This window comes from Nocardia mikamii NBRC 108933 (assembly GCF_001613505.1).
GTDB classification, from domain to species: Bacteria; Actinomycetota; Actinomycetes; order Mycobacteriales; family Mycobacteriaceae; genus Nocardia; species Nocardia mikamii.
This window is the reverse complement of record NZ_BDCM01000003.1, coordinates 344,634-401,006: the sequence shown is the minus strand read 5'-3', so window position 1 is coordinate 401,006 and position 56,373 is coordinate 344,634. Positions and strand designations below refer to the sequence as shown.

General features: G+C 67.6%; 57 protein-coding genes (2 of these 57 running past the window's edge). 27 read left to right on the top strand and 30 right to left on the bottom strand.

Translation table 11 applies throughout. The annotated features are described in order from the left end of the window. The 3 genes from NMI01S_RS03375 to NMI01S_RS03365 form a co-directional block, all read left to right on the top strand. A protein-coding gene (locus tag NMI01S_RS03375; RefSeq protein WP_157126019.1) for a hypothetical protein crosses the window boundary here: on the top strand, positions 1–221 show its final stretch. Its footprint begins 370 nt before the window's first position; 221 of the gene's 591 nt are visible here — the last part of the coding sequence; its start codon lies off the left edge, out of view; its stop codon occupies positions 219–221. A gap of 384 nt (positions 222–605) precedes the next feature. Then, positions 606–1,211, top strand: a complete 606-nt coding sequence (locus tag NMI01S_RS03370; RefSeq protein ID WP_062994768.1) for a TetR/AcrR family transcriptional regulator — start codon at positions 606–608, stop codon at positions 1,209–1,211. 92 nt (positions 1,212–1,303) lie between these two features. Then, the gene (locus NMI01S_RS03365) at positions 1,304–1,711 is read left to right on the top strand and encodes a cupin domain-containing protein (protein WP_062994767.1); all 408 of its coding nucleotides are present in this window, start codon (positions 1,304–1,306) and stop codon (positions 1,709–1,711) included. A 139-nt stretch (positions 1,712–1,850) separates the two neighbouring features. Here NMI01S_RS03365 and NMI01S_RS03360 read toward each other — a convergent pair whose 3' ends face one another. After that, entirely contained in the window at positions 1,851–2,168 is a 318-nt protein-coding gene (locus NMI01S_RS03360; protein WP_039775843.1) for a hypothetical protein, read from the bottom strand. Continuing rightward, entirely contained in the window at positions 2,168–3,385 is a 1,218-nt protein-coding gene (locus NMI01S_RS03355; RefSeq protein WP_062994766.1) for a 3-ketosteroid-9-alpha-monooxygenase, oxygenase component, read from the bottom strand. Before NMI01S_RS03355 ends, NMI01S_RS03360 begins: the two co-directional genes overlap by 1 nt. Positions 3,386–3,610: 225 nt before the next feature. On the opposite strand from NMI01S_RS03355, the gene hsaA reads away from it, so the two are divergent. The 5 genes from hsaA (at position 3,611) to NMI01S_RS03330 (ending at position 8,434) form a co-directional block, all read left to right on the top strand. Next, positions 3,611–4,780: a 3-hydroxy-9,10-secoandrosta-1,3,5(10)-triene-9,17-dione monooxygenase oxygenase subunit gene (gene hsaA / locus NMI01S_RS03350; RefSeq protein ID WP_062994500.1), complete on the top strand. Its 1,170-nt coding sequence runs from the start codon at positions 3,611–3,613 to the stop codon at positions 4,778–4,780. After that, complete coding sequence (gene hsaD / locus NMI01S_RS03345; RefSeq protein ID WP_062994499.1) at positions 4,780–5,661, top strand: 4,5:9,10-diseco-3-hydroxy-5,9,17-trioxoandrosta-1(10),2-diene-4-oate hydrolase; 882 nt, start codon at positions 4,780–4,782, stop codon at positions 5,659–5,661. Before hsaA ends, hsaD begins: the two co-directional genes overlap by 1 nt. A 67-nt stretch (positions 5,662–5,728) precedes the next feature. Beyond that, positions 5,729–6,628 (top strand): iron-dependent extradiol dioxygenase HsaC, encoded by a 900-nt coding sequence (hsaC, locus tag NMI01S_RS03340; protein ID WP_062994498.1) that lies wholly within the window; start codon positions 5,729–5,731, stop codon positions 6,626–6,628. A 23-nt stretch (positions 6,629–6,651) separates the two neighbouring features. Then, positions 6,652–7,242: a 3-hydroxy-9,10-secoandrosta-1,3,5(10)-triene-9,17-dione monooxygenase reductase subunit gene (gene hsaB / locus NMI01S_RS03335; RefSeq protein WP_062994497.1), complete on the top strand. Its 591-nt coding sequence runs from the start codon at positions 6,652–6,654 to the stop codon at positions 7,240–7,242. A gap of 283 nt (positions 7,243–7,525) precedes the next feature. Then, complete coding sequence (locus NMI01S_RS03330; RefSeq protein ID WP_062994496.1) at positions 7,526–8,434, top strand: AraC family transcriptional regulator; 909 nt, start codon at positions 7,526–7,528, stop codon at positions 8,432–8,434. Positions 8,435–8,492: 58 nt separating this feature from the next. Here NMI01S_RS03330 and NMI01S_RS03325 read toward each other — a convergent pair whose 3' ends face one another. The 11 genes from NMI01S_RS03325 to NMI01S_RS03275 form a co-directional block, all read right to left on the bottom strand. Further along, entirely contained in the window at positions 8,493–9,242 is a 750-nt protein-coding gene (locus tag NMI01S_RS03325) for a DUF427 domain-containing protein (protein WP_062994495.1), read from the bottom strand. A 1-nt stretch (position 9,243) separates the two neighbouring features. Then, positions 9,244–10,113 carry a helix-turn-helix domain-containing protein gene (locus NMI01S_RS03320; RefSeq protein WP_062994494.1) on the bottom strand — a complete coding sequence of 290 codons (870 nt, stop codon included), beginning with the start codon at positions 10,111–10,113 and terminating at the stop codon, positions 9,244–9,246. Beyond that, complete coding sequence (locus NMI01S_RS03315; RefSeq protein WP_062994493.1) at positions 10,110–10,631, bottom strand: DUF6879 family protein; 522 nt, start codon at positions 10,629–10,631, stop codon at positions 10,110–10,112. Before NMI01S_RS03315 ends, NMI01S_RS03320 begins: the two co-directional genes overlap by 4 nt. Continuing rightward, positions 10,609–10,944, bottom strand: coding sequence for a hypothetical protein (locus tag NMI01S_RS03310; protein WP_062994765.1), 336 nt, complete (start codon positions 10,942–10,944; stop codon positions 10,609–10,611). The genes NMI01S_RS03315 and NMI01S_RS03310 overlap by 23 nt, the downstream gene beginning before the upstream one ends. Before the next feature lie 683 nt (positions 10,945–11,627). Then, a complete protein-coding gene (locus NMI01S_RS03305) occupies positions 11,628–12,881 on the bottom strand; it encodes an MFS transporter (RefSeq protein ID WP_062994492.1) in 1,254 nt (417 codons plus the stop codon). 8 nt (positions 12,882–12,889) lie between these two features. Further along, positions 12,890–13,390, bottom strand: coding sequence for a MarR family winged helix-turn-helix transcriptional regulator (locus NMI01S_RS03300; protein ID WP_245716682.1), 501 nt, complete (start codon positions 13,388–13,390; stop codon positions 12,890–12,892). A gap of 447 nt (positions 13,391–13,837) precedes the next feature. Beyond that, a complete protein-coding gene (locus NMI01S_RS03295) occupies positions 13,838–14,941 on the bottom strand; it encodes an acyl-CoA dehydrogenase family protein (RefSeq protein ID WP_062994491.1) in 1,104 nt (367 codons plus the stop codon). A 31-nt stretch (positions 14,942–14,972) separates the two neighbouring features. Further along, positions 14,973–15,977, bottom strand: a complete 1,005-nt coding sequence (locus NMI01S_RS03290; RefSeq protein ID WP_062994490.1) for an acyl-CoA dehydrogenase family protein — start codon at positions 15,975–15,977, stop codon at positions 14,973–14,975. 55 nt (positions 15,978–16,032) lie between these two features. Next, complete coding sequence (locus NMI01S_RS03285; protein WP_062994489.1) at positions 16,033–17,190, bottom strand: acyl-CoA dehydrogenase family protein; 1,158 nt, start codon at positions 17,188–17,190, stop codon at positions 16,033–16,035. Next, complete coding sequence (locus NMI01S_RS03280) at positions 17,191–18,093, bottom strand: enoyl-CoA hydratase (RefSeq protein ID WP_281186618.1); 903 nt, start codon at positions 18,091–18,093, stop codon at positions 17,191–17,193. It lies immediately after the preceding gene. Then, positions 18,090–19,637 (bottom strand): FadD3 family acyl-CoA ligase, encoded by a 1,548-nt coding sequence (locus NMI01S_RS03275; RefSeq protein ID WP_062994488.1) that lies wholly within the window; start codon positions 19,635–19,637, stop codon positions 18,090–18,092. Before NMI01S_RS03275 ends, NMI01S_RS03280 begins: the two co-directional genes overlap by 4 nt. A gap of 242 nt (positions 19,638–19,879) precedes the next feature. Between NMI01S_RS03275 and NMI01S_RS03270 the strand changes: the two genes are divergently transcribed. The 5 genes from NMI01S_RS03270 to NMI01S_RS03250 all read left to right on the top strand — a co-directional run bounded on the left by NMI01S_RS03270 (position 19,880) and on the right by NMI01S_RS03250 (position 24,748). After that, complete coding sequence (locus tag NMI01S_RS03270; protein WP_245716702.1) at positions 19,880–21,061, top strand: acyl-CoA dehydrogenase family protein; 1,182 nt, start codon at positions 19,880–19,882, stop codon at positions 21,059–21,061. Between the two features lie 75 nt (positions 21,062–21,136). Further along, positions 21,137–21,931 carry an SDR family oxidoreductase gene (locus tag NMI01S_RS03265; protein ID WP_039775873.1) on the top strand — a complete coding sequence of 265 codons (795 nt, stop codon included), beginning with the start codon at positions 21,137–21,139 and terminating at the stop codon, positions 21,929–21,931. Between the two features lie 168 nt (positions 21,932–22,099). Next, complete coding sequence (locus NMI01S_RS03260; RefSeq protein ID WP_062994487.1) at positions 22,100–22,843, top strand: hypothetical protein; 744 nt, start codon at positions 22,100–22,102, stop codon at positions 22,841–22,843. Positions 22,844–22,888: 45 nt separating this feature from the next. Next, positions 22,889–23,551, top strand: coding sequence for a TetR/AcrR family transcriptional regulator (locus NMI01S_RS03255; RefSeq protein WP_036497604.1), 663 nt, complete (start codon positions 22,889–22,891; stop codon positions 23,549–23,551). A gap of 45 nt (positions 23,552–23,596) precedes the next feature. Beyond that, on the top strand, positions 23,597–24,748 hold the full coding sequence (locus tag NMI01S_RS03250; RefSeq protein WP_062994761.1) for an acetyl-CoA C-acetyltransferase: 1,152 nt from the start codon (positions 23,597–23,599) through the stop codon (positions 24,746–24,748). A gap of 88 nt (positions 24,749–24,836) precedes the next feature. On the opposite strand, the gene NMI01S_RS03245 is transcribed toward NMI01S_RS03250, so the two are convergent. Beyond that, a complete protein-coding gene (locus NMI01S_RS03245) occupies positions 24,837–26,153 on the bottom strand; it encodes a lipase family protein (protein ID WP_245716681.1) in 1,317 nt (438 codons plus the stop codon). A gap of 545 nt (positions 26,154–26,698) precedes the next feature. On the opposite strand from NMI01S_RS03245, the gene NMI01S_RS03240 reads away from it, so the two are divergent. The 3 genes from NMI01S_RS03240 to NMI01S_RS03230 all read left to right on the top strand — a co-directional run bounded on the left by NMI01S_RS03240 (position 26,699) and on the right by NMI01S_RS03230 (position 29,601). Next, positions 26,699–27,604, top strand: coding sequence for a cyclase family protein (locus tag NMI01S_RS03240; RefSeq protein ID WP_062994486.1), 906 nt, complete (start codon positions 26,699–26,701; stop codon positions 27,602–27,604). Between the two features lie 48 nt (positions 27,605–27,652). Then, positions 27,653–29,173 (top strand): long-chain-fatty-acid--CoA ligase, encoded by a 1,521-nt coding sequence (locus tag NMI01S_RS03235; protein ID WP_062994485.1) that lies wholly within the window; start codon positions 27,653–27,655, stop codon positions 29,171–29,173. A 113-nt stretch (positions 29,174–29,286) separates the two neighbouring features. Beyond that, entirely contained in the window at positions 29,287–29,601 is a 315-nt protein-coding gene (locus tag NMI01S_RS03230) for a hypothetical protein (protein WP_062994484.1), read from the top strand. A gap of 27 nt (positions 29,602–29,628) precedes the next feature. Here the strand turns inward: NMI01S_RS03230 and NMI01S_RS03225 are convergent, their stop codons facing one another. The 6 genes from NMI01S_RS03225 to NMI01S_RS03200 are packed head-to-tail and all read right to left on the bottom strand — an operon-like array spanning position 29,629 to position 35,480. Then, a complete protein-coding gene (locus NMI01S_RS03225) occupies positions 29,629–31,014 on the bottom strand; it encodes a phosphotransferase family protein (RefSeq protein WP_369689898.1) in 1,386 nt (461 codons plus the stop codon). Next, a complete protein-coding gene (locus tag NMI01S_RS03220; protein WP_174554430.1) occupies positions 31,005–32,189 on the bottom strand; it encodes an acyl-CoA dehydrogenase family protein in 1,185 nt (394 codons plus the stop codon). The genes NMI01S_RS03225 and NMI01S_RS03220 overlap by 10 nt, the downstream gene beginning before the upstream one ends. Then, a complete protein-coding gene (locus tag NMI01S_RS03215; RefSeq protein ID WP_062994482.1) occupies positions 32,189–32,578 on the bottom strand; it encodes a nuclear transport factor 2 family protein in 390 nt (129 codons plus the stop codon). Before NMI01S_RS03215 ends, NMI01S_RS03220 begins: the two co-directional genes overlap by 1 nt. Positions 32,579–32,609: 31 nt before the next feature. Next, positions 32,610–33,521, bottom strand: a complete 912-nt coding sequence (locus NMI01S_RS03210; RefSeq protein WP_062994481.1) for a hydroxymethylglutaryl-CoA lyase — start codon at positions 33,519–33,521, stop codon at positions 32,610–32,612. Next, positions 33,518–34,810, bottom strand: coding sequence for a CaiB/BaiF CoA transferase family protein (locus NMI01S_RS03205; RefSeq protein WP_084512222.1), 1,293 nt, complete (start codon positions 34,808–34,810; stop codon positions 33,518–33,520). Before NMI01S_RS03205 ends, NMI01S_RS03210 begins: the two co-directional genes overlap by 4 nt. A 34-nt stretch (positions 34,811–34,844) precedes the next feature. Beyond that, positions 34,845–35,480, bottom strand: a complete 636-nt coding sequence (locus NMI01S_RS03200; RefSeq protein WP_062994480.1) for a TetR/AcrR family transcriptional regulator — start codon at positions 35,478–35,480, stop codon at positions 34,845–34,847. A gap of 123 nt (positions 35,481–35,603) precedes the next feature. Here NMI01S_RS03200 and NMI01S_RS03195 point away from each other — a divergent pair, with 123 nt between their 5' ends. Next, positions 35,604–36,170: a VOC family protein gene (locus NMI01S_RS03195; RefSeq protein WP_062994479.1), complete on the top strand. Its 567-nt coding sequence runs from the start codon at positions 35,604–35,606 to the stop codon at positions 36,168–36,170. A gap of 43 nt (positions 36,171–36,213) precedes the next feature. Beyond that, positions 36,214–36,852 (top strand): carboxymuconolactone decarboxylase family protein, encoded by a 639-nt coding sequence (locus tag NMI01S_RS03190; protein WP_062994478.1) that lies wholly within the window; start codon positions 36,214–36,216, stop codon positions 36,850–36,852. 72 nt (positions 36,853–36,924) lie between these two features. Here the strand turns inward: NMI01S_RS03190 and NMI01S_RS03185 are convergent, their stop codons facing one another. From NMI01S_RS03185 to NMI01S_RS03170, 4 genes are all read right to left on the bottom strand, one after another. Beyond that, the gene (locus tag NMI01S_RS03185; RefSeq protein WP_062994477.1) at positions 36,925–38,034 is read right to left on the bottom strand and encodes an NAD(P)H-dependent flavin oxidoreductase; all 1,110 of its coding nucleotides are present in this window, start codon (positions 38,032–38,034) and stop codon (positions 36,925–36,927) included. 51 nt (positions 38,035–38,085) lie between these two features. Continuing rightward, positions 38,086–38,844, bottom strand: a complete 759-nt coding sequence (locus NMI01S_RS03180; protein ID WP_062994476.1) for a CoA-transferase subunit beta — start codon at positions 38,842–38,844, stop codon at positions 38,086–38,088. Next, a complete protein-coding gene (locus tag NMI01S_RS03175) occupies positions 38,841–39,722 on the bottom strand; it encodes a CoA transferase subunit A (RefSeq protein ID WP_062994475.1) in 882 nt (293 codons plus the stop codon). The genes NMI01S_RS03180 and NMI01S_RS03175 overlap by 4 nt, the downstream gene beginning before the upstream one ends. A 73-nt stretch (positions 39,723–39,795) precedes the next feature. Continuing rightward, a complete protein-coding gene (locus NMI01S_RS03170; RefSeq protein ID WP_030518666.1) occupies positions 39,796–40,560 on the bottom strand; it encodes an enoyl-CoA hydratase family protein in 765 nt (254 codons plus the stop codon). 50 nt (positions 40,561–40,610) lie between these two features. Between NMI01S_RS03170 and NMI01S_RS03165 the strand changes: the two genes are divergently transcribed. From NMI01S_RS03165 to NMI01S_RS03145, 5 genes are all read left to right on the top strand, one after another. Beyond that, positions 40,611–41,405: an SDR family oxidoreductase gene (locus NMI01S_RS03165; protein ID WP_439956219.1), complete on the top strand. Its 795-nt coding sequence runs from the start codon at positions 40,611–40,613 to the stop codon at positions 41,403–41,405. Positions 41,406–41,474: 69 nt separating this feature from the next. Then, the gene (locus NMI01S_RS03160) at positions 41,475–42,392 is read left to right on the top strand and encodes an SDR family oxidoreductase (RefSeq protein WP_062994474.1); all 918 of its coding nucleotides are present in this window, start codon (positions 41,475–41,477) and stop codon (positions 42,390–42,392) included. Positions 42,393–42,720: 328 nt separating this feature from the next. Beyond that, complete coding sequence (locus tag NMI01S_RS03155; RefSeq protein WP_157126018.1) at positions 42,721–44,031, top strand: hypothetical protein; 1,311 nt, start codon at positions 42,721–42,723, stop codon at positions 44,029–44,031. A gap of 11 nt (positions 44,032–44,042) precedes the next feature. Next, positions 44,043–44,555, top strand: a complete 513-nt coding sequence (locus NMI01S_RS03150) for an ImmA/IrrE family metallo-endopeptidase (protein ID WP_039775925.1) — start codon at positions 44,043–44,045, stop codon at positions 44,553–44,555. 256 nt (positions 44,556–44,811) lie between these two features. Further along, the gene (locus NMI01S_RS03145; protein WP_062994472.1) at positions 44,812–45,837 is read left to right on the top strand and encodes a hypothetical protein; all 1,026 of its coding nucleotides are present in this window, start codon (positions 44,812–44,814) and stop codon (positions 45,835–45,837) included. A gap of 135 nt (positions 45,838–45,972) precedes the next feature. Here NMI01S_RS03145 and NMI01S_RS03140 read toward each other — a convergent pair whose 3' ends face one another. Next, the gene (locus tag NMI01S_RS03140) at positions 45,973–46,389 is read right to left on the bottom strand and encodes a helix-turn-helix domain-containing protein (RefSeq protein WP_014348820.1); all 417 of its coding nucleotides are present in this window, start codon (positions 46,387–46,389) and stop codon (positions 45,973–45,975) included. A 358-nt stretch (positions 46,390–46,747) separates the two neighbouring features. Further along, positions 46,748–47,914, bottom strand: coding sequence for a steroid 3-ketoacyl-CoA thiolase (locus tag NMI01S_RS03135; protein ID WP_062994471.1), 1,167 nt, complete (start codon positions 47,912–47,914; stop codon positions 46,748–46,750). 213 nt (positions 47,915–48,127) lie between these two features. Between NMI01S_RS03135 and NMI01S_RS03130 the strand changes: the two genes are divergently transcribed. Then, positions 48,128–49,342 carry a cytochrome P450 gene (locus tag NMI01S_RS03130; protein ID WP_062994470.1) on the top strand — a complete coding sequence of 405 codons (1,215 nt, stop codon included), beginning with the start codon at positions 48,128–48,130 and terminating at the stop codon, positions 49,340–49,342. Between the two features lie 66 nt (positions 49,343–49,408). Here NMI01S_RS03130 and NMI01S_RS03125 read toward each other — a convergent pair whose 3' ends face one another. From NMI01S_RS03125 to NMI01S_RS03110, 4 genes are all read right to left on the bottom strand, one after another. Then, entirely contained in the window at positions 49,409–49,831 is a 423-nt protein-coding gene (locus NMI01S_RS03125; RefSeq protein WP_062994469.1) for a nuclear transport factor 2 family protein, read from the bottom strand. A 103-nt stretch (positions 49,832–49,934) separates the two neighbouring features. Beyond that, positions 49,935–51,101, bottom strand: coding sequence for a thiolase family protein (locus NMI01S_RS03120; protein WP_062994468.1), 1,167 nt, complete (start codon positions 51,099–51,101; stop codon positions 49,935–49,937). Beyond that, positions 51,098–52,132: a thiolase family protein gene (locus NMI01S_RS03115; RefSeq protein WP_062994467.1), complete on the bottom strand. Its 1,035-nt coding sequence runs from the start codon at positions 52,130–52,132 to the stop codon at positions 51,098–51,100. Before NMI01S_RS03115 ends, NMI01S_RS03120 begins: the two co-directional genes overlap by 4 nt. Positions 52,133–52,144: 12 nt before the next feature. Continuing rightward, the gene (locus NMI01S_RS03110; protein WP_062994466.1) at positions 52,145–53,155 is read right to left on the bottom strand and encodes a Zn-ribbon domain-containing OB-fold protein; all 1,011 of its coding nucleotides are present in this window, start codon (positions 53,153–53,155) and stop codon (positions 52,145–52,147) included. 118 nt (positions 53,156–53,273) lie between these two features. Between NMI01S_RS03110 and NMI01S_RS03105 the strand changes: the two genes are divergently transcribed. The 3 genes from NMI01S_RS03105 to NMI01S_RS03095 all read left to right on the top strand — a co-directional run. Next, the gene (locus NMI01S_RS03105; RefSeq protein WP_062994465.1) at positions 53,274–54,311 is read left to right on the top strand and encodes an LLM class F420-dependent oxidoreductase; all 1,038 of its coding nucleotides are present in this window, start codon (positions 53,274–53,276) and stop codon (positions 54,309–54,311) included. A gap of 30 nt (positions 54,312–54,341) precedes the next feature. Then, positions 54,342–55,883 (top strand): acyl-CoA synthetase, encoded by a 1,542-nt coding sequence (locus NMI01S_RS03100; RefSeq protein WP_062994464.1) that lies wholly within the window; start codon positions 54,342–54,344, stop codon positions 55,881–55,883. Between the two features lie 215 nt (positions 55,884–56,098). After that, positions 56,099–56,373, top strand: partial view of an acyl-CoA synthetase gene (locus tag NMI01S_RS03095; RefSeq protein WP_062994463.1) — the beginning only. 1,375 nt of this gene lie beyond the right edge of the window; the window shows 275 of its 1,650 coding nt (coding positions 1–275); the start codon lies at positions 56,099–56,101; the stop codon falls past the right edge of the window.

Here is a 56,373-nt window from a genome sequence, read left to right as displayed (position 1 = left end):
TGCCGTTCCTTCCGGCGCATCCGACCTTCGGTCTGACCGGACCGCTCGGTCGGGCCGGCAGCCGATCCATCGACTCGGGGCCCGCGTCCGACGGCTACGACTACGGCGGCGTCATCAACTACGGCGGCGCCACCTGCAGTGCCGGTGGCCGCGGCGCGGTGCAGTGCAGCTCGAAGGGGCACACCTTCAACTTCGGGTGGTCGGGTACCAACCTCAGCTGATACCGGCACGGATTCGGCGGGCCGCGAACGTGGGAGCGTTCGCGGCCCGCGGTCGTCGGTGTCCGGGAGATGTCGGGGTGTCCGGGGGTGGTTGGTGCCCCGGGGAGGTGGGCGTCCGGGAGAAGTCGGTGCCCGGGCAGGATCTACCGGGCGTTTCGGGCGGGGACCTGGAACGAGTCGGTTGATACACTCGTGTATCCATATGTCCAGGGAGAGGAAGCGTTCGTGACGTCTCTCGGTGCCCGGCGTCCGTCCGAGCCCGGGCAGGGCCGCTCGCGGGCCCGTCGCGGCGACTCGACCGCCGGATCGGCGCCGGTCGGCGAAGATCTCGCATCCGGCGGCGATGCCGCCGGAGCGAGCGGCGGCCCCCCTCGGGAACCGCGAATGACCAAGCGGCGGGCCGAGACTCGGCAACGGTTGCTCGGCGCCGCCTTCGATGCTTTCGCCGAAGAGGGGTTCGGTCGCTGCACGGTCGAGCAGATCTGTGAGCGCGCCGGATTCACCCGCGGGGCGTTCTACTCGAACTTCAGCTCGCTGGAAGAGCTGTTCCTGGCGATGTGGGAGTTGCGGTCGGCCGAGATGTTGCGCGAACTGACCGGAGTGCTGGAGTCGGAGTCCGGCGCCGATGTCCACGACCTGCGCGCCGGTGTGGAGCAGGTGCTGCGGGCGGTTCCGCTGGACGACAAATGGTTTCGCATCACCGCCGAATTCACCGCCCACGCCCTACGCAACCCGCCGCTGCGGCGGGTGATGGTCGCGCGGGAGAACGCGATCGTCGCGGCCCTGCTGCCGGTCCTGGAGGCGCTGCTGAATCGCGCGGGCCGCACCGTCACCGACCGCGAGGGCCTCGGGCGGGCGGTGGTCGCGGTCCACGACGGAACCTCACAGCAGTGCCTGCTCGAACCGGACGACACCATCGCGCGGGAACAGCGCACAACGCTGTTCACCCATGTCGCGATGGCCTACAGCGTCGCGCGGGATGCGCAATGACTCGTCGGGCCATTGCTCGATGCCGGCCGAATTCGCGGCCTCGGCCGTAGCCGCGCAGAATCCCGGAGACGACAACTGTGCTGGAGGCGACGATGTCCGAACGACCCGAACTGGCCGAGGCGCTGGATCTGCAACCGCACCCCGAAGGTGGCTGGTTCCGCGAAACATACCGCAGCCCGGTCGAATTCGAGCCGGACGGCTACGACGGCCCGCGTGCGTCCGCCACCGCCATCCACTTCCTGCTGCTGCCGCACGAACGTTCCGCACCGCATACGGTGCGTTCGGACGAGATCTGGTTGTGGCAGCGCGGCGGCCCGCTGCTGCTGAACATCGGCGGCGACGAAGTGATCCTCGGCCCGGACGTCGAACGCGGCCAACTCCTGCAGGCCGTGGTGCCCGCCGGCGTCAGCCAGGCCGCGCGCCCGGCCGGTGACGACTACGTGCTGGTGAGCTGCGTGGTCGCGCCCGGGTTCGATTTCGCGGACTTCCGGCTGGACTGATCGCTGGGGTGAACAAATCGTGCCAACCTCGGCGATTCGGCGCGATTTCCGCCTTTCGCGCGGAGGTTTGCACGAATAGTTCAGGCCCGCCCACCGTATCCCTGTCGAATACGTGGGCGGGCCTGAGCAACGCGCCTGCCTACTCGTCGATCGCCAGCATGCCCTCATCGATCGCGTACTGGATCGACTTCTCCAGGTCCGGGCACGGATCCGGCCGCCCCGGCCCGGCCAGCTTCGCGAAGACCGGGCAGTGTTCGGCGGGACTGACCGTCCACTGCACCGAACGCTGGTGCGAGGAGGACTTGCGGACCAGGACTTCCACCCCGCATGCCCGGCAGGCCACCGGCGTCAGGCCGTCTTCGAGATAGCGCTGTTTGTCGACGACCGTCTGGGCACGCACCTGCTCCCGGCGTTCCGGGCGGTCCGCGAAATCGGGTGCTTTGGCCCAGGAGACCATCAGGCACCCGCCTCCTGCTTGACGGCAGGGTCCTGCTGCGCCGCGTCCTCTTCCTTCTTGCGCCGCAGATTCTCGGCGACCTCGGCCTCCCAGTGCTCGTTGGCCTTGGTGGTGTCGACCTCGAATTCGAAGCGCTGCACCATCTTCGGGTCGATATCGGCGACGTCGACGTAGAACTGGTCGTACCAGCGGCGCAGCTGGTAGACCGGGCCGTCCTCCTCGCAGAGCAGCGGATTGTCGATCTTGGACTTGTGCTTCCAGATCTCCACGTCCTGCAGGAAGCCGTCACCGAAGAAGTCGGTCATGGACTTGGCCAGCTTCTCCGCGGTCTCGTCGTCGATGCCCTTGGGCTTCTCGACCGACAGGCCGTACTGCAGCACGAACGAATCCTGCGTCACCGGGTAGTGGCAGTTGATCAGCTGGACCTTGATCTGGTAGCCGCCGTAGATGTTGGTCAGCGGGTTGATCATGTAGGACGGGCCGAAGTAGGACGCCTCCGACTTCAGCAGCGTCTCCCCGCCGTACTTGGCGGCCATGCCGATGTCCGGACGGCCCTTCGTCTCGAGGAACTGCGTGGCCACGTGGCCTTCGAAGACGTTCTTGAAGTACGTCGGGAAGGCGAAGTGGATGTAGAAGAAGTGGGCCATGTCCACCACGTTGTCGACGATCTCGCGGCAGTTGGCGCCCTCGATCAGCATCGTGTTCCAGGTGAACGGGGTCCAGTCGCTGTTGCGTTCCTCCACCGGGTTGCCGTCGGCGTCGGTGTAGGGCCCCTCGATGTAGGGGATGGTGACCTCGTCCGGCGGCGGGTTGCCCTCGTGGTCGTGCCAGACGTAGAGCTGGCCGTTGCGCTCGAGGGTGGTCCAGGCACGGGTGCGGGCCAGCGGCGGCACGCGCCGCGCGTACGGGATCGAGGTGCAGCGGCCGTTGCCGCCCCAGCGCCAGTCGTGGAACGGGCACGCGATGGAGTCGCCCTTGATCTCACCCATGCTGAGATCGCCGCCGAGGTGGCGGCAGTAGGCGTCGAGCACCTTCAGCTCGTCGTTGCTGTCGGCCCACACCACGAGTTTGGTGCCGAAAGCCTGCACGGCATGCGGCTTACCGTCGCGAAACGTCTCGGCCAGGCCCAGGCAATGCCAGCCCCGCGCGTACCGCGTCGGTGTCGAGCCGACGTCGATCTCGCGGACCTTCCCGCTCCGCTGTGCGGTTTCTGCCATCGTCATCCCTCCTCTGGAAGTACTAGAACACGTTACAAAATTGAGCGGCCCAGCGCCAGCTATTCCGTTGACTACCAGGCAAAGGTGTTCATTGTGGGACAATGAACACCCGTTCTCGACATAAATAAGAACGTGTTCTAGTCTCAAGACAAGTATCGGTTCCGCAGAACGGAATGCGACCGATACACCCGTTCCGATTTCGATCAGGCAGGAGCAGCCCCCGAGATGACGCAAGAAGTGACCGAGCGGGTCGAAGCGCTGTTGCCGAAGCTGCGCGAACAGGCGCAGGAGGCAGAAGATCTGCGCCGGATTCCCGACGAGACCATGAAGGCGCTGCAGGAGACCGGTTTCTTCAAGCTGCTGCAGCCGCGCCAGTGGGGCGGATACGCCGCCGATCCGGTCGTGTTCTACGACACCGTGCGCAAGATCGCCAGCGCTTGCGGTTCCACCGGCTGGGTGTCCGGCATCATCGGCGTGCACAACTGGCATCTGGCGCTGTTCGACCAGCAGGCACAGGAAGAGGTCTGGGGCGAGGACACCCAGGTCCGCATCTCCTCCTCCTACGCCCCGATGGGTGCCGGGGTGGTGACCGAGAGCGGCGACGGCTACATCGTCAACGGCTCCTGGGCCTGGTCGTCGGGGAGCGATCACGCCACCTGGACCTTCGTCGGCGGTCCGGTGATCAAGGACGGCAAGCCGGTCGACTTCGGCAGCTTCCTGGTCCCGCGCACCGACTACCGCATCGACGACGTGTGGAATGTGGTGGGCCTCAAGGGCACCGGATCCAACACGCTGGTGCTGGAGAACGTCTTCGTGCCACGGCACCGCTTCCTCAGCTACAAGAGCATGAACGACTTGACCGCGCCCGGTCTGCAGCAGAACACCGACCCGGTCTACAAGATGCCGTGGGGCACCATCCATCCCACCACCATCTCCACGCCGATCGTCGGCATGGCCTACGGCGCGCTGGACGCGCACGTGGAGCACCAGGGCAAGCGCCTGCGCGCGGCCTACGCCGGTGAGAAGGCCAAGGACGATCCGTTCGCCAAGGTGCGCATCGCCGAGGCCGCCAGCGATATCGACGCCGCGTGGCGCCAGCTGTCGGGCAATGTCGCCGACGAGTACAAGCTCCTGGTCGCCGGCGAGGAGATTCCGTTCGACCTGCGCGTGGCGGCGCGTCGTGACCAGGTCCGCGCCACCGGCCGGGCCATCGCCTCGATCGACAAGCTGTTCGAGAGCTCGGGTGCGACCGCGCTGGCGAACGGCACTCCGCTGCAGCGGTTCTGGCGTGACGCGCACGCCGGCCGCGTGCACGCCGCCAACGATCCCGAGCGCGCTTACATGATGTACGGCACCCACGCGTTCGGCCTGCCGGTCACCGACGGGATGGTGTGATGACCGCCGTCTCGGAGTTGACCTACGAGTCCACCTCGAAGTTCGCCCAGGTCCGTCCGGACCTGAAGCTGCACTATCACGAGGCCGGCGAGGGCAACGGCCCCACCATCGTGCTGCTGCACGGCGGTGGTCCGGGTGCCTCGTCGTGGTCGAACTTCGCGCGCAACATTCCGGTGCTGGCGCAGCACTTCCACGTGCTGGCGGTGGATCAGCCGGGCTTCGGGCAGTCGGACAAGCCGACCGACCACCCGCAGTACTTCGTGCACAGCGCCTCGGCGCTGAAGGATCTGCTCGACACCCTGGGCATCACCGAACGCGTTCACCTGCTGGGTAATTCGCTGGGCGGCGGCGCGGCGGTGCGCTTCGCGCTCGACTATCCGGACCGGGCCGGCAAGCTGGTCCTGATGGGCCCCGGCGGGCTGAGCACCAACCTGTTCGCGCCGGACCCCACCGAGGGCGTGAAGGCGCTGGGCAAGTTCAACGTCGAGCCCACCCGCGACAATCTGGAGAAGTTCCTGCGGATCATGGTCTTCGACCAGTCGCTGATCACGCCGGAACTGCTCGACGAGCGCTTCGCCTCGGCCAATACGCCCGAAGCGCTGGCCGCGACCCGCGCGATGGGTAAGTCGTTCGCCAGTGCGGATTTCGAGAAGGGCATGCTGTGGCGGGAGGCGTACAAGCTGCGCCAGCCGGTGCTGCTCATCTGGGGCCGTGAGGATCGGGTGAATCCGCTCGACGGCGCGCTGGTCGCGCTGAAGACCATCCCGCGCGCGCAACTGCACGTGTTCGGCGGTTGCGGGCACTGGGCGCAGCTGGAGAAGTTCGACGAATTCAACCGGCTGGCAACCGATTTCCTCTTCGGTGTGAAGGAGGCACGATGACCTACCATTGCGCAGCCGGTCATCGGGCCGACCGGGTGCGGGTGTCCCGCGAAGCGAAGGAGGCACGATGAGTATTCGTGCGCTCGGTTATATGCGCATCGAGGCGACCGACGTGGCCGCCTGGCGTGAGTACGGGCTCAAGGTGCTCGGCATGATGGAGGCCGACGGGCCCAACCCGGATGCCCTCTATCTGCGGATGGACGATTTTCCCGCCCGCCTGGTGATCGTGCCGGGCGAGAAGGACCGCCTGCAGGTCTCGGGCTGGGAGGTCACCGATGCCCCTGGGCTGCAACGACTTCGGGAGACGCTGACCAAAGCCGACGTCGCCTTCGACGAGGGCACCAAGGACGAGCTCGCGGAGCGGCGCGTCGAGGGCATGATCCGCTTCCAGGATCCCTCCGGCAATACGCTCGAGGCGTTCTACGGCGCCCAGTACCTGGCCCGGCGCTTCGTCAGCCCCTACGGCCACAAGTTCGTCACCGCCGAACAGGGGCTGGGACACGTCGTGCTGACCTGCTCCGACGATGCCGAAGCGCAGGCGTTCTACCAGGATGTCCTGGGATTCCGGCTGCGCGATTCGATGCGCCTGCCACCGCAGGTCGTCGGCCGGCCCGCCGACGGCGACCCGGCGTGGCTGCGTTTCTACGGCTGCAATCCCCGCCACCACGCGCTGGCGTTCCTGCCGCTGCCGAATCCGACCGGCATCGTGCACCTCATGGTCGAGGTGGAGAATTCCGACGACGTCGGACTCTGCCTGGATCGCGCGCTGCGCAAGAAGGTCAAGATGTCGGCCACCCTCGGCCGGCACATCAACGACAAGATGTTGTCGTTCTACATGAAGACCCCCGGCGGATTCGACATCGAATTCGGCTGTGAGGGTTTGGAAGTCGACGATCACTCCTGGATCGCGCGGGAATCCACCGCGGTGAGCCTGTGGGGTCACGACTTCACGGTGGGATTCAAGTAGCGAGCGCGGAGAGGGCGACAACCATGACCGCCACGGGCGAATACCCCGAGATCGACGGCCGGCAGTTCCGGAATGTGCTGGGACAGTTCTGTACCGGTATCACGGTGATCACCACCTTCACCGAGGCCGAGGACGCCGACCGGGCGCCGATCGGTTTCGCCTGTCAGTCCTTCGCCGCCCTCTCCCTCGACCCGCCGCTCGTGCTGTTCTGCCCCACCAAGGGATCGCGGTCCTGGGCCGCGATCGAGCAGTCGGGACGGTTCTGCGTGAACGTCCTGGCCGAGGAACAACAACAGGTGTGTGCCCGCTTCGGTTCCCGCGAACCCGACAAGTTCGCCGGAATCGGCTGGGGCACTTCGGAGCTGGGACTTCCGGTCCTGGACGACGCGCTGGCCACGATCCAGTGCACGGTGGACAGCGTCGTCGACGGCGGCGATCACTACATCGTGATCGGCCGGGTACAGGCCCTGTCGGAGTCCACGGACTCCGGCAGGCCGCTTCTCTTCTACCGCGGCCAGTACACCGCCATCGAACCCGAGAAGACCACCCCGGCCCCCTGGCGGGCCGATCTCGAACACTTCCTCACCACCACCACCCTGGACACCTGGTTGTAGCTCCGGGCAATCGACGAGGGCGGGCACCTTTCCCGGTGGCCGCCCTCCGTTGTTTTGCGTGACCGGCCGGGATCCGGAATGCGTCGGGCGGGTCGTAGTGGGCCGGCACGTCGGCGTAGCCCGGTGACGGATCTGCACTGGTGACCTGGCGTGGTCGGTGCGGACGCGTTCGGAATCGTCACGTGCTGGGCGCTGCGGTGTCCGGTGGGTGCGTTGACCGTGATCGGAGCGGTCCGCATGCTGGTGATCGTCGCGGTGTGAGATAGGCCGAGTGAGGCAGCGTGTGGATATCTTGAGTGAGACGGTGGCGGCGGTGCGGACCGGAGTGCCCGCCTCGGGACTGTTCGTGCGGCATGCACCGTGGGGGAGGCGGTATCCGCTGGTGCCGGGCGCCGGATTCCATATCGTGCTGCAGGGTGAATGCTGGTTGCTGGCACCGGATTCGAAGCCGGTGCAGATGGGGCCGGGCGATGTGCTGTTCATGCCGCGCGGGGCCGCGCATGTGATAGCGGACAGTCCGCACAGCGCGATCACCGAGGTGGCGACCCCGGGTGAGCCGCGTGAGATCCCCGGGCCGGGATCGCGGACCACCTTGCTGTGCGGGGCATACGAGGTCAGCCGGAGTCGCCGTCATCCGCTGCTGGATCAACTGCCCGACTTTCTGCACCTGCCCGCCGATCCGGACCGCTACCCGGCGCTGCGTGCCGCGGTGGATCTGCTCGTCGGCGAGCTCACCGAACCGCGGCCGGGCACCGATGCCGCGGTGCCCGCGCTGCTGGATACGCTGCTGCTGTTCGTCCTGCGCTCCTGGTACGAGCGAGTCGAAACCTCCGGCTGGGCAGGAGCTTTCGCCGATCCGGCGGTGTCGGCCGCGCTGCGCGCCATCCACGCCGAACCCGCGCGGGCCTGGACCGTGCCCGAGCTGAGCGCGGTGGCGGGAGTATCCCGCGCCACCCTGGCCCGCCGGTTCGCCGCGACCGTCGGCGAAGCGCCGCTGGCGTATCTGACCCGCTGGCGCATGCTCACCGCCGCACGCCTGCTGCGCGAGACCGACCTGCCGATCGCGGCGATCGCGCACCGGGTCGGCTACGGTTCCGAATTCGCGTTCGCCAAGGCGTTCAAGCGCGAATACACCCTGGCCCCTGGGCGTTATCGCCGCGCGGAGGAGTTGCCGCCCGTCCTCGCGGTGTGAGGGGGCCGAATGCGTCCGGAGAGGCCCTGTGCCGCCGGACCGGAGGTAGCGCCGTGATTCAGCTGAACGGAGTCGAGTGTTCCTGCCGGACCCCGTCGACATACAGCTCGACCTTCTCGTTGTAGAAGCAGACCAGCCCGGCGACCTTCTGACTCTCCGGCAGGGGAGTGCGGTAGTACCAGACCAGATCGGGATAGTCGGTGTCGCCGACCCGGACGTTGTAGTACTCGGCGGTGCCCTTGTAGGGGCAGCTCGTCGTGGTGGCCGAGGGCGTGAGCAGATCCATCCGCACGTCGGTCAGCGGCAGATAGTAGCGGGGAACGAGCCCGGTCTCGTAGAGAATGTGCGGCGAATTCGATTCCGCCACAACCTCTCCGCCGATCTCCACTCGCACCGTGCGGGAACTGGCGAGGATGTCGACGCGCGTATAGGGATTGCGCGGATGGACGTAGATCGGCTCGTCCTCCTCGAACCACCGATCCATCTGCTCCCAGTCCAAGCGGATGTGCTCACGCAACTCCGGGATCGGCGATTCCGGATAGCGAAGCGCCGCAGCGGGTCTGGTGGTATCACCGATCACCACGTCGTAGATGTCGCCCTCGCCGCGACTCGTGGAGTGCTTGGTCGATCCGGTCGCGACCAGCTCCGCGCGAACATCCTCCACCGGCACGTAGTACGTGGGGTAGTACGGGCTCTCCCAGACGAGCAGCGGACGAATAGTGTCCGCGACGACGTGCCCGCCCACATAGGCCCGGATCCGCCGATGCCCCGCCTCGGTCCGTACCCGCCCCCGATTGGTCTCGGTCATTTCACCACGGTACGCGCGGAAGGTGACGCGGTGTTTCGGCCGCCCGAGACTCGATCGCGCGGCGGATGATCTCCCGGGCTTTGTCCCCTGTCACGGATTGTTCGGCGAGTTCAGCGAACAATCGACCGTAGACAGCGATCTCTCGCGGCTGAGTAATCGTCAACTCGGCTGTGACAGCTTCCACGAGTGTCAGTCGTTCGTCGAAGATGACGAAGTTGGTCGTTTGCATCGGGAATTCAGCTTGTGCCGGAACGATGCCGAGAAGGACACGGGGGAGCCCGATGACGGCTAGAAGCCGGTCGAGTTGTCCGAGCACGACGGCGTCTGTGCCGACAGTGGTGTGTAGGGCTTGCTCGGCCACCAGGATGTGAAACCGGTGATCGCCGCGGTACAACATTTGCTGGCGCTCGAGCCGTTTCGACACACCCTCGTCCAGGTCGTCAGGCACCCGGTAGAAGTCGATGTATCGGCGCAAGACGGCCGTCGCATATTCGGCGGTTTGCAGGATGCCGGGGATGATGGTCGGCTGAAAGATCCGCATCAATTTCGACTCCTCGGCGAGCTTCACCGCTTCCTGCTGGCGACGTTTCGTACCGGTGCCGAGAACCTTCCTCCATTCGAGATATGCGGCTTGGACGTTTCGCAGCGTGGCTATGAGGTCCGGCAGCTGGTCCTCGTTACCGGTGTGGGCGCAGTAGGCGTGTAAATGTGCTTCTGTCGGGCTTCTGTCGCCGGTCTCGATCTTCGACACCACCGATTCGTGCCAGCCGGCCAGGGCAGCCAGCTGGCGGCCGGACATGCCGGCGTCGCGACGAAGCCCTCGGAGGATCGCTCCGAGGGCTCGCCGCTGTTCATGGATTGCGTTTGTCACTGCTCGGCGTACTCCGCATATGGGATTGCCAGCTTCCACAGACGTTCGCGTACTCGAAGGCAGTATTCGACGATTTCGGGGTCGGTGGTGACCGCAAGGCCGCCGGCGGGCGCTCCGGCCGAATCAGTCAGGTTGTAGACCACGCGTTGTGCATCCATCAACCACCAGTCGTCCGGCGGTACTCGTCCAGCGATGTGGCGGGGTACGTATCGGATGTCTTCGCCGGCATCGATGTTGGACCCGGTAACCGACAGCAACCAACGCTGGTAGTCCGAATGCGGTTCGGTAACCACGCGTACCCGGGACACTGTCACGCCTCGGGCGGTTGTTTCTCGCATGAGGTCTTGCCAGGGCGTGTGGCTGTACGGTGCCGGCTCGCCGGCCAGGAATGCCCGTACCCGGGATTCTTCGTCGGGTACGTGGTATTCGTCCCGAACTTCGAGATGGAAGGCGCTCCGCGTGAGTTCACGAAACAGGTTCGGCCACAGGTCCGGCTCAGTATTGGGACGCAGCAGCATCGCCGTAGTACCTCCGTACTTGTTTCGGAACCTCGATCGCCGTCTCATTCTCTGCCAACGTGAGCATGCTGAACACGTCCGGTTCGGTGATCGGCCGGCCGGATACCGCGAACGTACCGCGGCCGGTGTCGGTCATCGTTGAGCCGATGAACGTATCCGGCTCCGCAAATGCCGGCAGTAGATGCGGGATCTCAACGGTTCCAACAGTTGTCGTCTCCCATCCCTGCACGATGTAGGTGCCTCGATCGGTTGCGTAGAGGCTGGGGCAGCCGCCTGAATCGGACCCGCCTTTGCCCAGGAACTTCAGGTTCAACGTCCTATCTCCCGTCCAGAGGTGTGGCGCTTCTTGGCTCTTACTCGCAGTATGTTCTCGCATATCAACGGCTTTCGCCGCAGGTAAGACGCTTTTGCCAAGTAATGCCAAGTTGGTAGACCGACTGTTGTGTCCTTTCCTACCGTTCTGACTGGGCCCCGGCACCGGGCCGAAATGACTTCCCCGGTGCCGGGTGCCATACCACTGCGCAGAGGGGACGGAGACGACGTGGACGCAAGGCTCAGGCGTACAAGGCTTTACGTGTTTCCCGGTGGTGTGCTCGAGATGGCCGATTATGGGGATGGCGACTCGGGCGGGGTTTACCTGGAGTTCGGCAGTCCGCCTCTGCCGCAGCGTGTTTCGTCGGCAGCGGATGTACCCCCGCCTCTCCGCTCGATCGAGTCGGCCGATGCGGAGACATGCGGACGAGTTCTCCGGTCGCTGCGTCGGTGGGAGGCATAGCCGCGTGCTCACCTTCGCGTGGATTGTCGTCGTCGGGTTGCCGGTGGGGGTGGTCGTCTGGGCGGTCCGGCCCTACCGGGACGGGGATAGGGAAAGGCCGGAACCCCCTGCGGGTTTCGCGAGGGGATTCCGGCTCACCGCCGTTGCGGTCAGAGAAGGGGTACCGCAGCGGAGGGTGTCGTCGGGGCGAGGGGGTGGATCGCCCGCGACGACGGGTTCGGTCAGTCGTCGCCGACGGTGATGGCTTCGGCTTCGGCCGGGCTGTGTTCGGCCGGGTCGTGGTCGTCCACGTGGGACAGGGCCGACCGGCCGCCGAGCAGCACCAGGACGCCGACCGCGGTGCACGCGGCGCCGACCCAGAACGGCAGTGCCATCTGATGTTCGCCGAGCTTGCCGGCCAGATACGGGGCGGCGGCGCCACCGACGAACCGGACGAAGCTGTAGGCGGCCGAGGCGGTGGACCGTTCCACTGGAGCCGAGATCATCACGGCCTCGGTGATCAGGGTGTTGTTCACGCCGAGGAACAGGCCCGCCAGTACGGTGCCCACGATCAGCACCGGCTTGTGGTCGGCCCAGATCGCCATGGCGGCCAGATCGGCGGCGAACAACGCCAGCGCGGTCGCGATCATCGGCACGGTGCCGAACATGCGCTGCAGTCGCGGCGCGAACACCACCGACGCCAGCGCCAGCAGCAGACCCCAGCCGAAGAAGATGAAGCCGATCGAATAGGTGCCCATGTTCAGCGGGAACGGGGTGTAGGCCAGCAGGGTGAAGAAGCCGTAGTTGTAGAGCAGCGCGGTGATGCTGACCAGCAGCAGTCCGCGGTGCCGTAAGGCTTTGAAGGGGGCCGTGATCGAGGTGTGGTGGGCCGGTTTCGGCATCTCCGGCAGCAGCACGACGATCGCGACGAACGCCACCGCCATCAGGACGGCGACACCGAAGAACGGTGCGCGCCAGCTGAATCCGCCCAGGAATCCGCCGACCAGCGGACCGGCGGCGATGCCGATGCCCAGCGCCGCCTCGTACAGGATGATGGCGCGGGCGACCCCACCGCTGGCCGCGCCCACGATGGTGGCCAATGCGGTCGCGATGAACAGCGCGTTACCCAGACCCCATCCGGCGCGGAAGCCGACGATCTGCCCGACCGTGCCCGACGATCCGGCCAGTGCGGCGAAGACGACGATGATGGCGAGGCCGGCCAGCAGCGTCTTCTTGGCGCCGAAACGGCTCGACACCACGCCGGTGATCAGCATCGCGACACCGGTGACCAGCATGTAACTGGTGAACAGCAGCGTGACCTGAGACGGTGACGCGTGCAGTTGTTCGCCGATCGGCTTCAGGATCGGATCCACCAGGCCGATACCCATGAAGGCGATGACCGAGGCGAAAGCTACTGCCCATACCGATTTGGGCTGCGTGGTCTTCGGAGTGGTCGTCGCCTCGGTCGCGGTCGGTGATGAGAGAGTGATGCTCATCAACGCTCCTATGTCGAGACTGTATGTGGTGCAGCCGATTTCAGGGCTTCGAGGAGATCGGTCAGCTCACTTTCGAGGTGGCTCAGCCGGTCGATGCCGAAGTCGGGCAACCGGGCCGCGAGGGCGGTGCCGAACGCGCGACGGGACACGGACAGCTGTTCGCGTCCCGCCGGCGTCAGCTCGACGACCACGGCTCTGGAGTCGTCGGGGTCTTTGGTGCGTGCCGCGAGTCCGGCGGCTGTCAGCCGGCCGATCAGCGCCGTTGCCGAGGGCTGGGAGCAACCGTCGATCTCCGCGAATTCGCTGATTCGCAGCGGACCGTGCTCTTCGAGCGTGGACAGCGCCCGCACCATCGCACGCGGGAGCGCTCGGGTTCCCAGCGTGCCGGCCAGTCGAGTGAGTCGCGCGGCGGTGACGGCGATGTCGACCATGAGCACCTCGGCCGGATCCGGGGCGGAGACCGAGCTCCGGGCCGGATCGGGGAGGGTGGGCGACTCGTTCGACTGCACGAGAATTATCTTACATAAGCTAACTATGTAAGTACATAGCCTAACTATCTATTTGAGCGTGACATCGCGCACAGCTAGTTCCGGCAGGTCAGCAACGCAGTACAACCACAGCCACAGGCCACAGCGATAGGCGGAGTCGCAGTCGCGCCACAGGCCCCAGTGATAGCCGGAGTGGCAGCGGCACCGGTAGTCGCAGCCGCATCGGGATTCGCAGCCGTACCGGGATCGCAGCCGCACCGGCAGTGGTGCCACACCCGTCGCCGCAGTCGCAAGCCGCACCGGTAGCCGGGTCGCCGTCGGCGTTACCGGCAAGGGCGAACGGCAGAGTTGGACGGCCGGGTCGCGAACACGGCTCGACCCCGCGACCGTCGGGACGCGGGGTCGGAGTACGCGAGCGCCGCCACGTGGGTTGCGTGGCCGATCAGGCCGCGTGGATTGTCGGGCGGATCAGGCGGGCCGGGCCAGCGGACGTCCCGGCATCCCGAACAGTTCGGCATCGCCGTGCGCCCGTTTGAAGAACAGATGCGCGTCGTGCTCCCAGGTGATGGCGATACCGCCGTGCATCTGCACGGTCTCCGACACCACCGACCGGAACGCGTGCGAGCAGTGGATACGCGCCGACTCGAGGTCGAGGGTGGTCTCGGCGGACACCGGTCGATCGAGATCCGCGATCGCGGCGTACGCGGCCGAGCGGGCCGACTCGACCAGCACGTACATATCGGCCATGCGGTGCTTGAGGGCCTGGAAACTGCCGATCGCCCGGCCGAACTGCACGCGCGACTTGCTGTACTCCACGGTCGTGTCGAGGCACTGATCGGCCGCGCCGACCTGTTCGGCGGCCAGGGCGGTCCAGGCGACCGCGCGCAGGCGGGCCGTGATCGCGTCCGCATCCCCGCCGAGCCGGGTGGCCGCCGCGCCGTCGAAGGCGATGGTGCTCAGGCGCCGCGTCGGATCCATGGTCCGGACGACGGTGCGGGTGACTCCCGCAGCGGTGGCGTCGATTTCGTAGAGCCCGTCGGCCGTCACCACCAGCAGGGTGTCGGCGTTGGCACCGTCGAGGACATAGTGCGCGGTCCCGGTCAGTGTGTCGCCGTCGGCCCGCACGGCGTATCCCGCCGGACCGCGAGCCGCCGCGCCCGAACTTCCGATAGTGCCTGCCGCCCAGCCCTTTTCGTCCGCCCAGCAAACCGCGAGCGTCCGGGTGCCCTCGGCGACATCGGGCAGCAATCGTTGCGCCGCGTCGGCATCGTCCGTCGCGAGCAGCGCCTGGACGCCGAGGACCGCCGACCCGAGCATCGGCGGGTTGTGCAGTGTGCGCCCGAGTTCCTCGATCACCACCAGCGCCGTATCGATGTCGGCGCCGACGCCGCCGTACTCCTCCGGAATCGCCAGCGCGGCCACGCCCACCTGCTCGCACAGCAGGTGCCACAGCCGCTCGTCGTAGCCGAGTTCGCTGTCGATCGCCTGCCGCAGCGCGGCCCGGTCGCCGTGGCGGGTGAGGACGGCGCGGACGGTCGCGGCCAATTCCTGCAGTTCCGCGGTATCGGTCATCGCCGTACTCCCGTCTCGTCGTCTCGGTGGTTCACGCGCCGGCCGCCACCGGCGTACGCAGCGCCGCGGCGATCCGGGCGCGATGGAAATCGGCAGTGCCCCAGGCGGATCGGAGCGCGGTCACCTTGGTCAGCCACAGCGACAGATCGCATTCGGCCGTGTAACCGATGGCGCCGTGCACCTGCAGGGCGATTCGCGCCGTCCGGTACGCGGCCTCCGCGCAGGCGAACTTGGCCGCCGAGACGTCGCGGGCGCGGTCGGCGGTATCGAAGCTCAGTGCGGCGCGGTACAGCAGCGGTTCGGCCATGTCGAGGCCGATCTTCGCATCGGCCAGATGGTGTTTGATGGCCTGGTAGCGCCCGATCGGCTGCCCGAACTGATGCCGCTGGATCACGTAGGCGACGCTGGTGGCCAGCATCGCGTTACCCGCGCCCAGCAGTTGCGCCGCGGCCGCCAGCGCACCGGCGTCGAACGCCGTCTCTGCCGCCGCGAGAACCGAATCACCTTGCGCCACAACCTCGTCCGGGCTCACCGAGTAGAGCCGCCGCGCCGCGTCCACCGATTCGATCCGGTCGCCGCGGCGAGCCGTGCACAGCTTGTCGCCGTCCACGACCAGCACGACGTCGGCGGAATCGGCGTCGAGGGCCGGTGACCGCGGCGAGAGCGCGATGGTGCCGAGCGCCTCGCCCTCGGCGAAGCCGGGCAGCCATCGCCGCGCCGGGCCGGGATCGTCGAGTGCCTGCAACAGCGCCGGAATCACCGCGGCGGTCTCGATCACCGGCCCCGGCACCGCGGCCCGGCCGAATTCCCGGCACGCCACCACCAGGTCGATGGTTTCGGCGCCCATCCCGTCGTATTCCTCGGCCACGGCCAGGCCCAGGGCGCCCGCGCCCGCCAGCTGCCGGATCAGTGCCCGGCCGCCGCGGGCGCCGCCGCCGTTCCAGTTGCGGATGACGGCGGGCGTACCCGCGGCATCGCACATCTTGCGCAGGCTGTCGGCGAAGTCTCGTTGTTCGGGGGACAGTGCAAATCTCATCGATGGGTCCATTCGGGGGTGCGGCGCGGGGAGGCGGGGTGGCACATGGCGGATCTCAACGCGGTAGCCCGAGCAGGCGTTCGGCGACGATATTGCGCTGAATCTCGTTGGTGCCGGCGTAGATCGGGCCCGCCAGCGAGAACAGGTAGCCGTCGGTCCAGGCGCTGCTCTGCTCTGCCGAGGCGCCGAGCAGATCCAGGGCGGTCTCGTGCATCGCGATATCGAGTTCGGACCAGAAGACCTTGTTGATCGATGATTCCGCGCCGAGCTTGCCGCCCTCCGACAACCGGGTCACGGTGCCGAGCGTGTTGAGCCGGTAGGCCTCCGCGCCGATCCACGCGTCGACCACGCGGTCGCGGGCCGCGGTGTCGGCCGGATCGGCGGTCTCGCGCCACAGGTCGATCAAGCGCGCGGCCGTGGCGTTGAAGCGGCCGGGGCTGCGCAGCGAGAGGCCGCGCTCGTTGCTGGAGGTGCTCATCGCCACCCGCCAGCCCGCGCCCGGTTCGCCGATCACGTCGCGATCGGGAACGAACACGTTGTCCAGGAAGATCTCCGCGAAACCGGGTTCGCCGTCGAGCTGCGGAATGGGCCGCACGGTGACGCCGTCCGCGGACAGCGGGAACATCACATAGGTCAGGCCAGAATGCCGCGAAGCGGCCAAACCCTTACTGCGCCGCTCCTCCTCTGTTTCGCTGCGGAACAGGCCGAAGGCCCAGTCCGCGAACGATGCGCGCGAACTCCAGGTCTTCTGCCCGTTGAGCACCCACCCGCCCTCGACCCGCTTCGCGCTGGAGCGAATGCCCGCGAGGTCGCTACCCGCCTCCGGCTCCGACCACGCCTGCGCCCAGATGTCGTCGGCGCGAGCCATTCTCGGCAGGATGCGCTCGAGCTGTTCCGGTGTGCCGTGTTCGAACAGGGTGGGGGCCAGCAGGAAGATGCCGTTCTGGCTCACCCGCCCGGGCGCGCCCGCGGCGTAGTACTCCTCCTCGAACAGCACCCACTCGAGCAGCGAGGCGTCGCGCCCGCCGTATTCGCGCTGCCACGACACCACCGACAGCCGCGCCTCGGCGAGGGTGTGCTCCCAGGCACGATGCGCCTCGAAACCCTCCCGGGTGTCCATCGACGGCAGCGGTTCGGCGGGGACGTTCGCGCGCAGGAACTCCCGCACTTCGAGCTGGAATTGCGCTGCGGCCGAATCGAGTTCGAGATCCATCTACTTGCCGCTCCGTTCTGCGGTCGTTGCGGTGGTCGCCGTGGCCTTCATCGACTTGGCGGTCATACCGGCCAGCGAGTCGGTGCCGACCTCGGCGTTGTGGGCGTGGGCGAAGTGGTGCAGGCCGAAGACCGAGTCCATGCCGGCGCGCATGCCCATCAGGTCCTCGCACTGGTTGACGGCCTTCTTGGTCAGCGCCAGACCGAATTGCGGCATGGTGGCGATCTTCTCGGCCAGTTCGAGGGTGTGCGATTCCAGGTCGGCACGCGGCACGACCCGGTTCACCATGCCCCATTCGTAGGCCTGCTCGGCGCTGAACCGATCACCGGTGAACAGCACCTCCTTGGCCCGCCGCGGGCCCAGCACCCACGGGTGCGCGAAGTACTCGACGCCCGGAATCCCCATCCGCACAACCGGATCGGAGAAGAACGCGTCGTCGGCGGCGACGATCATGTCGCACACCCAGGCCAGCATCATCGCGCCGGCGATGCAGGCGCCCTGCACCATCGCGATGGTGGGCTTGGGAATCTCGCGCCAGCGCCGGCACATGCCGAGGTAGACCTCGAGCTCCCGGGCGAAGCGCTGATCGCCGCCGGGCCGGTCGACGTGGTCCCACCACAGCGCGGCCTTGTTGTCGTATTCGATGTGATGGTCGCGTCCGGGCGTGCCGATGTCGTGCCCGGCGCTGAAGTGTTTTCCGCTGCCCGCCAGGATGATCACCTTGACCTCGGCGTCGTCGACCGCCCGCGTGAAGGCGGCGTCGAGCGCGTAGGTCATCACCGAATTCTGGGCGTTGCGGTAGTCCGGCCGGTTCATCGTGACCAGCGCGACCGGACCACGGCGCTCGTAGGTGACGACCTCGCCCTCGTCCGGAATCGGCGCGGGGGTTGCGTCTGTGGTCACGAGATCTCCTCACGTAGTTGCCGCTTGAGCACCTTGCCGGCGGCGCTGTAGGGCAGCCGGTCCCGGAACTCCACGAATCGCGGCACCTTGAAATTGGCCAAAGTCTTCTTCGCGTAGGCGATGACGTCGTCTTCGGACAGGTCGGCGCCCGCCCGGCGCACGATGTAGGCCTTGCCGACCTCGCCCATCCGCTCGTCCGGCACCCCGATCACGGCGGATTCGGCGACACCGTCGAGCCGGGCCAGAGTCTGTTCGATCTCGGCCGGGTAGACGTTGAAGCCGCCGGAGATGTACATGTCCTTGAGCCGGTCGGTGATCTTCAGATAGCCGCGCTCGTCCAGGATTCCGACGTCGCCGGTGTGCAACCAGCCCTCGGCATCGATGGTCTTGGCGGTGGCCTCGGGATCGTCGAGGTAGCCGACCATCACATTCGGACCGCGCAGCAACACCTCACCGTGCTCGCCGATGCGCACCTCGAATCCGGCCATGGCCGAACCCGAGGTGCTGGCGATGGTCTCGGGATCGTCGTCGGGCAGGCACATGGTGCCGAAGCCGGAGGATTCCGAGAGGCCGTAGGCGGTGACGACCACCTCGAATTCCAGTTCGCTGCGCATTCTTTCGACCAGCACCACCGGTACGGTCGCCGCACCGGTGACGGCCACCCGCAGGCTGCTCAGATCGAATTCGGCGCGGGCGGGGTGTTCGAGGATGGTCTGGTAGATCGTCGGCGGGCCGGTCAATACGGTGATGGCCTGCTCCTGCACCATCCGCATCGTCTGCGGCACGTCGAAGGTGGCCTGCGGGACGATGGTCGCGCCGGTGACCAGGCAGGCGAGGATGGCCGCCTTGTATCCGAAGTTGTGGAAGAACGGCGGAATCACCAGATAGCGATCGGAGCTGTTCAGCGTCGACCGCTCGACCCAGGCACGCACCACATCGAGCGCTTGGCGCTGGGTGACGAGCGTGCCCTTGCTGCGGCCGGTGGTGCCGGAGGTGAACAGGATGTCGGCGATGTCGTCGGGCTCGACCGATTCCGCGCGGGCGATCACCTTCTCCGTCGGCGTCTGCGCCGCTAGTTCGGGCAGTTGCGACCAGGCGATGGCGTCGTCGTAGGCCGATTCACCCTCGGCCGGCACGACGATGACCGTGCCGACCGCCAAATCCGGTGCGGCGGCGCGCAATTCCGCGAGGCGCTGCCGGCCCAGGAACGGATCGGCGATGAACAGCGCCTTCGCGTCGACCCGGGCGATGACGTCGGCGGCCTCGTCGGCGACGTAGCGGGTGTTGAGCGGGACCAGCGCGGCGCCGGTGTAGTGCGTGGCCAGCGCGGCCACCACCCAGTGCCAAGTGTTGGGCGCCCAGATCGCGATCCGATCGCCGCGCTGGATTCCGCGCGCGATCAGCGCCCCGGCCGTCTCCCGTACGGCATCGAGTAGTTGCGCCCAGCTCAGGTGCACCTCGCCGTCGCTCACCGCCGGGGCATCGCCGTGGATGCGCGCGGCTTCGTGCAGGGCGAGAGGGGTGGTCTGCACAGGGGGTGTCACGTCGTCCTCGTCTTCTACACGCTGGTCGACGGCCCGAGCAGCCGGTTTTCCGGCGTCATGACGGCTCGGCCCGTCGGTCGATTCGCGCTGCAGAGCTCACCGCCCTACAAAGCAAGTGCTTGGTAGGTTACTCTACCGGAGTGAGTGCGATCCCGACCCCCGATTCCGCCGCCGGTGCGGATGCCTCCGGTACGGCGGCCCCCGGTACGGAAAACGCGGCCGACCAGGAATTCCGCACCGAAGTGCGGGAATGGCTGGCCGAGAACCTGAACGGACAGTTCCGCGAGCTGCGCGGGCTCGGCGGGCCCGGAAGCGAGCACGAAGCCTTCGACGAGCGGCTGGAATGGGACCGCCACCTCGCCGCGGCGGGACTGACCTGCCTGGGCTGGCCGGTCGAGTACGGCGGCCGAGCGGCGACACTGCGCCAGCAGGTGATCTTCCACGAGGAGTACGCGAGCGCGAATGCCCCGGCGCGCGTCTCGCACCTGGGGGAGGAGCTGCTCGGGCCGACCCTGCTCGCCTTCGGCACCGAGGAGCAGAAACAGCGCTTCCTGCCCGGCATCCGCTCGGTCACCGAACTATGGTGTCAGGGATATTCCGAGCCCGGGGCCGGTTCGGACCTGGCGAACGTGTCGACCAGCGCCCGGCTCGACGGTGACGAATGGTCGATCAACGGCCAGAAGATCTGGACCTCGCTGGCGCATCTGTCGGACTGGTGCTTCGTCATCGCCCGCACCGAACCCGGCTCCACGCGCCACCACGGCCTGTCCTATCTGCTGGTGCCGATGAAGCAGCCCGGTATCGAGGTGCGGCCGATCATCCAGCTCACCGGAACCGCCGAATTCAACGAGGTGTTCTTCGACAACGCCCGCACCGCCGCCGACCTGGTGGTGGGCGAGCCCGGTGAGGGCTGGCGGGTCGCCATGGGCACCCTGACCTTCGAGCGCGGCATCTCGACCGTCGGCCAGCAGATCCGCTTCGCGCGCGAACTGTCGAATCTCGAAGCGGTGGCGAAAGCCAATGGCGCGCTGGAGGATCCGGCCCTGGCCGAGCGCATCGACCAGGCATGGGTGGGATTGCGCGTCCTGCGCGCACACGCCCTGCGGACCCTGGAATCGGCGCATCAGAACGTCGACGCCCGCACCGCCGCGGGCCAGGCCTCGGTCTCGAAGCTGTTGTGGGCCAACTGGCATCGCGGCCTCGGCGACCTGGCGATGGACGTGCTGGGCGCCGAAGGTCTGATCGCCCGGCCTCCGGTCGGCGGCACCGGCTCGGCCCTCGATCCGCATCCGGCGGACGACCTGAACCAATGGCAGCGCCTCTATCTGTTCACCCGCGCCGACACGATCTACGGCGGCTCGAACGAGGTGCAGCGCAACATCATCTCCGAACGCGTGCTCGGCCTGCCCCGGGAAGCCCGCTGACCACTCCGCCCGGCCGAACAGCAGGCCGGAAACCATTGGCCGAAGCCGATATTCGGCCGTAAGGAAGGACCTACAGTGCCTGATCTCTCGGTTCCGCCCCAGCCGGTCTCCGGTCACGGGCTGCTCGCCGGCCGGGTCGCCGTGATCACCGCCGCCGCCGGTACGGGTATCGGATCGGCCACCGCGCGCCGCATGCTCGACGAGGGCGCCGACGTGGTGGTCTCCGACTGGCACGAACGCCGACTGAAGCAGACCGAGGAGGAGCTCGCCGCGGAATTCCCGCAGCGCAAGGTCGCCTCGGTCGTCTGCGATGTGACCAGTACCGAACAGGTCGACGAGCTGATCCGGGCCGCGGCGCAGCGGCTGGGCCGCATCGACATCATGGTCAACAACGCCGGCCTGGGCGGTGAGACGCCGGTCGTCGACATGACCGACGAGCAGTGGGACCGCGTCCTCGACATCACCCTGAACGGCACCTTCCGCTGCACCCGTGCCGCGCTGAACTACTTCCGCACGGCCGGGCACGGCGGCGTGATCGTCAACAACGCCAGCGTGCTCGGCTGGCGGGCGCAGCACGGCCAAGCCCACTACGCCGCCGCCAAGGCCGGTGTCATGGCATTGACCCGCTGCAGCGCCGTGGAGGCCGCGGAACTGGGCGTGCGGATCAACGCGGTCGCCCCGAGCATCGCCCGCCACCCGTTCCTGGACAAGGTGAGCTCCACCGAACTGCTCGACCGCCTGGCCGCGGGCGAGGCGTTCGGTCGGGCCGCCGAACCGTGGGAGGTCGCGGCCACCATCGCGATGCTCGCCAGCGACTACACCTCCTACATGACGGGCGAAGTCGTCTCGGTAAGCAGCCAGCGCGCTTGAGTTTCGGCCTCCGCTGAGTCTTCTGCCTCCGCTTCGCTCCGGCGGGTTCGCTGGCCTCCCCAGGCAGACCTCGGGTGCGTTCGGTGCGAGAATTGGGTAGCGCCGACCTCCCCTAGCTGTGCGATCCTGAGAACGTCCGGTTCCGACAGTTCGAAGGGACCACGACCCATGGGTCTGGACGGTCGACAGGAAGACAACGACGTACTGGAACTCGAGTTGATCCGCGAGGTGGTGCTCGCGCGGCGGCGGCAGGACGGCATCGTGCTCGCCGCTCTCACCTTCGGCGCCGAATTACTCGATCATGCCGGTGCCCGCGCGACCGCGACGCGTGCCGCGCAGATCCTGCGCGAGCACGAGGTCGACGAGGTCGACGAGGCCGAGGTGGCGCGCGATCCGCGTGCCGCGCTGCGCGCGGATATGGCCCGTGACCGGCGCCGGGTGCGGCGCATCGGCGCCGGCTGCGGCCCGGGGGAGTCCGATCCCGGCGGCGAACGCCGCCGGCAGCAGACCGCACTGCTGTGCGAGGTGCGCGCCGATCTGCTGGAGGTGGTGCGGCGCTGCCGCCGGTTCCGATTCGATCGCCTCGCCTTCGCCGACGGCATCGATCGGGGGCTGGCCGCGGCCACCGGCAAACTGGAAGGCGCCGCCGATCGCGACACCTATCTGGCGTGGCGGCGCGGCATCGTGCTCAAACTCAGCGAGGTCGCGGAACCCGGTGGTCCGCCGCGGGCGATGGCGACCGTGGACGCGGGGCCCGGCCGGGGGCCGCTGCTCGTGGAATGGGACAGCTGTGAGCGGCGGCTCGCGCTGGTGGCACGGATGAAACGGGCCGGAATCCCTTCGTCGGAGATCTGCGATCGGTTGCTCGCCGATCTGTCGATGTCCTCGCCGCTGCGTTATTCCATTCGGTGAGCCACCACCATGGACCAAGCAAATGCTTGGTTGTATTATGGCCGAGTGACCGCATCCGAGGCCTCCAAATCCGCACGCCGCAACGAGTTGCTCGGCCTGGCCGCCGGCCTGTTCGCCGAGCGCGGCCTGCGTGCGACCACGGTCCGCGATATCGCCGATGCGGCGGGGATTCTATCCGGCAGTCTCTATCACCACTTCGACTCGAAAGAGGCGATGGTGGACGAGATCCTGCGCGGCTTCCTCGACGATCTGTTCGGCCGCTACCGCGAGATCGTCGCCTCCAACCTCTCGCCGCGAGCCACCCTCGAGGCGCTGGTCATCGCGTCCTGTGAATCGTTCGACCGCTGGCATTCGGCGGTCGCGATCTATCAGGCCGAGGCCAAAAGGCTCAGTGACACACCGCGTTTCGATTACATCGCGGAATACAACCGGGAATTCCGGGAGCTGTGGCGCAATGTGCTCACCGAGGGCGTGCGCGACGGCAGCTTCCGTCCCGAACTCGACGTCGAACTCGCCTTCCGCTTCCTGCGCGACACCGTCTGGGTGGCGGTGCGCTGGTATCAGCCCGGCGGCCGCATCACCGCGGACACCCTCGCCAAGCAGTATCTGACCATCGTGCTCGATGGGCTGACAAACCCCGAGAACCGTTCCGGCGCAGTCCATTCCGGAGCATCGCAGTCCGGCGCCGAATCCGGCACATCCGAATAGGAGCGTTACATGTCCACACCGTCCGATCGCCGCCGGTACGCACCGGTGCGCGAGGCCTACGTCATCGATGCCGTACGGACGCCGATCGGTAAGCGCGGCGGTGCGCTGGCCGGTGTGCATCCCGCCGATCTCGGCGCGGCGGCACTGCGGGGATTGCTGGGCCGCAACGCCATCGACCCCGGCAATGTCGACGATGTGATCTTCGGCTGTGTCGACGCCATCGGCCCGCAGGCCGGCAATATCGCCCGTACGGCGTGGCTGGCGGCCGGATATCCGGAAGAGGTCCCCGGCGTCACGGTGGACCGCCAGTGTGGGTCCAGTCAGCAGGCGATCAATTTCGGCGCCCAGGCCATCATGAGCGGCACCGCCGAGGTGATCGTCGCCGGCGGCGTGCAGAACATGAGCGCCATTCCGATCTCGGCCGCCATGCTGGCCGGTAAGGAATACGGTTTCGACTCGCCGTTCGTCGGCGCCAAGGGCTGGGACCACCGCTACGGCACCGGTGAGGTCTCGCAGTTCAACGGTGCGCAGCTGATCGCCGAGAAGTGGGACATCAGCCGGGAAGATATGGAGCGCTGGGCACTGCGCAGCCATGAACGCGCCCGCAAGGCCATCGCCGAGGGCTCCTTCGATCGCGAGATCGTGCCGGTCGGCGATTTCTGGATCGACGAGGGCCCGCGCGAGACCAGCCTGGAGAAGATGGCGGGACTCAAGCCGCTCAGCGAGGGCAGCCGCCTGACCGCCGCGGTCGCCAGCCAGATCTCCGACGGCGCCAGCGCCACCCTGCTGGCCTCCGACTGGGCCGTCGCCGAATACGGCCTGAAGCCGCGCGCCCGCATCCATCACGTCAGCGCCCGCGGCGCCGACCCGATCTACATGCTCACCGCGCCGATCCCGGCGACCAAGTGGGCGTTGGAGCAGACCGGGCTGACCATCGACGATATCGACGTCGTCGAGATCAACGAGGCCTTCGCCTCGGTGGTGCTGGCCTGGCTGAAGGAGACCGGCGCGAACCCCGACAAGGTGAACGTGCACGGCGGCGCGATCGCGCTGGGACATCCGCTCGGCGCCACCGGCGCGAAGCTGTTCGCCACCCTGCTCAACGAGCTCGAGCGCGTGAACGGCCGCTACGGCCTGCTCACCATCTGCGAGGGCGGCGGCACGGCCAACGTCACCATCATCGAGCGAATCTCCTGAGGCGCTTCGCCTTTCCGGCGAAACCGGTCCGGTGAAACGGCAGAGGCCCCGCACCCGGCGGGGCCTCCTCGCATAGGTCCGTCCGGACTCAGATCACCGGGTCCAGCGAATTGCCCGGAGCGATCGCGCCGCAGTTGGTCGGGGCCGGCCGGCCCGCGAAGCGGTCGTCGAGCCACAGCAGTGCCTCCGGCAGCCACGCGATGGTCGACGGGGTGTGGCTGAGCAGGTCGTACTGCCGATACAGGATCGAGGAGTTCCCGGTATCGCAATACTGCCGGGCCAGGCTGCGGACATCGCCGGCGACCATCACGCCGTCACCGGGCCCGGACACCGGCTTCCCGTTGTCGGTCCCTTCCAGCACGCCGTTCGCGCCCTGTCCGATGAGCATCGGAATCGTCGGCGTGGGTGCCAGTCCGAGGTCGACCTTGCGCACCGCCTCGATGAACGGCGCCACGCTGTTGGGATCGGCGTACTCGGGCTTCACCATCTGCGCCCAGGTCAGACCCGGGTACTGGAACAGCACATTGGCGATGGACGCATACTGCATCCTGTTCAGGATCTCGGCGCCGAACGGGCTCATATAGGGGGAGAAGTCGATGTCGTAGGAGCGGCCGATGCCGATCACCGCCATCGCCGCCACCCCGGCCCAGCCGAAGCTGCCGTCGATGTAGCGCAGGTTGCGCGCGGGGTTGACCAGAACGCCACCCTCCGCCGCCCCGACCAGCTGCCGGTCGACATCCGGGGCGTAGACCGGCGCCAGTGCCGCGGCCCAGTTCGTGGCGATCGCCCCGCCGGAATATCCGAACAGCGCGACGCGGGTCTGCTCGCTCAGCCCGGTCTGCGCCGAGTGGGTGGCCGCACGGATGGAGTCCAGGGTGTTCATCCCGTACTCGGGACCCGCGGCGAAATCGGCCGCCTGGCCCTCGGTGTCGGCGACGATGATCGTGTAGCCCTGCGCCAGCAGTGGCGCGATCAGCTCCCCTTCCACATTGTTCACCGCGCCGCCGAACGACACGGTCCCCGCGATCGACCGCGAGGGCCCGTCCTCGGGGTTCAGCGAATCGTAGAACGACTGGTAGGCAACGGCTTTCATGGGATCGACGCCGGTCGGCGGCAGGAGTACGGAGGTGACGTTCACGGCCGGCCGCTGCTGGGCGTCGGTCGTGCGGTACTGCAACTGCACCGCCGTGACCGGCGTCGGGATGCCGGCGAAGTGGTACGGCATCGTGCGTGTCTGCAACACGGTTCCCGGTGCGATCGCGGACAGCGGCGCCGTGCCCGTGTACTCGTAGAACGAATCGGATGCCGCATCCGCACTCGGTGCGAGGCCGGTCGCGGAGCCGACGAGCAATGAGATGGCCGCGACGGCGGTCGCGATCCGAAGGACTGCGCGTCCTCGTTTCACCAGAGTCCCCTTCTACCCAAACCGGACACCTTCGTCCGGTTACTCGTTGGTAGTGTGAACCCAATCACCCTCGCACGTCAATACGGCAGAAATCAACTGTGCGGTTTCGGAAATCGACCGCTGCCAAATAGGGGTGTTCACGTCGCGAATCCTGCGGCTAGACCGGTGCGCCGCGACTTAACCGTGAAATACGTTGCAGTGCAGAGTTTCTCGGACGCCACTAGCAAATTCTATCGCCGCCCATCCGATTGTCTGGTCATGCGCCTGAAGTGAAACTGATCCGTCTCGAATGGTCGAACGTCCACGCGTAAGCATGTTTCCCGCATAGCCGCGAGCTATCGCATCCCGCGGCATCCGATCCGCCCGCACGGTTCGCGGCAGCGCCGTCCCGCCTGGTCCGGCGGCTGCCCCGGGCTGCGATCGGCCCGAACCTGACATTCGCCTATTGACACCGAAAGTGCTGTCGGACACACTTGCGGCACGAAGTTGACATGACTGTCACGTCACAAACAGTTCAGGAGGCAACGGTGCCTGAAGTTCCCGATATGCGCGCTCTGGGCCGGAAGGTCAGCAATTGGGGTCGGTGGGGGACCGACGACGAGCGCGGAACCACGAATCTGATCACGCCGGAGCGGGTCGTGGCCGCCGCGGCGCTGATTCGCACCGGTGAGACCTTCAAACTCGGCATTCCGCTCGACGGTGACGGCCCGCAGCCCGGCGGCGCGCGCATCAATCCGATCCGGTTGATGTCGGAGAACGGCCAGGAACAGGTGCTTCCCGGCGGTTTCAAATGGGCCGACGATTTCGTCTTCATGCCATTGCAGGCCGGTTCCCAGTACGACTCACTGGCGCACGTGCACTACGACGACGAGCTGTACAACGGCCACCCCGGCTCCGGAGTGACGGTCAAGGGCGCCGCCAAATGCGGCATCCACACCCAGTCCGGTGGTATCGCCGGGCGCGGCGTCCTGCTGGACGTGGCTCGCCATCGCGGCGTGGACTGGCTCGAGGCGGGAACCGCGATCGGTCCCGACGAACTCGACGCCGTCGCGGCCGCGCAGGGCGTGGACGTCGGCGCCGGTGACATCCTGTTGATCCGCACGGGCTGGCGCAAGAAATTCCTCACCGACGGTGACCCGCAGGGCTTCATGGCCGGTGAGCCGGGTCTGAGCCTGGCGTGCGCGACCTGGCTGCGCGACAAGGACGTCGCCGTCGTCGGCTCCGACAACTGGGCGGTCGAGGTCATGCCCGGCGAACATCCCGGAACCGCGTTCGAACTGCATATGGTGCTCATCCGCGATATGGGCCTGACCCTCGCGGAAATGCTCGACTTCGAGGATCTGGCGCAGGCCTGCGCGGGTGACGGGCGCTGGGACTTCTTCTACGCCGGGCCGCCCCTGCAGTTCACGCGCGGCGTCGGCTCACCGATCAACCCGCTCGCGATCCGGTGAGAAGGGCGCACCTGCCATGGATTTCGAATCGGCAAGGAGTTCGTACAGATGCTGATCGGTGACATCGTCGAATACGGGGCGCGCAAGCACCCCGACCGGATCGCGGTGCGCTTCGAGCAGGACGTGATCGATTACCGGCAATTGCGCGACGGCTGCCGCCGCCTGGCGAATGCGCTGCTCGGCGTGGCCGAGCCGGGCGACCGGGTGGCGATACTGTCGGCGAACTGCCCGCAGTATCTGGAGTGCTACTACGGCGTCCCGATGGCGGGAATGGCGTTGACGATCCTCAACTTCCGGTTGCACGAGGACCAGATCGTCGGCCTGATCGAGCATTCCGGTGCTCGGGTGCTGATCGTGGCCGCGGAATTCGCCGACCTGGTGGACCGCATCCGCGACCGGATTTCGTCGGTGACCACGGTGGTGTCGATCGGCGCCGCACCGGGCATGCTCGGATGGGACGAGTTCGTCGGCACGGCCTCGGCCGCGGCGCCTGCTTACCGTCCCGATCCCGACGATGTGGCGTGGCTGGTCTACACCAGCGGGACGACCGGCGCGCCGAAGGGCGTCATGGTCTCGCATCGCAATCTGCTTGCGGGCGTCACCTCTTCGGCCCTGCAGTGGACCGTCGCGGAGGAGACGGTATTCCTGTTCTGCTTCCCGCTGTGCCACGTCGGCGGCTACGTGGTGCTGGTCAATCATCTGATCGGCGCCACCGTGGGCATCCTGCGCGCCTACGACAACGCGACGTTCCTGCGGCTGGTCGACGAATGGCAGGTGACCCAGACCGGCCTGGCGCCGACGATGATCAACTTCCTGCTGCAGGATCCGGCGTTGGAGCGGCATTCGCTGAAGACGCTGCGGGCGATCGGCTACGGCTCCTCCGCCATTCCGTCCGCGGTGCTGCGGGCGGGACTGGAGCGGTTCGGCTGCGATTTCTACCAGGGCATGGGGATGACCGAACTCGCCGGCAACATCCTGCATCTGGACGAGGAGGCCCACCGGCGTGCGGCGCGCGGGGAGACCCATCTGCTCGCCTCGGCGGGAAAACCCATGCGGCTGGCCGATGTTCGCATCGTCGACGAGGATTTCGCCGATGTCGCGCGGGGGCAGATCGGCGAGATGGTGGTGCGCGCGGATCAGGTGACCGTCGGCTACTGGAACGATCCCCGGGCCACCGCGGAGTCGTTCACCGACGGCTGGTTCCGCACCGGCGATATGGTCCGCCAGGACGAGGAGGGCTTCGTCTACATCGTCGACCGGAAGAAGGATCTGATCATCAGCGGCGGTGAGAATGTCGCGTCGCTGACGGTCGAACAGGCGCTGTACCGGAATCCGCAGGTCGCCGAGGCCGCCGCGATCGGCGTCCGCGACGACACCTGGGGTGAGGTGGTGTGCGCGGTGGTCGTGCTGCGCGACAACGCGACCGCCACGGCCGAGGACATCATCGCCGGTTGCCGCGAACACCTGGGCGGATTCCAGGTGCCGCGGCGAGTGGAATTCATCGACGCGCTCCCCAAGAACGTCACCGGCAAAATCCTCAAACGCGATCTCCGCGAACAGTTCTCGTGAACCGTGCCGGACCCGGCGGTCCGGTGGTGACGGTGAGACCGTCGCCACCGGGCCGCTGTCGCGTTTCCCGACCACGCTGGATTCCCCCTGGCCGTACTCGTCAGGATGGTTCGATGGATCCGCGACGGATACAGCTGAACCGCCGGCACAGTATCGAGATGGGCCGGCTGTTCGACCGGTTCTGCCGAGAACACCCCGCCAACGAATTCGGATTCGGCGAGAACTCGCCGCGGGCCGATCGTGATGAACAAGCGTGGACCGCCTACAGCGCCGAACTGCTGGCGCGCCATCAGGCCGAGCGATCGGCACTCGCGGAGGTACTCGAAGCCGAACAGCGGCAGACTGTTTCGGTGATACGACGGGAGGCCGACGACATCCGGCGCCGGGGCGAAGACGAGAACCGGCCGGGAGCTACCGAACAGCGGTAACTCCCGGCCGATGTCGCCGTTGTGCGATTACCTGAGGTGGCGTGGATTCGCGATCCGCAGTCGCGCGAGAACCGCGGCCGAGATCGCCGCGCGCACCGCATCGTCGGTGTACGACGCCGCGCCGGAGCGCAGCCGCGCGGCCAGCTCCGCTTCGGACTCACAGCCCAGCGCCGCCAGCCGGCTGTGCACTTCGGCGGTGGCGGCGGGCCCGGCGGCCAGCTCCCGTGCGGCGATGCCGAGCAGGTTGGCGCACACGCGCAGCAGGTAGCGCGAGCGCGACTGTTCGGGCGGGAGTACGGGTCCGATCTCTGCGGCCAGCGTATCGGCGACCAGTTCGAGGATCTCCGTCGGATGCGGCCGATCGTGCACGGTCGCAAGCGTTTCCGAGGGAGATGGAGCCGAGACGGTCTTGTCGAGCAGGTCCAGGACGGTGAGCAGATCGTATTCCGATTCGCACACCCGGCGCCCGATCGCGGCGAGTTCGAGCGAGCGCTCGTCCCCACCGAGATGTCGATGCGCCTGAAAACGACTGAGCACCAGCCATTTCAACGTACCGAAGACTTCCCACCAGTGCAGTTCCGCCGCGGTGGGCCGGTAGCCCGCGGACCGTTCGTAACCGTCCAGGAGTTGCTGCCGACTGCCCAGCCCGCCCACCGGCGCCTCGGCGCCGAACCGCCATGCCCGCACACACAACCAGCCCAGATCCTCGATCGGATTGCCGAGATGGGCCAGTTCCCAATCCAGCACCGCGCGCACGCCGTCCGGCTCGATCAGAAAGTTTCCCAGCCGGAAGTCGCCGTGCACCAGCGCTTTCGGGCGTTCGGCGGGCCGGTGTTCGCGCAGCCAGCACAGTCCGGCCTCGACCGCCGGCCGCGGATCGTCCAGGTCGCGATAGATCTGTTCGAGGGCGGCGAGCGGGTCGTGATCGTCGAGGATGTCCAGGGTGTCCAGCGGGGTGCGGTGGATCAGCCCCAGGACGTAGCCGAGATCGCCGGCCAGCCGGTCGCGCACCGCGGCGAATGCCGGATCCCGGTGCAGTTTCCGGGGAATCGACTCGCCGTCGACACGCTCCATCAGCAGATACGGGGCCTCGATCCCGGGTGCGGTCGCCCCGTCCGCGAGGACGGCGGGCACCGGCACTCCGGCAGCACCGGCCGCCCGCAGGCAGACCGCCTCGGCGTGCATTCGCGCCGAATCGCCGTGGCCGGGCGGGTCCCGCCGTAGCACGGCCCGTACCGCGGCGCCGGTGTCGTCGCGGGCCTCGACCGCGTACACCTGCCGGCTCGCGCCCCCGGTGAACTGCCGCATCGTGACCTCGGTGATCGAGGTGCCGAGCGCGTCCGCCAGTACCGCACGAACCCCGTCGCTGAGCGTAACCGGTTCGGCGGCAGCCGATTCCGCGCTCACAGCCACGGCGCCGCCTCGGGGGAGCGCAGCAACCGGCGCGCGGTCGACATGCGATGGACCTCGTCGGGGCCGTCGTATACCCGGGCGTAGCGGGCCTGACGGTACATCCGCTCCAGCGGGGTATCGGCGGTCAGCCCGAGGGCCCCGTGTACCTGGATGGCGCGATCGATCACATTGTGCAGCATCCGCGCACCCCAGAACTTGATCAACCCGACCCGCACCCGGTAGTCCTCACCGGCATCCATGGCGCGGGCGGCGTCGAGCGTCATCAGCCGGGCCGCATGGATCTCGGCCGCGGATTCGGCGATGTACCGGTGGATTTCGCCCTTCTCGGCGAGCAACGATCCGTGCACGTAGCGGGTATTCGCGCGCTCGCACATCAGCTCGTAGGCACGCTGGGCCTGGCCGAGCCACCGCATGCAGTGGAAGATCCGGCCGGGACCGAGCCGGTCCTGTGCCACCACGAAACCCTGACCGCGTTCGCCCAGCAGGTTCGCCGCCGGCACCCGCACATCGGTGAGCCGCACCTCGTAGTGATCGCTCGGATCGTGCCCCATGGTCGGGATGGAGCGGACGATCTCGAAGCCCGGGGTGTCGGTCGGGACGATGATCGCGCTGATCCGGGAGTGGCGCGGCACCGATTCGGGTTCGGTCCGCGCGAAGACGGTGCAGTACGCCGCCTGGGCGGCGCCCGTCGTGAACCACTTGTGCCCGTTGATGATCCACGTGTCGCCATCCAGTTCGGCGGCGGTGGCGATCAAAGTGGGATCGGATCCGGCGACCTCGGGTTCGGTGAGACCGACCGACGGCAGGATGTCGCCGGCGACCATGGGCGGAATCCAGCGGGCTCGCTGTTCCTCGGTGCCGTGCCGGTACAGCATGAGCGTGTCCTGCATGGAGACCGAACCGACGGCCAGCATGCCGAATTCGGAACGGCCGATGATCTCGTTCAGATAGACGAAGTCGAGGAACGGCACACCGCCACCACCGAGTTCGGCCGGATGGCCCAGCGCCCACAGGTCCAGTTCCTTCGCCCGCTCCTTCAAGCGGGCGAGGGTGGCGTGTGCGGTGTCGTCCTCGCGGGCCAGCGCCGGCTCCGCGGGAACGACCTCGGTATCGATGAATGTGCGCATGCGCGCGGCCGATTCGGAGATCTCGCCCTCGGGGCGGTTGACCGACATCACCGGTAACCTCCCTTCGTCGCCGACACCTCGCGCAGCGGCTGCGTAGCCGCCGAGTCGACATATTCGTCGATCCTGGTGATGCGCCCGTCCCGGACCCGCACGAACAGGCTCGCGGGGACCTCCAGATCGCCGTGGCCGGGCAGATGGCCCCGCACGACATGCTGCTGAGCGAAGCCGTCGGTCAGCACGTGGCGCCGAATATCCTCGTACCGTAGGTTTTCCACCGTCCGCGAGAGCCAGCGCAGCACCCGGAGGTTCTCGGTGACGGTCTCCTCGGTGTTCTTGTCGTTGTGCCAGATCCGGGCGTCGGGCGCGTACAGCGCGGTCAGCGCCGCGGTATCGCCCGCGCTGACCGCGGCGAAGAAGCGGTCGGCCAGTTCATCCATGCGAAGGACCTCCGGGTCGTTCTCGTGCGGCTCAGTGTGATGCCGCGTTGCTGGGCCGCAGGCGACCGCCCGCGGTGAGCAGATTGCTGCCGGCGGATTTGCCGAGCAGGCGCGAGATCAGCCGGGCGGCGTCCAGCGCCCGGTCGATGTCGATGCCGGTCTCGATGCCGCCGTCGTCGAACAGATAGGCCAATTCCTCGGTCGCGATATTGCCGCTCGCACCGGGGGCGAACGGGCATCCGCCGAGACCGCCTGCGGCGGAATCGAATCGGCGGATGCCGTGTTCGTAGGCGGCCCAGGCATTGGCGAGTCCCTGCCCGCGCGTGTTGTGCAGATGTATGCCGAGTTCGGTATCGGGCGCCGCCGCACGCACTCGGTCGATCACATCCGCGGTGCGGACGGGCGAGGCGGTGCCGACGGTGTCGGCGACGGCGAGCGAATCGGCGCCGGAAGCCACTGCCCGCGCGGCGATCTCGGCCACCCGATCCGGCGGCGTGCGGCCGTCGAACGGGCAGTCGAAGGCGATGGCGATGATCACCTCGAGTTGCCCGCCGACCGCGTGAACCTGTTCGGCGATGGGGTCGATGAGAGCGATCGATTCAGCGCTGTCGCGTCCCACGTTCGCCCGGCTGTGCCCATCGGACGCCGACACGACGTACTCCAGCCGGTGCACACCGGCGGCGAGGGCGCGCCGCACCCCGCCGAGCCCTGCGACCAGGGCGGAGAACTCCACGCACGGCCACCGGTCCAGTTGTGCGGCAACGGCTTCGGCATCGGCGAGGGCGGGTATCGCGCGGGGCGAGACGAACGACGTGACCTCGATCCGGCGCACGCCGGTGGCGACGAGCGCGTCGATGAAGGCGAGTTTGGCTTCGGTGGGAATCGGCTCCTCGATCTGCAGACCGTCGCGCGGTCCCACCTCGCGGATGTCGACGGCGGTCATCCGATCGTGCCTTCGCCGCGCAATCCGGCCAGCCGGTCGGAGTCGTACCCGAGCAGCTCTCCCAGTACCTCGTCGGTATGCGTGCCCGGCCGGCTCGGACCACCCCAGCGCACACCGCCGGAGGTGGCGCTGAGCCGCGGCACCACGCCGACACCCTTGACCGGGACGGGATCGTATCCGGCGTCGTCGCGTCCGACGGACGGATCGACGTGGTCGACGAAGATGCCGCGCGCGGTGAACTGCGGATCCGCCATCACCTCGGCGACGGTGTTCACCGGGCCCGCGACCACGCCGTGCCGATTCAGCAGATCGATCAGATCGGCGGCGGTGAAATCTCCGGCCCATGCCGCGATCATCTCGTCGAGTTCGTCCTGCCGTTCACCCCGCGCGGAATGGGTGGAATACCTTGGGTCGGAAGCGAGTTCGGGCCGGCCCATCGCGGTCGCCAGCCGCCCGAAGACGGTGTCCTGATTGGCCGCGATGATGACCCACAGCCCGTCCTTGGCCCGGTACAGATTCGACGGCGCCACCCGGTCCAGCCGGGTGCCCGAGGGCTGGCGCACATGTCCGGTCTTGTGGAAGTCCGGAACCGTGGACTCCTGGATCGCCAGCGACGCCTCGGTCAGTGCCGCGTCGACCACCTGCCCGCGCCCGGTCCGCTCCCGCACCAGCAGCGCCGCGAGCACACCCTGGAAGGCGAACAGCCCGGCCAGGCTGTCGCCCAGCGACAACGCCATGCGCGGCGGCGCCTGTCCCGGGAATCCGTTGAGGTGGCGCAGTCCGCTGATGCCCTCGGCCACCGACGCGTAACCCGCCCGTGACGCGTACGGCCCGGTCTGCCCGTAGCCGGAGACGCGGGCCAGCACCAGCCCCGGATTCAGCTCGCTGAGCAGGTCGTAGCCGATACCCCAGCGCTCCAGCGTGCCGGGCCGGAAACTCTCCACGACGACATCGGCCGTGCGGGCCAGTTCCAGGAAGATGTCGCGTCCCGCCGGAACGCGCAGATCGAGACTCACACACCGCTTGTTGCGGGCGTGCACGGTCCAGAAATACTGGTGGCCGCCGGCCGCCTGACCCCAATCACGAAGGGGGTCGGGACGATCCGGCGCTTCGATCTTGATGACGTCGGCGCCCATATCACCGAGCAGGCGTCCGCAGTACGGCCCCGCGATCAACGTACCCAGCTCGAGCACACGGAAGCCGTCGAGCGGTCCGGCCGCCCCGTGCGCGGCCTCGGCCGCGCGGTCGTGCGCTTCGGGATGCGCGGTGGTCGGTGGGTCCGTTCTCATACTGCCTCCTGAGATATGTCCCCGGACGGATGCGTTATTTCTCGTCCGGGTCGAGCCCGAGTGCGCTGACCGACATCTGGTCGAGGGTTTCCAGCAACGCGTGCTCATCGGCGTCCTCGCCCTGGATCAGCCACAGGTACAGCGTGTGGTCGACCATCGCGGACATGGCCCGGGCCGCCAGTTCCGGATCCAGCGACGCGCGGACCAGCCCCTCGCGCTGCCAGCGGGCGATCGCCTGCGCGGTGCGATCGATGAGCCGGCGCCGATGTTCGTGGCGCAGCTGCCGGAACTCCTCGTTGAAGGTCGCGACCTGCTCGACGATCGCCATCATCCGGGCGTTGCGCCGGTAGGCCGCGTAATAGGACCGGTTGGCCGCGATGAGCCGGGCGGCCGGCGAGAGCTCCGCGGGCGCGGGTTCGCGGCGGTGCATATCTTCGAACAACCGCGTGCTCAGCTCGCCGAACACATGGTCCTTGGATTCGAAGTAGCGGTAGAAGGTGCCGTAGGAGACGCCTGCCTCCTCGCTGATCTGTTCCACTCGCGTATCGAGGAATCCGACGGTCTCGAACACCTTGCGCGCCGCGTCCAGCAATGCGTCGCGTGTCTTGCGCCCCCGCGGCGTCAGATTGTCGACGGGGGTGGGCGCGCTATTGACAGATGACTTCGGCACGGCTCAAACTATCCACGAACATGACATGACTGTCAAGTCAGTTCAACTGGGAGAATCCCAGCTCACCGTAATGGTGCGGACCCGTCACGGAGGTCGAATCGGCACCACAGCGGAAGGACTGCAATGAGCGCCGCCAACCCGAAATACGAACTACGCGGAATCAACCATCTGGCCCTGGTGTGCTCCGATATGCGCCGGACGATCGAGTTCTACTCCGGCACGCTGGGCATGCCGTTGGTCAAAACCATCGAATTGCCGCACAACCTCGGTCAGCACTTCTTCTTCGACTGCGGCGGCGGCAACACCATCGCCTTCTTCTGGCTCGCCGACGCGCCCGATGCCACCCCCGGACTGGCCGCGCCCAAGGGACTGCCGGACGAAGGGGAGTTGGTGAGTGGCGTGGGCTCGATGAACCACGTGGCCTTCGCCGTGCCGCCGGAACGATTCGACGACTACTACCAGCGGGTGCGGGCCGAGGGCATCAAGGTCAGCCGGGTCCTCAACCACGACGACAGCCCCGCGGGAGTTTCCCGGGATGTGCACCCCGGAACCTTCGTGCGGTCGTTCTACTTCCAGGACCCGGACGGGGTGCTGCTCGAATTCGCTTGCTGGACCCGGACTTTCACCGAGGCAGACGTATCGCACGAGCCGAAGACCGCCGCCGACCGCCACGCCGCCGCCGAACTCTGATCACCCACCAGCCGCGAAACCGCACTACCGAGAGGTTCGAAGCATGCCCCGCCTGCGTGAAGTCCCGCGCGCCGAAGTCACCGACGAGCGAATCCTGTTCTACTACGACCGCCTGTTCGGGCCCGACCGCGACCCGGCCGTCGACCACGGCACCGTCCACGCCACGCCCGGCGACTGGTGGACCGTCTTCGCGCAGTCACCCGAGGTGTTCCGGCACGCGGTCCGGGGATTCGCCGTCTACCGCAACTCACGCCTGGATCCACTGCTGCGCGAACTGGGGCAGTGCCGCGCCGGATACGCGCGCGGTAGTCAGTTCGTGTTCTCCCAGCACTGTAAGCAGATGCGTTCCCTGGGCGCGCCCGAGGAGAAGATCGCGGCCATCCCGTCCTGGCAGATCAGCGACTGTTTCTCCGAACTCGAACGCGCGATCCTGGCCTACACCGACTGCCTGGTCCACGACGGCGGCCGGGTGCCCGACGAAGTGTTCGCGGTCCTGCGAGCCAACCTCAGCGATCCGGAAATCCTGGAACTGACCTACATCACGGCGCTGTACGACATGCACGCCACCATGTGCCGCGCCCTGCGGCTGGAATTCGACGATCGCCCGGAACCCGTCGCGGAGGTGCAGATTCCGGAGGGTGTGCAGGTCCGCGACCTGTCGGCCGATCTGTCGGGGGAGTAGCCGGAACCGCACAGGCCGCCCCGCCGGATGTCGGCGAGGCGGCCTGTGTCGTTGCGACCGAACCTCTTTCGGTTACGCGGACGCGCCGGGGGTCGCCGCGGCGCCGTCTCGGAGCGCGGCGATCGTGTCGATCCGCGCGACCGCATCGTCGATGATGCGGTCGATGAGTTCTTGCACGGTGGGCAGATCGTCGATGATTCCGGTGACCTGTCCCGCGGCCAGCACACCGGCCTGCGTATTGCCCTCGACCAGACCGGCCTTGAGCAGCATCGGAGTATTGGCCGCCATGATCACCTGAGACCAGGTGAGGTCCTTGGCCTTTCGCATCGCCAGACCGTCGCGGACCATGGTGGACCATTTCATGCCGGTCATCGATTTGAACTTCGCGGCATTGGCGACCGCGGCGGACAGTCCGCGCCAGCTGCCCGAATGTTCCAGCCGGTCCACCAGATCGGTGTTGAGCACCCGATGCGGCATGCCGTCCACCTTCAGTGAGACGACGGTGTCCTGCAGTCCGCGGCGCAGATACTCCTGTTTCACCTCGTCGGGCACGCTGCTGTCCTGGGTGAGCAGGAAGCGGGTGCCCATCGCCACGCCCGCGGCGCCGTAGGCGAGCGCGGCCGCCAGTCCGCGGCCGTCGAAGAAGCCGCCGGCGGCGATCACCGGAATGTCGACCGCGTCGAGTACCGAGGGCAACAGCAGCGTGGTGGCCACCGGACCGGTGTGCCCGCCGCCCTCGCCGCCCTGCACGATCACCGCGTCGGCGCCCCACGAGGCCACCTTCACCGCATGCTTGGCGGCGCCGATCGAGGGCACCACCACCACGCCGGCGTCCTTGAGCCGCGCGATGAGCTCCTTCTTCGGGGCCAGCGCGAACGAGGCGACCCGGACCTTCTCGCGGATCAGCAGTTCGATGCGTTCGGCGGCGTCGGAGGCATCGGCGCGGATGTTCACACCGAACGGTTTGTCGGTGTGCGCCTTGGTCTTCGCGATGGCCGCCTCGAGTTCGGCGTAGGTCATCGTGGCCGAGGCCAGAATGCCGAGGCCGCCGGCCTGGGAGGTCGCCGCCACCAGGCGTGGCCCGGCCACCCAGCCCATTCCGGTCTGCACGATCGGATGCTCGATGCCGACCAGTTCGGTCAGCGGAGTCCGCAGCCGGCTCACGCTGTGTTCATCGGGCATGATCGGGGCCCTCCGTGGTTACGCAAGCTGCCGCCTCCGGGCCTCGTCCGATCATGCCGCCACTTCCTTTTCGCGGATTCCCTTGGGATCCAGCACCGTTCGGATGATCCGCAGCTCCTCGTCGGTGGGCGTGCGGGTCACCTCGGCGCCGTCCAGTCCGGCCACCTCGAACGCGGTGTTCTCGACGACCTCGTCGGCGCTCACCCCCGGATGCAGCGACAGCGCCCGCAGGGTGTGGCCGGGCCCACCGAAGTCGAACACGCCCAGGTTGCTGATCACCCGATGCAGGTGGTGGAACCGGTACGCCGGATTCTCGGGATCGATCTTGTCGTAACCGATTCCGCACACGATGTCGACGGTCTCGCAGAACACGCGCTTGCTGTGCTTGGGAACGAAGTAGCTGGTCGCGTGGTTGATGGTGTTGCCCGGGGCGCCGCGCACACCGAACATCTGCCGGTTCGGCCGCTGCAGCGCGCCGAAGGCGGACAGATTCTGGTTGCCGTAGCGGTCGATCTGGTTGGCGCCCATGACGACATGGCGCCGCCCGGAAGCCACCACATCGAACACCTTGCCGAACGGAATCCAGCCCTCGGTGGGAGCCTTGGCGCCCAGCGCGGGGGTGTCGGCCAGCAACAGCGCCTCTCCGTCGGAGATCAGCAGATCCGGTTCGAAGGTCAGTCGCGCCAGCCGCGCCCCGATGGTGGGGGTCGGCGACATCGGGCTGGCCATGATCTCACCCGCGCCCCGGAAGATCTCGGCGCAGGCGACCGCGCACACCTCGGCGCGGGTGACAGTGGTGGTCTCGCTCATCGGCGCTCCTCGGCAGCGAATTCGGCCACCGCGGAACGGTATTCGTCCTCGGTGACATCCAGATAGCGGGCCTTGAAGGCCGCCCAGGTCTCGGGATCCTTGGCCGCCTCGACGTAATGGCGCTGGAACTTCTCGTCGCGGCCGTAGCTGCCGGAGAAGGTGAAGTGCGCGCCGTCGGGCGCCTCCACGACGCCGTCGACCATCATGCGATTGAGGATGATCGCCTGGTTCGGAACGGCTTTCACCAGTTCCTCGGTCTCGACCAGCCGATCCACCGACAGGAACCGCCGCTCGGCGGCCAGGCAGTACAGATCGTCCATGTACGGGTCGACACCGGTGTAGGCGGCGTTGCCGTGCTTGTCGCCGATGTCGAGGTGAACGAACGCGGCGTCCAGGTTGAGCGCCGGCATCGCGACCAGGGTTTCGACGCGGCCGTCGGCAGCCGGATACGGGGACTGCACCGTGCGCAGTTCACCGTCCCAGAAACTCGGCACGTCCGACCCCAGCCCAGCGCGGGTGGGCAGGAACGGCAGGCGGGCCGCGGCCGCCTGCAGGCCGGATTTGACCATGCCCTCGTCCATTTCGCGGGAGATCAGCTCACCGCCGGTGCGTGCCTTGGCGAACCAGGGATCGTAGAACGGCGCCGAATCGAGGGAGACGAATCCGTAGTAGGCCTTGCGCACCTTGCCGGCCGAACACAGCAGTCCCAGATCCGGCCCGCCGTAGGTCACGACGGTCAGATCGGTGACATCCGAGCGCAGCAGCGCCCGCACGAACGCCATCGGCTTACGCCGCGAACCCCAGCCGCCGAGGCCGATGGTCATCCCGCTGCGCAGCTGGGAAACCGCATCCTCCAACAACATCCGCTTGTCGCGCATGCTCACTTCCCCTCCTGTGTCTTGCCGGACATCCGCACCCGGTCGGCCCGATGCGCGGGCTGCGCACTGTGGCTCATCGTGCCTCCTTTTTGGCGGCCAGATCCTCGTCGAACCGCGCCCGGATCTCATCGGCCACACCGGCGAGATTCAGCTCGAAGGTGAAGCCCTGTTCGAAGCGGTAGCTGCGGTGCACGTCCTGCAGGTCGATACCGTTGAGCGCGCGTTTCGCGGCCCGGATGACCCGCCCGTCCTTGGCGGCGATGTTCTTCGCGACTTCCAGTGCGGCGGAATCGAGTTCGGCTCGCGGGACCACCTTGTGCACCGAGCCGAAGTGGTGCAGCTGCTGTGCGGTCACGGTGGAGGCGGTGTAGAACAGCGTGCGCATCATGTGCTGGGGGACCAGCCGGGCCAGGTGGGTGGCCGCACCCAGGGCGCCGCGCTCGACCTCGGGCAGTCCGAAGGTGGCGTCGTCGGAGGCGACGATGACATCGGCATTGCCCACCAGGCCGATGCCGCCGCCGAGGCAGAAGCCGTTCACCGCCGCGATCACCGGCACCGGGCACTCGTAGACCGCGCCGAAGGCGTCGTAGCAGCCGTGGTTGGCGTCGATGAGCGTCTGATGGCCCGGGTTGCGCTGGATCTCCTTGATGTCGACCCCGGCGTTGAAGCCGCGGCCCTCGGCGCGCAGCACGACCACCTTGGTCTCCGGGTCGCGCCCGGCCTCGCGAATCGCATCGGCCACGCCGAACCAGCCCGCGGTGGGCAGTGCGTTGACCGGCGGATAGTCGATCGTGACGACCTCGATACCCGAGGTCTCGGTGTGACGGTTGATCCCCATCGCATGTCCATTCGTTGGCAAAACAAGCAAGTGCTTGGTAGGTTAGCACGGTGGCAATCGAAGTGGACCTGTCCGGATCGGTAGTTCTCGTGACGGGCGGGGTCAGGGGCGTAGGCGCCGGCATCAGCCGGGTGTACCTGGACGCCGGCGCGACGGTCGTGGTGTGTGCCCGCCGCCCCGGCGAGGCGGAGATCGAGAGTTCCGGGCGCACCGCCGAATTTCTGCCGTGCGATGTCCGCGACGGCGAGGCGGTGACCGCGCTGATCGAGACGATCGTGCAGCGGCACGGCCGGCTCGACCATGTGGTGAACAATGCCGGCGGCGCGCCGTTCGCCCCCGCCGCCACCGCCTCACGCAACTTCCACGCCAAGATCGTGGAGCTGAATCTGCTGGCCCCGCTGCTGGTTTCGCAGGCGGCCAACTCCGTCATGCAGCAGCAGCGCGAGGGCGGTTCGATCGTGATGGTCTCGAGTGTGAGCGGCCACCGGCCCTCGCCCGGCACCGCCGCCTACGGTGCGGCCAAGGCCGGCCTGGACAGTCTGGTGTCCTCGCTGGCGATCGAGTGGGCACCGAAGGTGCGGGTCAATTCGGTGATCGTCGGCATGGTCGGCACCGAATCCAGTCATCTGCACTACGGCGACGACGCCGGGATCGCCGCCGTCGAGGCGACCGTGCCGCTGGGTCGGCTGGCGACCCCCGAGGACATCGGCCGGGTCGCGGTCTTCCTGTCCTCGCCGCTGGCCGGCTACGTCAACGGCGGCTCGCTCATCGTGCACGGCGGCGGGGAACGTCCCGCGTTCCTGGACGCGGCGACCGTCAACGACGCGCAGCCCGCCGCACGTTAGCCGTTGGCGCGCGCGATCACCGATCACAGCGAAAACCCTTACCGCACCGAGGAAATGAGAGCAGCAGATATGACCGACAACTCCGAGCTGATCTGTGCAGGACGCACCGTGATCGTCACCGGCGCCGGCCGCGGTATCGGCCGGGCCCACGCCCTGGCCTTCGCCGCGGCGGGCGCCAACGTGGTGGTCAACGATCTGGGTGCGGAACTGGACGGCGCGCCCAGCGTCGATTCGCCCGCCGCCCAGGTGGTCGAGGAGATCGTGCAGGCCGGGGGCCGGGCCGTCGTCAACGGTGACGACATCGCGGACTGGGCCGGTGCGAAGCGGCTGATCGGCCAGGCCGTGGAGACCTTCGGCGGACTGGACGTGGTGGTGAACAACGCCGGTATCGTGCGCGACCGGATGCTGGTCAACCTGGCCGAGGAGGAGTGGGATGCCGTGATCCGCGTCCACCTCAAGGGCCATTTCGCGACCATGCGGCATGCCATCGAGTACTGGCGTGCGGAATCCAAGGCCGGCCGCGCCCGCGACGCCCGCATCATCAACACCAGCTCCGGTGCCGGTCTGCAGGGCAGCGTCGGCCAGGGCAACTACGCCGCGGCGAAGGCCGGTATCGCGGCGCTGACCATCACCGCCGCAGCGGAATTCGGGCGCTACGGGGTCACCGTCAACGCCATCGCCCCCTCCGCGCGCACCCGCATGACCGAAACCGTCTTCGCCGATATGATGGCCCGCCCCGACGACGGCTTCGACGCGATGGCGCCGGAAAACGTCTCGCCCCTGGTGGTCTGGCTGGGCAGCCCGGATTCCGCGGGTGTCACCGGCCGCATGTTCGAGGTCGAAGGCGGGAAGGTGGCATTGGCCGACGGCTGGCGCCACGGTGTCGCCGAGGACCGCGGTGCGCGCTGGCAGCCGTCCGAATTGGGACCGGTGGTACGCGAGTTGATCGCCAAGGCAACCGATCCCGAGCCGGTCTACGGAGCCTGAGCACCGCAACTCTCACAGCAACGATCCGCGCCGGTGAGATCGCACTCAGCCGCCCCCTTCCCGCGGCCGCGATCCGCCGGCGTCGCCGTTTCCAATCCCCTTGTGTCAGTGGGGATGACGTCGCGTTTTCGGCCTTCCGATCGCGAGTGGGAGCGGTCACCACCGGGACCGGTTTCAACCCCCGCGCCCCCAGGAGTGATCGGGCTCACATGATCTCGCTGCGCGAGCAAACTGCCGGCAGTTAAGATGGGCCGCATTCGTACGGTCCCGGAGAGGTTGTAGCGACCGGGGAGAAATCTGCGCTGAGAAGTTGAGGGAAGGCAAGCGCATGACCATGGGTCGCATCGCGCGCGTTGTTGCGGTAGCCGGATTGATCGGCAGTTGCGGGGTCCTCGGTCCCCTGGTGGCCAACGCACAACCAGCCACTCCTGCTACCGCCCCGCACCCCTCGCCGACAGCCCCGCACAGCTCGCCCTCCGGCAGTCCGAGCGCCGCGCAACCCGAGGCCGCGAAGCCCACCCGAGATGCCGCAGCCCGGCCGGATGTCGCGGCGTCATCGCCCGATGATGCGCCGGGCGGGGTCATCTCGGTTTCGCAGCCTGTGGCCGGGGCCGGCGTGGTGGCACAGCAGGGGCCGTCCGGTTCGGCGGGGCCCACTCCTTCCGACGACGGCCAGTACAACGGCCACCTGACCATCCCCGGACGCTCGGCCACGTCGTCGACGCCGGCGCCGGCGCAGGTTTCCGCACCACCGCCGCCCATCACACCGACTCCGGTTGCCGGTGAAGGCTTTGCGGGCCTGGCGAGCATCCTGGGCACCGGCTCGGCCGCCGTTGGATCGGCGGCCGCGGGTTCGGCCGCGTCCGGTTCCGCGCTGACCGGCTCGGCTTTGGGCGGAACCGGTTCCGCCGCAACGGGTTCGGTGGGCGCGGCCACGGGATCCGCCCTGGCCGGAACCGGCTCCGCGGCCGCCGGTACCGGATCCGCCGCTGCCGCAACGGGTTCGGCGGCTACCGGTTCCACGCTCGCGACCACCGGGTCGGCCGCCGCCGGCACCGGTGCGCTGCTGGCCGGGCTGCTCGGCACCGGCTCCGCCGCCACCGGATCCGCGCTCGCCGGCCTCGCCGGGACAGGTTCCGCCGCAACCGGTTCCGCGCTGGCGGCGCTGCTCGGCACCGGCTCCGCGATCACGGGATCGGCTGCCGTGGGGTCGGCCGCCGCGATGTCGCCGCTGCTGCTTCTGCTTCTGCTGCAGCCGGCTCCGCCTCCGCCGGTACCGGCAGCGCCTCCGCTCGCCATCCCGCCGGTGCCGCCGGTCCCCGCCGTCCCCGCGGTGCCGGGCGCACCTGTCGTCGCCGCACTCCCGGCGCCTGCCGCGGTCCCGCCTGCGGCGCCACCCGCACCACCGGCTCCTGCTCCGGCGGCTCCGGCGCCCGCACTGGCCCAGTCGAATCCCGCCGTGCGTCCTACCGCGGCCAATAGCGGACTGCCCGAAGTGAAGACGCTGGCCGTGCTCGGCGGCGTGATCGCCATGGCGCTGGCCGCGGCCGGTTCCGGCGCGGTGAGTTTCCAGAGTGCCTCCGCCGCGCAGGCGCGCATCGACGCCGCACGCGCGGAATTCTTCGGACCGAGGGCCTGAGGGGGCGCGAGATGACCGAGAGCCGGATTCAGACGGGCCGCTCCTACCGCCGCGTCGCCGCCGCCGTCGACGCGGTGTGCGCGGTCGCCGCCGATTTCGACGCCACCACACTGGAAGAGGTGGTCCTCGCGATCGCGGCCGAACGCGGCCGCATGATCGAAATCGCCGATGCTCAGCTCGGTCCGGGCGTCTGCGGTCAGCGCCGCAGCTATCCGGACAAGGACGTGATCGTGCTGGCCGCGGCCCTGCCCAGCCGTGACCACACCCTCGCGCACGAACTGGGCCATGTGGTCTTCGACCACCCGGGTGAACCGGCCGCCGAGGTGACGCTCGAGGCCAGCGACGATCTGATCGCCTACATGCTGTCCCAGCGCGCGCATCAGCAGATCGTCGACGACGGGCGCGACGATCAGTACGAGTGGGAAGCCGAAACCTTCGCCGGCATGCTGATGACCCGCCTGCGCGTCTTCAACAACCGCGGCGCCGGTGTCTCGGTGCTCCGATTCGACGAGGCCCTCGGATGACCGAGGGGCCCGGAGGCGGCAGCCTGCGTAACCACGGAGGGTCTCTCGGTCATTCGCAGAGGGCTCGGATGACCGAGGGACCCGGAGGCGGCAGCCTGCGTAACCACGGAGGGTCTCTCGGTTATCCGCGGAAGGCTCGGATGACCGAGGGGCCCGGAGGCGGCAGCCTGCGTAACCACGGAGGGTTTCTCGGTTATCCGCGGAAGGCTCGGATGACCGAGGGGCCCGGGGACCCGACGAGAAGGACAGGGGAGGTATGACGTTCTGGTTGACGGCTCTGCTGGTGTGGATGGCGGCCGGCGCCCGCATCGGTCGTGTCCTGGTGAAGCCCGCGACCACGGCCCGGGTGGCGATCGTGATCGCGGTCGCGGCGGTGGCCGCCGCGGCCACCCTCGGCATACCCGAGATCGCGGTGGCGGTGGATCACGCACTGCCGCAGGGGATCAACGGCCGAGCGCTGGCCGACTGCCTGGTGGTGGCGACCTGGCTGCTGTTCGCGGTGGCCACGTCGGTGGTGGCGGCCGCCGCCTGGCCGGTGGTCTCGCGTCGGAATCTGCGCCAGATCGCCTGGATGGTCTACGGTTTCGGCGCGCTCGCCATCGCCGCCACCATCGGGTGGTCGATGTTGTTCGGCTGGGTCATGACCCTGCTCGGCTGCGCCTTCATCGCCGTCACCGGTCTGCGCAATCTGGACTGGACGGCGCTGGGGCGCGGTATCGCGCTCTACACGGCCGGGACGGTGATCGCGGGTGTGCTTGCGGCGCTGTCGATTCGGCGGCTGGCGATCGGTGAACAACCCGTGCGGCCCGGCGATCCGGGCTGGTTCTGGCCGGCCTGGCAGCTCGCGAGCCTGCTGATCGCGGTCGGCGCGGTATGGATCGTGATCGAGCTCTGGGTGCGAGCGCGCCTGCTGCTGCGCCAGATTCGGGCCCTGCACCGCACGATGGTCAAGCGCTTCCCCGAGGTGGTGGCGCACGAGCAGACGGTGTCGGCCACCCAGCTCAAGGCTTCCGATCAGGTCGCGCAGATCATGGACGCGTTGTACCTGCAGACCGGCGGCGGCATGGAGGTGGCGGCGGCCGGTGTTCCCGCCCGCTCGGTCACCGACCGTGCCGAGCGGGTGGCCCGCTGGGCACGCAATCCGCTCGGTGACGAAATCGTCGACGCCCGCTGGATCGCACCGCCGGAGGGACTGAGCCCGCGCGGGTGGGTGCAGGCGATCGCCCGTGCCTTCGAGCGCACCGCGACCGACCGGAAATCAGCGGTCGCACAGGCGGATTGATCATCGATGCGGCCGGACCGATTGGGCGGCGGCCCGTTCGCACAGTGCGGACCGAAGCGTCTCCGCTTCGGTCTCAGGTCACAAGACAACACAGTGCGGTTCCGAGTGCCGCACTGTGTTGCCTTGTCCAACTTGCTATTCCGTGCCGTCCGGTGGAACCTCGGGCAGACCCTCACTCGCCCGGAGCTTTTCGGCCATCGAGGTCAGGAGGTTCTGCGACTCTTCGGAGAGATCGAACGCCCTGCTCGACAGCCGACGCAGTCCATAGCCCTGCAGCTGGGACAGCAACTCCAGATCATGGTCGATCTTGGCGGCGTAGATGTCGTTGAAGAAGTAGTCCGGTTTGACCTTGAAGAACTTTGCCAGTGCGGCAACCGTCTCATCTGAGGGGTTCGTCCGCTGACCCGACCGCAACTGCGAGAGATACGGTTTCGAGATCGGATGCCCGGAGGCGGTGAGCGCTGCCGCCACCTCGGCATTGGTGTGCGGCTTACGCCCCGGGGGATGCACGGTTTCGAACAGCTTGTTCAGCCGCGCCGCGAAATCAGCCATTGTGAGCCGCCCAATTCCCTTCGCTGTACTAACAGTCGTTATCTCGGATACGTATCATTGATATTAGCGGCTGAGTAACTGAAAACCTACGCCTGATTCGGGATTTCCTTGAAGCTTCCAGGTCGGCCGTCCGGGAACTGTTCAGCGTCGGCACGTTTGCGGGGCAACGCACCCTCACTGGTCGAGGGGCAGTACGCTCCGGTTCTGGCCCGTCGAACGAGTCTCGCTCAACGGGCCATTGATAACCGGAAGATAGCTGACATCTCATCCTTTTGTCTGTATCGCAGTTTGTGTGGCGTACGACACGTCTCGGGGCTGTGAGGATGAACGTTCAACTACGGATGAAATCTGTTCGGTATTACAACCGCTCGATGATTGTGCCGGTCGCAAGTGCGCCACCGGCGCACATGAGGACCATTGCGATCGACTTGTCGGAGCGTTCGAGCTCGTGCAGGGCGGTGGTGATCAAACGTGACCCGGTGCTGCCGACCGGATGTCCGATCGCAATCGCGCCGCCGTTGACATTGACCCGATCCATATCCGGCTTGTGCACCGACGCCCACGACAGCGGGACCGAGGCGAAGGCCTCGTTGATTTCGAAGAGATCGATATCGGCGATGCTCATGCCCGACTTCTCCAGCAGGCGCGTGGTCGCCTGCACCGGACCGTCCAGGTGGAACTCCGGCTCGGCGCCGACGAGGCACTGGGTGACGATGCGAGCCCGCGGCCTCAGTCCGGCACGCGCCGCGGCCTGTTCGTCCATGAGCAGCACTGCGGCCGCGCCGTCGGAGATCTGCGACGAGGTGCCGGCGGTGTGAATTCCTCCCTCCAGCACCGGCTTCAGCTTCGCCAGGCTCTCCCGGCTGGTCTCGCGCAATCCCTGGTCACGACTGACGTCGCGCGTCTCGCCGGTGAGCGCGCCCTCCTTGTCGACCTGCGGCGCGCCGGCGATGGTCAGCACCTCGCGGTCGAACCGCCCTTCGGCCCAGGCCTGGGCGGCCAAACGCTGTGAGCGCACGCCGAATTCGTCGATATCGTCGCGGGTGATGCCGCGCCGCTTGGCGATTCGCTCGGCCGCCTCGAACTGATTGGGCATATCGATATCCCAGCTCGCAGGGCGGCGGGGTCCGGCGTTCTCGCCCACGTTCGCGCCGAGCGGGACATGGCTCATGGATTCGATCCCGCAGGCGACGCCGATATCGATCGCGCCCTGGGCGATCTGCCCGGCGATCAGGTGGTTGGCCTGCTGGGCGGAGCCGCACTGGCAGTCGATGGTCGTCGCGCCGACCTGCCAGGGGAGTCCGGCGTGCAGCCACGCGGTGCGGGTGACGTTGTTGCTCTGCTCGCCGACCTGCATGACGCAGCCGCCGATGACCTGTTCGACCAGTGCCGGATCGAGCTGTGCGCGTTCGAGGACGCCGCGCTGGGCGGCGCCGAGCACCTCGGCGGCGTGCAGGCCGGCCAGCCAGCCGTTGCGTTTGCCGATCGGGGTGCGCGCGGCCTCGACGATGACGGGGGTGCCCATAACTTCAACCTTTCGAACAGGATCCGTATCAGCACAGAAACTGGAACAAGTTCTGTGGATGTACTGAGGGCGGACTATGGCTTCTTTACTACTGATACCACCTATGCTGCAATGAAGGTAGAACGTGTTTCAGTTAGTCGAAGGAGACAACTGGTGGTTGACACCCATGTAGCTCCGAACCTCCCCGAGGGGTTCGACGCCACAGATCCCGATATGTGGGCCCGCGGCATTCCCGTCGAAGAGTTCGCGGAGCTACGCCGGGCCGCGCCGATCTGGTGGAACCCGCAGTCTCCGGAGGTCGGAGGGTTTCACGACGACGGCTTCTGGGTCGTGTCCAAGCACGCCGATGTCAAGGAGGTCTCGCGGCGCGACGATTTCTCCACCTACGAGAACACCGCGATTCCCCGCTTCAACGACGACATCCCGCGCGAGGCCATCGAGCTGCAGCGCCACATCCTGATCAACAAGGATGCGCCCGAACACACCAAACTGCGCAAACTGATCTCCAAGGGCTTCACCCCGCGCGCCATCAACGGCCTGCGCGCGGAGCTGTCCGCCCGCGCCAAATCGATCGTCGACGCGGCCGCGGCCAGCGGCGCCGGCGACTTCGTCACCCAGGTGGCCTGTGAGCTGCCGCTGCAGGCGATCGCCGAACTCATCGGTGTCCCGCAGGAAGACCGGATGAAGGTCTTCCAGTGGTCCAACGAGATGACCGGCTACGACGACCCCGACAGCGATGCCGACCCGGCGATGTCATCGATGGAGATCCTCGGCTACGCCTGGCAGATGGCCGAGGCCCGGAAGGCGCAGCCGGCCGACGACATCGTCACCACGCTGGTCAACGCCGATATCGACGGTGAGGCCCTGACCTCGGAGGAGTTCGGCTTCTTCGTGATCCTGCTGGCGGTCGCCGGTAACGAGACCACCCGCAACGCCATCACCCACGGCATGCACGCGTTCCTGGAGAACCCGGAGCAGTGGGAGCTCTACAAGCGTGAGCGGCCCGCCACCGCCGCCGACGAGATCATCCGCTGGGCCACTCCGGTGAGCTCGTTCCAGCGGACCGCGCTGGTCGACACCGAACTGTCCGGAGCGCAGATCAAGAAGGGCCAGCGCGTCCTGCTGATGTACCGCTCGGCCAATTTCGACGAGGAGGTGTTCGAGAACCCGTACACCTTCGACATCACTCGCGATCCGAATCCGCACCTGTCCTTCGGTGGTACCGGCGCTCACTTCTGCATCGGCGCCAACCTCGCGCGCCTGGAGATCGACCTGATCTTCAACGCCATCGCCGACCACCTGCCCGACATCACCAAGCTCGGCGACCCCAAGCGCCTGACCTCGGGCTGGCTCAACGGCATCAAGGAATTCCAGGTCGACTACAAGACCAAGGCAGTGCCGCCTCTCCGGGACTCCAGCGTGCCGTGAGGCGGTGGTCGGCCTGGACACGGAAGGGCGGGCACCCACGGTGCCCACCCTTCGTCTGGTCCGGCGCTATTCCTTGCGCATGGTTCCCATCGCGCGATCGGTCTCCCAGAACGCGCGCAGCGCCACGATCTTCCCGGCGTCGTCGACCTTGTAGGTGAACACGCCCTCGGCGTCGATGACGTGTCCGCCCAACTGGGTGCGGATCAGCCCGGTGAAGGCCACCTCACTGCCGCAGGCGAAGGAGTCGCCGAAGACGAAATCGATGGATTCGGTCGGGGCGATGGCCTTGTCCCAGAATGCCGCGATGGCGTCGCGTCCGCGATGGCCCACACCCTCGGGATCGAAGACGGAGGGGCCGATCGGATCCTCGACGATCCCGTCGGCGGCGAACAGTGCCAGCCACGCCTCCTTGTCCCGGGCGCGCACCGCGGCCTGTGAGGCCCGTCCGGCGAGGCGCGCCGGATGCTCGGTGGTGGTGGTAGCGGTCATCTCGGCCTCCCGGCTCGGTGGTTTCGGTGAATTTGCTGATGGAATTGCAAATGTGCTTTCCGCCGGCAATCCGGTCACCCGGAAATGCCGGCGGAATTGCGTGTCACCGTGGTTCCGAGCCCACTACCCACATCGAGAAGTACTGTGATCCGCCACCATAGGCATGGCCGAAGGCTTTTCGGGCGCCCTCGACTTGGTAATCGCCCGCCCGGCCCATTACCTGCTTGGCCGCCTCGGCGAAGCGGATCATGCCGGATGCGCCGATCGGATTGGAACTCAACACGCCACCCGAGGGATTGACCGGCAGCTTCCCGCCGATCTCGGTTTCGCGCGCATCGACCAGCTTCCAGCCCTCGCCCTCGGGGGTGAAGCCCAGGTTTTCCAGCCACATCGGCTCGAACCAGGAGAACGGGACGTAGATCTCGGCCGCATCGATCTCCTCGAGCGGATTGGTGATACCGGCCTGCTTCCACAGCGCGGCCGCGGCGTCGCGTCCGGCCTGCGGGTTGACCTGGTCGCGGCCGGAGTAGGCCAGCGGTTCGGTGCGCATGGCCGTGCCGTGCACCCACGCGACCTTCTTACCCGATGCCTCGACCGCCTTCGCCGATTCCTCGTCGCCGATCACGATCGCGCACGCACCGTCGGAGGACGGGCAGGTCTCGTCGAAACGCACCGGGTCCCACAGCATTTGGGACGCGAGTACCGATTCCATGGTGATATCGGGCTGGCGCAGATGCGCGAACGGATTCTTCGCGCCGTTGCGGCGATCCTTCACCGCGACCATCGCGCCGATGTGCAGGGGAGCATTGGCCCGCCGGATGTACGCGCGCACATGCGGCGCGAAGTATCCACCGGCACCGGCGCCGACCGGCATCGTGAACGGCACCGGATTCGACAGGGCCCACATGGCATTGGATTCGGACTGCTTCTCCCAGCAGATCGCCAGCACCCGGCGGTACACGCCGGCCTGCACGTGGTTGGTGGCGACCACGCCGGTCGAACCGCCGACCGAACCCGCGGTGTGCACGCGCAGCAGCGGTTTTCCGGTGGCGCCCAGGGCATCCGCCATGAACAGCTCGGGCATCATCGAGCCCTCGAACAGATCCGGCGCCTTACCGACGATCACCGCGTCGATATCGGCCATGGTCAGATCGGCATCTTCGAGTGCGCGATCGATTGCCTCGCGGCACATACCGGCCATCGAGACATCGGTCCGTTTCGTCACGTGATGGGTTTGTCCCGTGCCGAGTACGGCGGCTTGATTGGTCATCGTCCAGCCTCCAGGATGGCCACCAAGTTCTGCTGCAACGCCGGACCGCTGGTGGCGTGTGCGAGGGCTCGCTCGGCGGTGCCGTTCATGATTTCGTTGGCCGCGTAGCCGATTCGTTCCAGACCGGCGGCGAACATCGGGTTGCCCGCCAGCGCGCCACCCGAGGGGTTGATGCGGGTGGACTCGCTCAGCCCGATGGCCTGCTTCAGGATCAGCTGTTCGTGACTGTAGGTCGCGTGCAGTTCGGCGACATCGAATCCGCTCGCATCCCCGCCGAGCACCGCCTTGGCCGCGGCTGCGGTGGAGGGCGAAGTGGTCAGATCGCGCGCGCCGATCATCGGGGTGTCGATGCGATGCGCCATACCGGTCAGCCAGGCCGGCCGCTCGCACAGTTCGCGGGCCTTGTCGCCGCGGGCCAGCACGATCGCGGCGGCGCCGTCGGTGATCGGCGCGATGTCGTGTTCGCGCAGCGGATTCGCGACATACGGTGCGGCGAGCCGCTTCTCGATCTCGGCGTCGTCGGCGGCCGAGACCGCGGCCATATCGCGTTCGGTCCAGTTTCCGGCGTCGAGCCCGGCCCGGGCCTGCAGTCCGGCCACGGAGACCGCGTCCGGCCACAGCGGGGCCACCAGGTACGGATCCATCTGCATCGTCAGCACCTGCCGCAGCGTGCCGGCCGACGGCTTGCCGAAACCGTAGACCAAGGCGGTTTCGGCCTGTCCGGAGCGCAGTTTCACCCACGCCTCGTACAGCGCCCAAGCGGCGTCCATCTCGACGTGCGATTCGTTGATCGGCGGCACGGCGCCGATCGAGTCGATCGCGGAGATGAACGAGAAGGCGCGTCCGGCAAGGTAATCGGAGGACCCGGAGCACCAGAAGTCGATATCGGACACGCCGATGCCGAGCTTGTCGTACAGCTGCCGGAAGCACGGGACCAGCATTTCGACACCGTTGGTGGTGCCGTAGGTTTCGCGGACATGCGGGGCGTGGGCGAAGCCCACCACCGCGATATCTGTTGCGTTGTCGCTCAAGGTGTTTCGCTCCTAGAGGTGGTGCCGGTAGCTGTCGTAGTCCGCGTCCGGCTCGCCGTTGGGCTCGAAGTGGTCCACGTTCTCCAGCGTGTAACCCCACTCCTCGCGCGGCTTCCACACCGCCTTCACGCGCATACCCATGCGGACTTCGCTGGGGTCGCAGCCCAGCACCCGGTGCAGCACCGGAATGTCGGCGCCGTCGAGCAGTACGTACGCGGTGACGTACGGCGGCTTGATCTTCTGTCCCATGAACGGCACGTTCACGATGCAGAACGTGGTGATGGTTCCGGTATCGGGCAGGTCGACCATCTCGTCGGTCGGGCGCCCGTCGATCGGGTCGGCGCCGCGGGGTGGAAAGTACACCTTGCTCTCGGCGTCGGCGCGACCACCGATCAGGCGACCCTCGACCAGCGCCTTCAGATACCGCGTCTCGGTCGGCGAGGCGGTGTGCTTGTACCGCAGGTCGATCGGGGTGACGATACCGGTGACCGGCTCGGCCGCATCGGCGTCCGGTGAGGTGGAATCGGCTGGGGCCGAAGAGGTCTCGCCCGGTTCGACGCAGGCGATGTCGTGGATGCTGCCGTTGCGTTCGGCGGCCCACCGCACCCGCACGCGCAATCCGCTGCGCACCTCGTCGGGAGACGACACGTCGAGGGCGTGCAGCACCGCGGTGTCGGCGCCGTCGAATTTCACCAGCGCCCAGGCGAAGGGGCGGTCGAACGGCTGGCCGGGCAGCGGGTCGGCGACCCAGCTCCAGCTCTGCACCGTGCCGACATCGGAGACGTCGACGAAGTCGGTCAGCCGCTCCGCGGTCACCGGATCGAATTCCGCCGGCGGCACGATCACCCGGCCGTCGCTGCCGCGGACGCCGACGATCCGGCCCTCGCGCAGCCCGGTCAGGAACCGGCCGATGGTCGGTCCGACCGATCGGGTGTAGTCGAACTTCATCCGTAGTTCGGCGCTGAGTACCTCGGGTGCGGGTTCCGCTTCCGGACCGCTGCCTTTCGCGATTACGCCGGTCATGGTGTTCCCATTGGTCACGATATCGAGTAGAACAGGTTCTTATTCTGGTGGCAAGGGCTACCTGGAAAGGTGTCCGGCAGCGGGCTCGGTGAAACGGGCCGGGCGGAAGGAGTCGACGATGCGGTTCGGATTGCAGCTCGGATATTGGGGTGCGGGACCGCCGCCCAACGCCGGGGAGTTGGTGGTGGCCGCCGAGGAGGCCGGATTCGACGCGGTTTTCGCTGCCGAGTCCTGGGGCTCGGATGCCTTCACGCCACTGGCCTGGTGGGGCTCGTCCACGCGGCGGGTGCGGCTGGGAACCTCCGTGGTGCAGCTGTCCGCCCGCACTCCCACCGCGACCGCGATGGCCGCGCTGACCCTCGATCACCTCAGCGGTGGCCGCCACATCCTGGGCCTGGGCGTCTCCGGTCCGCAGGTGGTGGAGGGCTGGTACGGCCAGCCGTTCGCCAAACCGTTGCAGCGCACCCGGGAGTATGTCGGGATCATCCGCCAGGTACTGGCCCGCGAGGCGCCGGTGGTGAGCCAGGGCGCGCAGTACCGGCTGCCCTACGACGGGCCCGGCTCGACCGGCCTGGGTAAACCGCTCAAGCCGATCACCCATCCGCTACGTGCGGGTCTGCCGATCTGGCTGGGCGCCGAGGGGCCGAAGAACGTGGCGCTCACGGCCGAGATCGCCGACGGCTGGCTGGCGATCTACTACACGCCGCGACTGGCCGGAATGTACGACGAATGGCTCGACGAGGGGTTTGCCCGGCCCGGTGCCCGGCGTTCTCGGGAGGACTTCGAGATCGCGGCGAGCTGCCAGGTGATCATCACCGACGACGCCCGCGCCGAGATCGATCGGATCAAGCCGGTGATGGCGCTCTACATCGGCGGCATGGGCGCCGAGGAGCTGAACTTCCACGCCCAGGTCTACCGCCGGATGGGCTACGGCGCCGAGGTCGACGAGATCACCAAGCTGTTCCGCTCCGGCCGCAAGGACGAGGCCGCCGCCGTGATTCCGGACCAGCTGATCCTCGACACCGCCATCATCGGCGACGAGGGCCATGTGCGCTCCCAGCTGAAGGTCTGGGAGTCGGCGGGCGTCGGGATGCTCCTGGTGACGGTTCGTGACGTGGCGCAGCTGCACCGCCTCGCCCCCCTTGTCCAGATGTAGAACACGTTCTAGATTCGAGGAGTGACTTCGATGGAGCCGGCGCAGAAGCTGGGACTGTGGAATATCGCGGCCACCGACCCCGATCGGATCGCGGTCGTCGATCCGTCGGGGCGGGAGGTCGGCTACCGGGAGCTGTCCGATCAGGCCGACCGCATCGCACGAGGCTTACAGGCCAAGGGTTTACAGCCCGGCGATGTGCTGGTGTCGATGGTGCACAACACCACCGAAGCGCTCGCCGTGTACTTCGCGGCCTATCAGGCCGGGCTGTACATCGTCGCGGTGAACTGGCATCTGACCGGGCCGGAGATCGCGTACATCCTCGGCGACAGCGAGGCGAAGGTGTTCATCGCCGACGAGCGCTTCGCCGAAGCCGCGACCGTTGCCGCCGACGAGGCGAATGTTGCTGCGAGCGCGCGCTATTCGGTGGGCGACATCGACGGTTTCCAGCCCCTGGCCGAACTCGGCGCGGGGGAGTCCGGACGCCCCGACGTCCGGACCACCGGTGCGCCGATGCTCTACACATCGGGAACCACCGGGCGGCCCAAGGGAGTTCGGCGTCCGCTGACCGGCGCCGATCCCGATGTGGTGGGCCCGCAGGCGACCGGCTTCTTCGGACTCTTCGGCATCCAGCCCTTCGACGAACACGTGCACATCTGCGGCTCGCCGCTCTATCACACCGCCGTGCTGAACTTCGCCTCGATCTCGATTCAGTTGGGGCACAAGGTGGTTCTGATGGACAAGTGGGATCCGGAGGAGATGCTGCGGCTGATCGACACACATCGGGTGACACACAGCCATATGGTCCCCACCCAGTTCCACCGTCTGCTCGCCCTTCCGGAGGAGGTGCGGGCGCGCTACGACGTCTCCTCGCTGCGCTGCATGATCCACGGCGCCGCACCGTGCCCGCAGGAGACCAAACGCAAGATGCTGGAGTGGTGGGGCCCGGTCGTCACCGAGTACTACGCGGCGACCGAGGGCGGCGGCACGTCGATCTCGGGCGAGGAGTGGTTGCGCAAGCCCGGCTCGGTCGGCAAGGCGTGGCCGTACGCGGTGGTGAAGGTGCTCGACGAGGACGGCAACGAGGTCGCGCCCGGTGAGGTCGGCCAGGTCTACATGAAGATGGGCGGCTCCAACTTCGAGTACCACAAGGACAAGTCGAAGACCGAGGACGCGCGGGTGGGCGATCTGTTCACCGTGGGCGACATCGGGCATATGGATGCCGACGGCTACCTGTTCCTGCACGACCGGCGCTCGGATCTGATCCTGTCCGGGGGTGTGAACATCTATCCGGCCGAGATCGAGGGGGAATTGATCACCCATCCCAAGGTCGCCGACGTCGCGGTTTTCGGTATCCCGCATCCGGATTGGGGTCAGGAGGTGAAGGCGGTCGTGCAGCCGGCCGAAGGGGTCGCGGCCGATGACGCGCTGACCCGGGAACTGATGGAGTTCGCCGCGGCTCGCCTGGCGAAGTACAAGCTGCCCAAGAGCATCGACTACCTGCCCGAACTGCCGCGCGATCCGAATGGCAAGTTGTACAAGCGCAAACTGCGCGAGCGTTACGTGCCCGCGTAGCCGCAGTCTCGCCGATCGAGTCCGGACGCCCTTACCGTCCTGCCCTGTGTGGGGTGTCCTCGATCGGGGCGCCTCGAGCCCGCCCGGCTGTGCCGGCGGGCTCGTCGGCGTTGCAGAATACGCGTTTCAGCGAAACCCGCTGCCGCTTCGGCGGAATTAGTAAACTGTGTAAATCAAGTCTTGTCAGGCGTGAGAACACGTTCTATTTTGGTCCTGTGAGCTACAACATAGCGGACCTTGTCGAACACACCATCGACCTCGTGCCGGACCGTGTCGCGCTGGCCGACGACGTCCGCTCGGTGACCTATGCCGAGCTGGAGGATCGGGCCAACCGATTGGCGCACTACCTGCAAGAACAGGGTGTGCAGCCGGGTGACAAGGTCGGCATCTACTCGCGTAACACGATCGAGGCCGTGGAGGCCATGGTCGCGATCTTCAAGGCGCGGGCAGTAATGATCAACGTGAACTTCCGGTACGTCGAGAACGAGTT

Coding starts and splice junctions, on each gene's coding strand:
- NMI01S_RS03285 (WP_062994489.1), bottom strand. CDS start 17,190: ATGGATCTCGAACTCGATTCGGCCGCAGCGCAATTCCAGCTCGAAGTG.
- NMI01S_RS03160 (WP_062994474.1), top strand. CDS start 41,475: ATGACCGACAACTCCGAGCTGATCTGTGCAGGACGCACCGTGATCGTC.
- NMI01S_RS03365 (WP_062994767.1), top strand. CDS start 1,304: ATGTCCGAACGACCCGAACTGGCCGAGGCGCTGGATCTGCAACCGCAC.
- NMI01S_RS03260 (WP_062994487.1), top strand. CDS start 22,100: ATGGGTCTGGACGGTCGACAGGAAGACAACGACGTACTGGAACTCGAG.
- NMI01S_RS03360 (WP_039775843.1), bottom strand. CDS start 2,168: ATGGTCTCCTGGGCCAAAGCACCCGATTTCGCGGACCGCCCGGAACGC.
- NMI01S_RS03145 (WP_062994472.1), top strand. CDS start 44,812: ATGACGTTCTGGTTGACGGCTCTGCTGGTGTGGATGGCGGCCGGCGCC.
- hsaC (WP_062994498.1), top strand. CDS start 5,729: ATGAGTATTCGTGCGCTCGGTTATATGCGCATCGAGGCGACCGACGTG.
- NMI01S_RS03130 (WP_062994470.1), top strand. CDS start 48,128: ATGTGGGCCCGCGGCATTCCCGTCGAAGAGTTCGCGGAGCTACGCCGG.
- NMI01S_RS03120 (WP_062994468.1), bottom strand. CDS start 51,101: ATGACCAATCAAGCCGCCGTACTCGGCACGGGACAAACCCATCACGTG.
- hsaA (WP_062994500.1), top strand. CDS start 3,611: ATGACGCAAGAAGTGACCGAGCGGGTCGAAGCGCTGTTGCCGAAGCTG.
- NMI01S_RS03305 (WP_062994492.1), bottom strand. CDS start 12,881: ATGAGCATCACTCTCTCATCACCGACCGCGACCGAGGCGACGACCACT.
- NMI01S_RS03190 (WP_062994478.1), top strand. CDS start 36,214: ATGCCCCGCCTGCGTGAAGTCCCGCGCGCCGAAGTCACCGACGAGCGA.
- NMI01S_RS03230 (WP_062994484.1), top strand. CDS start 29,287: ATGGATCCGCGACGGATACAGCTGAACCGCCGGCACAGTATCGAGATG.
- NMI01S_RS03325 (WP_062994495.1), bottom strand. CDS start 9,242: ATGACCGAGACCAATCGGGGGCGGGTACGGACCGAGGCGGGGCATCGG.
- NMI01S_RS03170 (WP_030518666.1), bottom strand. CDS start 40,560: ATGGGGATCAACCGTCACACCGAGACCTCGGGTATCGAGGTCGTCACG.
- NMI01S_RS03240 (WP_062994486.1), top strand. CDS start 26,699: ATGCGCGCTCTGGGCCGGAAGGTCAGCAATTGGGGTCGGTGGGGGACC.
- NMI01S_RS03140 (WP_014348820.1), bottom strand. CDS start 46,389: ATGGCTGATTTCGCGGCGCGGCTGAACAAGCTGTTCGAAACCGTGCAT.
- NMI01S_RS03355 (WP_062994766.1), bottom strand. CDS start 3,385: ATGGCAGAAACCGCACAGCGGAGCGGGAAGGTCCGCGAGATCGACGTC.
- NMI01S_RS03180 (WP_062994476.1), bottom strand. CDS start 38,844: ATGAGCGAGACCACCACTGTCACCCGCGCCGAGGTGTGCGCGGTCGCC.
- NMI01S_RS03315 (WP_062994493.1), bottom strand. CDS start 10,631: ATGCTGCTGCGTCCCAATACTGAGCCGGACCTGTGGCCGAACCTGTTT.
- NMI01S_RS03110 (WP_062994466.1), bottom strand. CDS start 53,155: ATGACCGGCGTAATCGCGAAAGGCAGCGGTCCGGAAGCGGAACCCGCA.
- NMI01S_RS03195 (WP_062994479.1), top strand. CDS start 35,604: ATGAGCGCCGCCAACCCGAAATACGAACTACGCGGAATCAACCATCTG.
- NMI01S_RS03100 (WP_062994464.1), top strand. CDS start 54,342: ATGGAGCCGGCGCAGAAGCTGGGACTGTGGAATATCGCGGCCACCGAC.
- NMI01S_RS03290 (WP_062994490.1), bottom strand. CDS start 15,977: ATGAGATTTGCACTGTCCCCCGAACAACGAGACTTCGCCGACAGCCTG.
- NMI01S_RS03125 (WP_062994469.1), bottom strand. CDS start 49,831: ATGACCGCTACCACCACCACCGAGCATCCGGCGCGCCTCGCCGGACGG.
- NMI01S_RS03150 (WP_039775925.1), top strand. CDS start 44,043: ATGACCGAGAGCCGGATTCAGACGGGCCGCTCCTACCGCCGCGTCGCC.
- NMI01S_RS03155 (WP_157126018.1), top strand. CDS start 42,721: ATGACCATGGGTCGCATCGCGCGCGTTGTTGCGGTAGCCGGATTGATC.
- NMI01S_RS03205 (WP_084512222.1), bottom strand. CDS start 34,810: ATGAGAACGGACCCACCGACCACCGCGCATCCCGAAGCGCACGACCGC.
- NMI01S_RS03235 (WP_062994485.1), top strand. CDS start 27,653: ATGCTGATCGGTGACATCGTCGAATACGGGGCGCGCAAGCACCCCGAC.
- NMI01S_RS03185 (WP_062994477.1), bottom strand. CDS start 38,034: ATGCCCGATGAACACAGCGTGAGCCGGCTGCGGACTCCGCTGACCGAA.
- NMI01S_RS03370 (WP_062994768.1), top strand. CDS start 606: ATGACCAAGCGGCGGGCCGAGACTCGGCAACGGTTGCTCGGCGCCGCC.
- hsaD (WP_062994499.1), top strand. CDS start 4,780: ATGACCGCCGTCTCGGAGTTGACCTACGAGTCCACCTCGAAGTTCGCC.
- hsaB (WP_062994497.1), top strand. CDS start 6,652: ATGACCGCCACGGGCGAATACCCCGAGATCGACGGCCGGCAGTTCCGG.
- NMI01S_RS03175 (WP_062994475.1), bottom strand. CDS start 39,722: ATGCGCGACAAGCGGATGTTGTTGGAGGATGCGGTTTCCCAGCTGCGC.
- NMI01S_RS03220 (WP_174554430.1), bottom strand. CDS start 32,189: ATGTCGGTCAACCGCCCCGAGGGCGAGATCTCCGAATCGGCCGCGCGC.
- NMI01S_RS03215 (WP_062994482.1), bottom strand. CDS start 32,578: ATGGATGAACTGGCCGACCGCTTCTTCGCCGCGGTCAGCGCGGGCGAT.
- NMI01S_RS03295 (WP_062994491.1), bottom strand. CDS start 14,941: ATGACCGATACCGCGGAACTGCAGGAATTGGCCGCGACCGTCCGCGCC.
- NMI01S_RS03135 (WP_062994471.1), bottom strand. CDS start 47,914: ATGGGCACCCCCGTCATCGTCGAGGCCGCGCGCACCCCGATCGGCAAA.
- NMI01S_RS03210 (WP_062994481.1), bottom strand. CDS start 33,521: ATGACCGCCGTCGACATCCGCGAGGTGGGACCGCGCGACGGTCTGCAG.
- NMI01S_RS03105 (WP_062994465.1), top strand. CDS start 53,274: ATGCGGTTCGGATTGCAGCTCGGATATTGGGGTGCGGGACCGCCGCCC.